This window comes from Indibacter alkaliphilus LW1 (genome assembly GCF_000295935.2).
GTDB classification, from domain to species: domain Bacteria; phylum Bacteroidota; class Bacteroidia; order Cytophagales; family Cyclobacteriaceae; genus Indibacter; species Indibacter alkaliphilus.
The window spans coordinates 57,672-102,609 of sequence record NZ_ALWO02000049.1; the positions used below are offsets into that span (position 1 = coordinate 57,672).

At 40.8% G+C, this 44,938-nt stretch carries 38 protein-coding genes and 1 riboswitch (1 of these 39 running past the window's edge); of the genes, 19 read left to right on the top strand and 19 right to left on the bottom strand.

Annotated features, from left to right (window positions below):
* Together A33Q_RS17865 and A33Q_RS17870 are read right to left on the bottom strand one after the other, a co-directional pair.
* Positions 1 to 352, bottom strand: partial view of a RagB/SusD family nutrient uptake outer membrane protein gene (locus tag A33Q_RS17865; RefSeq protein WP_009035062.1) — the start only. It extends 1,343 nt beyond the left edge of the window; only the first 352 of its 1,695 coding nucleotides appear in the window; the start codon lies at positions 350 to 352; the stop codon falls past the left edge of the window.
* An 11-nt stretch (positions 353 to 363) separates the two neighbouring features.
* Positions 364 to 3,459, bottom strand: a complete 3,096-nt coding sequence (locus A33Q_RS17870) for a SusC/RagA family TonB-linked outer membrane protein (RefSeq protein ID WP_009035063.1) — start codon at positions 3,457 to 3,459, stop codon at positions 364 to 366.
* 495 nt (positions 3,460 to 3,954) lie between these two features.
* Between A33Q_RS17870 and A33Q_RS17875 the strand changes: the two genes are divergently transcribed.
* Positions 3,955 to 4,983: a LacI family DNA-binding transcriptional regulator gene (locus A33Q_RS17875; RefSeq protein ID WP_009035064.1), complete on the top strand. Its 1,029-nt coding sequence runs from the start codon at positions 3,955 to 3,957 to the stop codon at positions 4,981 to 4,983.
* Between the two features lie 261 nt (positions 4,984 to 5,244).
* Here the strand turns inward: A33Q_RS17875 and A33Q_RS22235 are convergent, their stop codons facing one another.
* Complete coding sequence (locus A33Q_RS22235; protein WP_009035065.1) at positions 5,245 to 5,448, bottom strand: hypothetical protein; 204 nt, start codon at positions 5,446 to 5,448, stop codon at positions 5,245 to 5,247.
* A gap of 30 nt (positions 5,449 to 5,478) precedes the next feature.
* Here A33Q_RS22235 and A33Q_RS17885 point away from each other — a divergent pair, with 30 nt between their 5' ends.
* The gene (locus A33Q_RS17885) at positions 5,479 to 6,804 is read left to right on the top strand and encodes a DEAD/DEAH box helicase (protein ID WP_016255514.1); all 1,326 of its coding nucleotides are present in this window, start codon (positions 5,479 to 5,481) and stop codon (positions 6,802 to 6,804) included.
* Between the two features lie 13 nt (positions 6,805 to 6,817).
* Positions 6,818 to 6,943 carry a hypothetical protein gene (locus A33Q_RS22500; RefSeq protein WP_016255515.1) on the top strand — a complete coding sequence of 42 codons (126 nt, stop codon included), beginning with the start codon at positions 6,818 to 6,820 and terminating at the stop codon, positions 6,941 to 6,943.
* 39 nt (positions 6,944 to 6,982) lie between these two features.
* Here the strand turns inward: A33Q_RS22500 and A33Q_RS17890 are convergent, their stop codons facing one another.
* From A33Q_RS17890 to A33Q_RS17905, 4 genes are all read right to left on the bottom strand, one after another.
* Complete coding sequence (locus A33Q_RS17890) at positions 6,983 to 8,680, bottom strand: M56 family metallopeptidase (RefSeq protein WP_009035067.1); 1,698 nt, start codon at positions 8,678 to 8,680, stop codon at positions 6,983 to 6,985.
* Positions 8,677 to 9,048, bottom strand: a complete 372-nt coding sequence (locus tag A33Q_RS17895) for a BlaI/MecI/CopY family transcriptional regulator (RefSeq protein ID WP_009035068.1) — start codon at positions 9,046 to 9,048, stop codon at positions 8,677 to 8,679. Before A33Q_RS17895 ends, A33Q_RS17890 begins: the two co-directional genes overlap by 4 nt.
* Positions 9,049 to 9,350: 302 nt before the next feature.
* A complete protein-coding gene (locus A33Q_RS17900) occupies positions 9,351 to 9,929 on the bottom strand; it encodes an ABC transporter permease (protein WP_009035069.1) in 579 nt (192 codons plus the stop codon).
* A 168-nt stretch (positions 9,930 to 10,097) separates the two neighbouring features.
* A complete protein-coding gene (locus tag A33Q_RS17905; protein WP_040490660.1) occupies positions 10,098 to 10,451 on the bottom strand; it encodes an SH3 domain-containing protein in 354 nt (117 codons plus the stop codon).
* 300 nt (positions 10,452 to 10,751) lie between these two features.
* Here A33Q_RS17905 and A33Q_RS17910 point away from each other — a divergent pair, with 300 nt between their 5' ends.
* Positions 10,752 to 14,078, top strand: a complete 3,327-nt coding sequence (locus A33Q_RS17910; RefSeq protein WP_009035071.1) for a sensor histidine kinase — start codon at positions 10,752 to 10,754, stop codon at positions 14,076 to 14,078.
* Here A33Q_RS17910 and A33Q_RS17915 read toward each other — a convergent pair.
* From A33Q_RS17915 to A33Q_RS17925, 3 genes are all read right to left on the bottom strand, one after another.
* Positions 14,075 to 14,704, bottom strand: a complete 630-nt coding sequence (locus tag A33Q_RS17915) for a response regulator (RefSeq protein WP_009035072.1) — start codon at positions 14,702 to 14,704, stop codon at positions 14,075 to 14,077. The two genes, A33Q_RS17910 and A33Q_RS17915, sit on opposite strands and share 4 nt — an antisense overlap.
* Before the next feature lie 144 nt (positions 14,705 to 14,848).
* Entirely contained in the window at positions 14,849 to 16,300 is a 1,452-nt protein-coding gene (locus tag A33Q_RS17920; protein ID WP_009035073.1) for a RagB/SusD family nutrient uptake outer membrane protein, read from the bottom strand.
* A 12-nt stretch (positions 16,301 to 16,312) separates the two neighbouring features.
* The gene (locus A33Q_RS17925; RefSeq protein WP_009035074.1) at positions 16,313 to 19,477 is read right to left on the bottom strand and encodes a SusC/RagA family TonB-linked outer membrane protein; all 3,165 of its coding nucleotides are present in this window, start codon (positions 19,475 to 19,477) and stop codon (positions 16,313 to 16,315) included.
* A gap of 26 nt (positions 19,478 to 19,503) precedes the next feature.
* Here A33Q_RS17925 and A33Q_RS17930 point away from each other — a divergent pair, with 26 nt between their 5' ends.
* The 5 genes from A33Q_RS17930 (at position 19,504) to A33Q_RS17950 (ending at position 27,145) form a co-directional block, all read left to right on the top strand.
* Positions 19,504 to 19,752: a hypothetical protein gene (locus A33Q_RS17930; protein WP_009035075.1), complete on the top strand. Its 249-nt coding sequence runs from the start codon at positions 19,504 to 19,506 to the stop codon at positions 19,750 to 19,752.
* Positions 19,753 to 19,930: 178 nt separating this feature from the next.
* Positions 19,931 to 22,345, top strand: a complete 2,415-nt coding sequence (locus A33Q_RS17935; RefSeq protein WP_009035076.1) for an ABC transporter permease — start codon at positions 19,931 to 19,933, stop codon at positions 22,343 to 22,345.
* A 260-nt stretch (positions 22,346 to 22,605) separates the two neighbouring features.
* Entirely contained in the window at positions 22,606 to 23,652 is a 1,047-nt protein-coding gene (locus tag A33Q_RS17940) for a Kelch repeat-containing protein (protein ID WP_009035077.1), read from the top strand.
* A 229-nt stretch (positions 23,653 to 23,881) separates the two neighbouring features.
* Entirely contained in the window at positions 23,882 to 26,233 is a 2,352-nt protein-coding gene (locus tag A33Q_RS17945) for a TonB-dependent receptor (RefSeq protein ID WP_040490663.1), read from the top strand.
* A 6-nt stretch (positions 26,234 to 26,239) separates the two neighbouring features.
* On the top strand, positions 26,240 to 27,145 hold the full coding sequence (locus tag A33Q_RS17950; RefSeq protein WP_009035079.1) for a DUF4249 family protein: 906 nt from the start codon (positions 26,240 to 26,242) through the stop codon (positions 27,143 to 27,145).
* 13 nt (positions 27,146 to 27,158) lie between these two features.
* Here the strand turns inward: A33Q_RS17950 and A33Q_RS17955 are convergent, their stop codons facing one another.
* The 3 genes from A33Q_RS17955 to A33Q_RS17965 form a co-directional block, all read right to left on the bottom strand.
* Positions 27,159 to 28,604 (bottom strand): M48 family metalloprotease, encoded by a 1,446-nt coding sequence (locus tag A33Q_RS17955; protein WP_009035080.1) that lies wholly within the window; start codon positions 28,602 to 28,604, stop codon positions 27,159 to 27,161.
* Positions 28,605 to 28,699: 95 nt separating this feature from the next.
* Positions 28,700 to 29,326: a YdeI/OmpD-associated family protein gene (locus A33Q_RS17960; protein WP_009035081.1), complete on the bottom strand. Its 627-nt coding sequence runs from the start codon at positions 29,324 to 29,326 to the stop codon at positions 28,700 to 28,702.
* 35 nt (positions 29,327 to 29,361) lie between these two features.
* Positions 29,362 to 30,696 carry a hypothetical protein gene (locus A33Q_RS17965; protein WP_009035082.1) on the bottom strand — a complete coding sequence of 445 codons (1,335 nt, stop codon included), beginning with the start codon at positions 30,694 to 30,696 and terminating at the stop codon, positions 29,362 to 29,364.
* 301 nt (positions 30,697 to 30,997) lie between these two features.
* On the opposite strand from A33Q_RS17965, the gene A33Q_RS17975 reads away from it, so the two are divergent.
* The 9 genes from A33Q_RS17975 to A33Q_RS18015 all read left to right on the top strand — a co-directional run bounded on the left by A33Q_RS17975 (position 30,998) and on the right by A33Q_RS18015 (position 40,424).
* Positions 30,998 to 31,174, top strand: a complete 177-nt coding sequence (locus tag A33Q_RS17975; protein ID WP_009035084.1) for a histone H1 — start codon at positions 30,998 to 31,000, stop codon at positions 31,172 to 31,174.
* Between the two features lie 363 nt (positions 31,175 to 31,537).
* On the top strand, positions 31,538 to 33,382 hold the full coding sequence (locus tag A33Q_RS17980; RefSeq protein WP_009035085.1) for an alpha/beta hydrolase-fold protein: 1,845 nt from the start codon (positions 31,538 to 31,540) through the stop codon (positions 33,380 to 33,382).
* A gap of 15 nt (positions 33,383 to 33,397) precedes the next feature.
* Positions 33,398 to 33,490: riboswitch (TPP riboswitch) on the top strand.
* 85 nt (positions 33,491 to 33,575) lie between these two features.
* The gene (thiS, locus tag A33Q_RS17985; protein WP_009035086.1) at positions 33,576 to 33,779 is read left to right on the top strand and encodes a sulfur carrier protein ThiS; all 204 of its coding nucleotides are present in this window, start codon (positions 33,576 to 33,578) and stop codon (positions 33,777 to 33,779) included.
* Between the two features lie 12 nt (positions 33,780 to 33,791).
* Positions 33,792 to 35,672, top strand: a complete 1,881-nt coding sequence (gene thiC / locus A33Q_RS17990; protein ID WP_016255520.1) for a phosphomethylpyrimidine synthase ThiC — start codon at positions 33,792 to 33,794, stop codon at positions 35,670 to 35,672.
* On the top strand, positions 35,656 to 36,897 hold the full coding sequence (locus tag A33Q_RS21890) for a thiamine phosphate synthase (protein WP_009035088.1): 1,242 nt from the start codon (positions 35,656 to 35,658) through the stop codon (positions 36,895 to 36,897). The genes thiC and A33Q_RS21890 overlap by 17 nt, the downstream gene beginning before the upstream one ends.
* 11 nt (positions 36,898 to 36,908) lie before the next feature.
* Positions 36,909 to 37,694: a thiazole synthase gene (locus tag A33Q_RS18000; RefSeq protein WP_009035089.1), complete on the top strand. Its 786-nt coding sequence runs from the start codon at positions 36,909 to 36,911 to the stop codon at positions 37,692 to 37,694.
* Entirely contained in the window at positions 37,687 to 38,799 is a 1,113-nt protein-coding gene (thiH, locus tag A33Q_RS18005) for a 2-iminoacetate synthase ThiH (protein WP_009035090.1), read from the top strand. Before A33Q_RS18000 ends, thiH begins: the two co-directional genes overlap by 8 nt.
* 13 nt (positions 38,800 to 38,812) lie before the next feature.
* Entirely contained in the window at positions 38,813 to 39,880 is a 1,068-nt protein-coding gene (gene moeB, locus A33Q_RS18010; protein WP_009035091.1) for a HesA/MoeB/ThiF family protein, read from the top strand.
* A gap of 115 nt (positions 39,881 to 39,995) precedes the next feature.
* Positions 39,996 to 40,424, top strand: coding sequence for a hypothetical protein (locus A33Q_RS18015; protein ID WP_009035092.1), 429 nt, complete (start codon positions 39,996 to 39,998; stop codon positions 40,422 to 40,424).
* Positions 40,425 to 40,884: 460 nt separating this feature from the next.
* Here A33Q_RS18015 and A33Q_RS18020 read toward each other — a convergent pair whose 3' ends face one another.
* The 5 genes from A33Q_RS18020 to A33Q_RS18035 all read right to left on the bottom strand — a co-directional run bounded on the left by A33Q_RS18020 (position 40,885) and on the right by A33Q_RS18035 (position 44,479).
* Entirely contained in the window at positions 40,885 to 41,088 is a 204-nt protein-coding gene (locus A33Q_RS18020; protein ID WP_009035093.1) for a Txe/YoeB family addiction module toxin, read from the bottom strand.
* Positions 41,085 to 41,318, bottom strand: coding sequence for a DUF2683 family protein (locus tag A33Q_RS22240; protein ID WP_051394889.1), 234 nt, complete (start codon positions 41,316 to 41,318; stop codon positions 41,085 to 41,087). Before A33Q_RS22240 ends, A33Q_RS18020 begins: the two co-directional genes overlap by 4 nt.
* A 260-nt stretch (positions 41,319 to 41,578) precedes the next feature.
* Complete coding sequence (locus tag A33Q_RS18025) at positions 41,579 to 42,535, bottom strand: alpha/beta fold hydrolase (RefSeq protein WP_084328507.1); 957 nt, start codon at positions 42,533 to 42,535, stop codon at positions 41,579 to 41,581.
* Positions 42,536 to 42,598: 63 nt separating this feature from the next.
* The gene (locus A33Q_RS18030) at positions 42,599 to 43,177 is read right to left on the bottom strand and encodes a Crp/Fnr family transcriptional regulator (protein WP_009035095.1); all 579 of its coding nucleotides are present in this window, start codon (positions 43,175 to 43,177) and stop codon (positions 42,599 to 42,601) included.
* Between the two features lie 51 nt (positions 43,178 to 43,228).
* A complete protein-coding gene (locus A33Q_RS18035; protein ID WP_009035096.1) occupies positions 43,229 to 44,479 on the bottom strand; it encodes a hypothetical protein in 1,251 nt (416 codons plus the stop codon).
* A gap of 57 nt (positions 44,480 to 44,536) precedes the next feature.
* Here A33Q_RS18035 and A33Q_RS22505 point away from each other — a divergent pair, with 57 nt between their 5' ends.
* Positions 44,537 to 44,668, top strand: coding sequence for a hypothetical protein (locus tag A33Q_RS22505; protein WP_262489365.1), 132 nt, complete (start codon positions 44,537 to 44,539; stop codon positions 44,666 to 44,668).
* A 71-nt stretch (positions 44,669 to 44,739) separates the two neighbouring features.
* Here A33Q_RS22505 and A33Q_RS22245 read toward each other — a convergent pair.
* On the bottom strand, positions 44,740 to 44,938 hold a 199-nt coding region (locus A33Q_RS22245; protein WP_040490665.1), incomplete at its 5' end, for a hypothetical protein.

Genomic DNA, 44,938 nt, shown 5'->3' on the forward strand with positions numbered 1-44,938 from the left:
TCCTTCGGAGGTATTGGAAAGCAGTGTTCCAATAATATAAGCCCCCGCCACCAGTCCAATGATCGTTGGCAACAGCACCTACATTGTCAGGTCTAAGCTGCCCAGTAGGAATGATTCCGATATCCCAGTTGATGGCGCAAAATGCCTCATCGGTGGCTTTGGAAAGCATGTGAATATTGAATCCGTGGAGTATGCTATTGTATAGGGCAGTGTGATAGGCATTGATCAGGTTTGGATCATTCCAAACAGCCTCTTCCGATACCCTGTCTTGTGGCAGGACATCAAGTATATCATCATTACATGCTGAAAATAAAAACAATGTAATGAAAAGGTATATAAGTTGTTTTTTCATTTCAGTAAGGGTTAAAATTTAACATTGACGCCTAGATTCATCAATCTCAGCTGTGGATAAAATAGAAATCCTCCACTTGCTTCAGGGTCGGCCCATTTGATCTCTCTGGACCATGTAAGTAGGTTAAAGCCACTGGCAAATACCCGGGCGTCAGTCAATCCGATTCTGGAAATCAAACCTTTTGGAAGTGAATAGCCTAGCTCGACATTTTTGAGCCTTACAAAAGTGGCATCAAATAGCCACATGGTATTGGCTCCTGGTTCTAAAGCATCTGCTCTTGGCATGCTTCCACCCGGATTGTCTACCGTCCATCTATCAGTTGCCCTAGCTACTGTAGAGTTGTCAAATGCGGCATTTCCCAGTACAGCAAACCTGTCGTCATAATTGATCACATTGGTCTGTCCTTGGAAGAAGACTGTCAGGTCAAAATTCCTGTATTGAAGATCAAAGTTAAGTCCGAAAACATACTCTGGAATATTGGTGAAATGATGTCTGAACCTGTCATTTCCGTCGATCACCCCATCTCCATTCAGGTCTACAAACCTCAAATCTCCTACCTGTGCATTGGGTAAGTGTGGATAGCTTTCCAACTCTTCCTGGCTACTGAAAATCCCATCGGCTTGATAAAATAGCCCAGCACCTACAGGTCTACCTGTCTGGTTCATTCTTTCCTCCTGATTGGGAACTTCATCCATAAAGATTACCTCGCTTCTGGCAAAGGCAACATTCCCGCGTACTACAGCACTCAGCTCGCCGAAATTTTTCTGGCTGGTCAAAGTCAGCTCATAACCGCGGTTGTTGATTTCCCCGATGTTTTCGTCAGGAAGACCTGGAAATCCGAAGACATTGCTGACGGATACATTTCTGGTGGCAAGGATATTGGATCTTCTCTCCTGAAACACAGTGAATTCAACACCCAATGCTCCTCTCCAAAGTATGGATTCCAATCCAAAATCTACTTTTTCACTTACCTCCCAAGTAATAAAGGGATTAGGAAGCACTCCGGGGTTAACTCCGGGATTTACATTGCCTCCAAAAGGGAAGTTTCCACCAAAAGTAAATGCCTGAAGATGTTGAAAAGGTGCCACCAAGTCATTTCCAATCTGTCCATAAGAACCTCTAATTTTCAGTTGATTCACAAAGTCAACATTGTCCATAAAAGACTCTTCCGAAATCCTCCATCCTGCAGATACTCCAGGGAAGAAACCATATCTGCTGCCTTCTGGAAAACGTTGTGAACCATCATACCTGAAAAGGAACTCCAAAAGGTACTTGCCATCATAGTCATAGTTGAATCTACCAAAGTAATTATTGTAGCCACCAAGAATAGTAGATCCACCTGTGTTCATGTCATCAGTGTCACTGCTTCCGGCATTGATCTGATCAATGGCAGAACTCACAAAATTTCTTCTGAAGGCATAAACCCAATTGTGAAAATCTTGCTGTTGCTCCGTTCCCAGCAAAACTCCCAAGTAATGCTTGTCAATGACTTTGCTGTAGTTTAGCCTGAAATTATAAAGTTGGGTGGTGAGTTTTCGGTTTGTCTGACCCAGTTCAGGTGCCGAAACTCCCGTTCCCATGATTTCATCATATTCACCGGTTTGGGTATTGAATTCATGGAATGAATAAGGAGTTCTCCACCTTCTTTCGATTTGGTGGTTCACATCATAGTTATAGCTTGCTTCTAGCTTAAGCCCATCGATAAATGGCACATCGTAAGTGGCTGTAAATGTGGAGAAAATTGGTGAATCATCTCTATTGAGATACCCTCTTTGGTTCATAAGTAGTGGGTTTTCACCCAATCTTCCCGGAGCAATCAATCCATTGGGATACACCGCCGGCAAAGTCGGATTGGCCTGAAAGATATTGTGGAAGTTTACCCAAACCTCATCATTGGTGGCTACTGAACCAAAAGTCCTGTTGTTGAGCAATGCAGATACATTGGCCCCAACTTTCAGATTTTCCGTCAACTTCACATTGACGTTAACCCGCATGTTGTGTTGTTGAAATTCTGTGGGGTCATTTACAAGGCTTCCATCTTGGTAAACCGTTCCATAAGAAAGGAAGTAGTCGATATTTTCTGTGCCACCTCTCGCGGAAAGGTTCACCCTTCTTTGTATAGAATAGGGTTTGATGGCTTCTTGTGCCCAATTGGTATTCGGATAACTTACCGGATCAGAGCCATCTCTGAATCTATCGATGGCAGATTGTGAAAATGGAGCTGACCAAGTGTCCAGATCAGGGCGTCCGGCCCTGTACCAGGCACCTTCATTGTACACTTCTGCAAATGTAGGTGCATCCAGCATTTCGGGTACCATGGTAGGTTGCTGAAAGGCGTGGTTATAAGAGAGATTAAATTCTGGTTTTCCTTTTGCACCTGTTTTGGTAGTGATCAGAATGACTCCATTTGCTGCCCTGGCTCCATAAATTGCAGCTGAGGCGTCTTTAAGTACGGAAACACTCTCTATATCTTCGGGGTTTAACCGGGCCATTTCTGCCCTAGGTACGCCATCGATGATAATAAGGGGGGCATTGTTGCCAAAGGTGGCCACGCCTCGTATCAGAAGATTGGGATCATCCCTTCCAGGCTCCCCTGTTCTTTGGTTTACGGTCAAGCCGGGAAGTCGTCCTGCAAGGTTAGCAGAGACATTGGCAGATGGGCTCCGCCTGATTTCGTCACCCTGGATGGCCACCACAGATCCTGTCATGGTTTCCTTACGCTGCTCACCATATCCCACTACGACTACTTCACTGAGCTGGGCCAAGTCAGATTCCAGCTCTATATCTATGACAGAATTGTTGTTGACTTGAGATTCAATGGTCCTGAATCCAATAAAACTAAATTGTAAAATGGCATCTGAGCCTACGGAGATGGTGTACTTGCCATCAATGTCTGTTACAGTACCGTTGGTGGTGCCTTTTTCGATGACATTGACTCCTGGAATTGGGTCACCTTCACTATCGGTGACCAAGCCTGAAACATTCTGTTGCGCCATTGCCTGTTGGAAGCTGCAAAAAACAAATACCCACAGGTACATCTGTTTTTTGGCAACAACTTTCCACAACTGCAAAATGCAACATTTTGCATGAGATAAAGATGTTTTCATTGGTTGATTATTTTGGGTTTGAGGCTGATAATTTTACCCTTTTGGGTTCTGATTTTCAGACATTTTTGTATTGACAGCAATCAACACATTAGGAGGGTTATATATAGTTATCGGTATATAATTTCCTAATTGATATGCTGTCAATAGATAATTGCAATAAGTTATCTTGTACCGGTATGATATTTTGAATTTTATAATTTAGAAAATGGCTTGCAAACGATTGAAAAAGTTTATTTACACAAACCTTTGCGCAAAGGTTTGTGTAAATCCCATTTTATATTTAAAAATATAGTTTTATTCATAATTACCGGATCGCTCATTTACTTAAAATTTTTCATTGGGAAAAAATTGGTTCAGTTTATATGCTTTTTGATTCCGTAAATACCCATCTGGAGTGTATTGATATAATAAGTCGGAAGGCTGCTGGATTTTTTTCTTAACTTCAATTTTATAAAAACTCAATCACCTACATGTTCAACCTCAATCATTCAAATTATGGGAAGAAAAAGAGTTTCTCTTAAGGATATTGCGAATGAGTTGGGGGTTTCTATTTCCACGGTTTCTAGAGGACTCAAGGATCACTATGATATAAGCCCTGAGCTCAAGAAGAAAATCAAAGACCTGGCTGAGAAATGGAATTATACTCCAAACCCATTGGCAATGGGCTTATTAAAGCAGAAAACCAACACCATTGGCGTCATTGTTCCGGATATTGTAACTTACTTTTATGCCTCTATTATTAGTGGCATTGAAAGTTTGGCTACTGAGCATGGGTATTATATTGTGATTGCATCTTCTCAGGAATCATTCAAAAAAGAAAAGGAAAACCTGAGGAATCTGCTCGACCTAAGGGTGGATGGGCTTATTGTTTGTCTGTCGCAGGATACAGATACATTTGAGCATTTTGACGAAATAATTGAAGAAGAAATTCCATTGGTTTTTTTTGACAGGATCTGTAGGCAGCAGGAGGTTTCATCAGTGATCATTGACAATGTTTCGGCGGCAAAAGAATTGACCATACATCTTATCCAAAACGGCTGTAAAAATATTGCCCATATTGCAGGACCCGAACATTTGAATATTTCCAAAGAAAGGATTGAAGGCTATAAAATGGGCCTTGATGAATGTAGCCTACCATATAGACCTGAATTGATGGTGCATTGCAACCTGAGTATAGCCGATGCTGCAAAAGTGACCAATGAACTTTTGGACAGGAATCCTGTACCCGACGCTATATTTGGTGTAAATGATACGGTTATTTTTTCCGCGATGAAAGAAATCAAAAAAAGAAAGCTAAGGGTGCCTGAGGATGTAGCCTTAGTGGGTTTTACGGATGAATTTCATGCTACCGTTGTAGAGCCGAACCTTACAGCTGTGACTCACCCTACCTTCGAAATGGGGAGAGAGGCTTTTTCTCTGTTATTGGAAGATATGGATGAGAAAAAGGAAAATTCAGTCCGTCAGACAGTTTTGCAGGCTAAATTGATACCCAGAGAATCTTCGGTCAAAAAAATCTTTGGCTAAATAGCAAAGTTTATTCAGATAGCCTGTATCCAAAGCAGAAAGTTGAAAATCAAGCCTATGATAATCAGAAATCTGTATCTGTATTTTTGATTTTTCATATTATTCCCTGCTGCTTAGGACAAGAATAGGGGTGACTTAATCCTCTCGCAAAAAAATGTGTCCAAACCCGTAGATTTTGGGACGAAACCAGTTTTTGTGTGGGTATCAAAGATAAAAAGACAAAAATACAGGACCTGAGCCCCAATTTTTCAATTGATATTTTTAATCCGCTTTGATGGCTTTGATAGGATTGGAGACCGCTGCTTTGAAAGATTGAAAACTGATGGTAAACCAGGCAATCAACATGACCAATATTCCTGCCCAAAGAAAGCTGAAAATCTTTACTCCTACCCTGAATGCAAAGTTTAGCAACCACCACTTTTCCACTAAAACAAACTGTTTGGTAAATTCCGTTTGCCCACCCACTTATCTTTTAAATTCAACTATCTTCGTAGCATGGAAAAGGGTACAAAAGATTTAGAAAAACAGTTTTTGAGCAATTTGGAAATTGAGGGATTCAATGAGATGCAGCTGGCATTTATTGAAGCAGTGGAAAAGCATCCCAATGTCATGCTCCTTGCTCCTACGGGTTCCGGTAAAACATTGGCTTTTTTGTTTCCCCTATTCAAATTGCTTGATCCTACTTCCAGAAGTACTCAGGCACTTGTCATAGTTCCTTCCAGAGAATTGGCAATTCAGATCGAGCAGGTTTTTAAATCTCTGAAAACCGGATTCAGGGTAAGTACTTGTTATGGAGGGCATTCCATGAAGCTGGAGAAAAACAGTTTGGGAGAGTTTCCTGATGTGGTCATAGGGACTCCGGGCCGCCTTTCAGACCATGTCAATCAAGGTTCATTGGAAACTGCGACTATCCAATTGGTAGTTTTGGATGAGTTTGACAAGTCATTGCAACTGGGCTTTCATGATCAGCTCAGGGATATTTTCAGAAAATTGACAGGAGGGCAAAAGCATTTTCTGACTTCTGCCACCCAAATGGGGAGATTACCTGAATTTATTCCTTTTGACAATCCACCTGTTGTAGACTTTCTTTTTCAGAACAATGAGTCCAGACTGGAACTCAAGTTAGTTTCTACATCAAGTAAAGAAAAGGTACAGGGATTGATGAGATTGATTTCACAATTTCAGGGTGAAGCAGGCATTGTATTTTGTAACCACCGGGAAGCCGTGGAAAGAATCAGCTTGCTTTTGAATGATCATGGATACAATCATGCCGTCTTACATGGAGGGATGGAGCAATTGGATAGAGAGAAGAATCTGATCAAATTCAGAAGCGGAGTGGTACACTTGTTGATCGCAACGGACTTGGCCTCAAGAGGCCTGGATATTCCAGAGATCAAACACATCATACATTACCAGCTCCCACCAAAGCAAGATGCATTTACCCATAGAAATGGGAGAACAGCTAGGATGCATGCTTCCGGGCAGGGTTATTTGGTTTTGGCAAATGATGAGGTTTTTCCGGATTATTTGGATGAGAGGGATTTTGAAGAGGCCGAAGTTGGAAGTATTGTGCCTTCTGAACCTTCAGAATTTGCCTTACTCTACCTGAGTGCCGGAAAGAAAGACAAAATCAGTAAAGGAGATATTGCCGGATTTCTTATCAAAGTAGGGGGACTCCAAGCTGCAGCAATTGGATTGATTACCTTAATGGATTTTGCTAGCTATGTGGCAGTTGAATGCAATGATGTTACGGCATTGATCAAAAGATTGAACGGAGAAAAATTGAAAAAAAACAAAGTAAAAGTAGCTGAAGCTAATTAAACCTGAAAAAGCCATGCGAACAATCACAGGAATGGGCACAGGCTTTTCCTTACTTTTTGAAACTGCAGGTGGAACACAGAAAATGGAAGCCAGAGATAGCTCCAAGCTTGAAGGTGGGCATGAAAGTCAGGGATTGTAACTAATAATCAACTGGGAAGCACAATTGAATTGCCCAGCATCAAATGCTGGGCAATTTCATTACAGTAATATAACTCTTATCCGCAGCCACAATTGAAATAGAAATGCTTTTATTCGATTCATAATTCATTGAGATGTGTTTGTTAATGTCTAGCGTAGCCGGATTCAATGTTTTAAGATGATGAAGAATAGAGGCTTCATAGTTTCTAGGATAAACTTTTGTAATTTTTCCTTCTCTCAAAAAAGTATGTTTCATCGAATAAAATACTTTTACTATATCACCATTAGGGTGTTGAGACTCTATCAAATGGATTTTTTTTCGTGATTCATGATATTTTCCGTGATAGTATTCATTGGTCATTAAAATAACATCAAAAGCATCCTTTCTTAAAAATCCGTCTTCTTCTGTTTCTCGGACTATAAACATGGCAAAGTTATCTGCATTGTAATCGTTTAAAGCTTCAATTGCTTTTTGCTCCTCATTTATAATCAAAGTGATGTTTGCAGTATTTTTCCATTCCTCATAAATTTCGGGCTTGATAACTTTTTTCTCAGCGGGGTTTTCGTAAGATATCTTTGTTTTAATCTCTGGATGGGCTTTTTGCAGTTCTACCAATTTTTCAAAAGTCTTCTCATCAAAGAACGGAAACTCAGTGACCTTGTATTTTTCCTTTTCATCCAAGGCCATATAGGCTTTTCTGAGTGATGGCAGGTCCAATTTTTCCAGTTCCAAATGATAAGGATTATCCTCTCGGAAGCCTTGGGAAAGCAAGTCTTCGTAATCCTTTATTGAACTAATTTTCATTACACCTAAGGGCTTGCTTGAGGATAAAGAAATCATCAAAAATCCCACGAGTACAATACTGAAAGATTGAAGTGCTTTAATCTTCAATGCTGAACTCGATTTCCCCATCATCACTAATCTACTTTTTGTAGATGAGAAGTTAAATGGACTGCTTATGGAGAGAGGAGATTCTTGTCCGGCCACTTTGTGGAATAGTAGCCACTGATAGGCAGTCTTGTTTTGGAACTTGGAATTTACAGCTTGATCAGCGAGGAATTCATGGTTGAGCTGTATGGCATTTTTGTAAATGAAAAACAATGGGTTAAACCAAAAGACTATTTTCATCAACTCGACCAACAATATATCCCATGTGTGTTTTTGCCTGATGTGAACCAACTCATGATAGATGATTTCATCCTCAATCATTTTGTTTTGATAGGCCTCTTTATTGAGAAAAAGAAAGTTCAAAAAGGTAAAGGGTAGGGTTTTTTGCTCCAGCAAAACATAGATGCATTCTGTTTTCTTGATATTTGGATTTTTTCCAACCAAACTGATCAGCTGTTTTAATTGAAATATAAACCTGAGCAAAAAGCAGGAAAAACCAAATAGGTAAATGCCTACGAAAAAATTGGTCCAGTTAAATTGTTTTTCAGTCTGCAAGTTAGCTTGTTCAGCTATATCTTGGGCTTTTACCAATAAAGTCTGGGATGGAACTGGCTCAGCGTTGTTTTCCAAATATTGTTCAGAGGCCAACAGGGGTTTTTCAGGGAAGAAATTATCCTTGATGGAGATATCAAATGGTGTTGGAAGAAATGGGACAATCAGGGAAAAGCAGATGGCAAAAATCAGGTAAAACCTGTTGAAGGTATACATGCTTTCTTTGACCAGCAGAAGGCGGTAAAAAGCATAGCAAATGGCCAATGAAATCGTGGCCTTTAAGATAAATATGATCATGGCTTTTGTGATTTGAGTTGTTCTTCTATGATGTTTTTTAAGGCTTCCAGTTCATGAGTGTTCAATGCAGTTTCTTTTGCAAAAAAGGAGGCAAACTGAGCCGGTGAATCATTGAAAAAATCCTTGATCATGACATTCACTTTTTTGGAGAAGTAGTCACTCTTTTCCACCAAAGGGAAGTACTCCCTGGAGTTTCCATAGAGTTCAAAACCAATTGCCCCTTTTTCCTGCAGCCTTTTGAGTAGGGTAGCCACTGTTGTATTTGCAGGCTTAGGTTCTGGATAGGATTCCAAAATATCCTTCATAAAGGCTTTTCCTTTTTCCCAAATCAGATTCATAAGTTGCTCTTCAGCATTTGAAAGATTCATATTCTAGAATTATAGACACTGTTCTACAAACATAGAATAAAAATTAAATTTAAAAAATAGTTTTGATGAAAAAGTCAGTTTTTTACTCAGGTTTCATAAATTAATTGGATAATCATTTTTATATAGATTGACCGTGAATTCCAGTATTATTAAAAATAAAAAGACAGAAGGAAGTTCCCTCTGTCTTTTTTTATCAACTAAACTAAATACCTCTTGAAAAGAACTTTTCGGAAAAGAGAGGCTTGACTTTTCCTATTGCTAATGTAGGCTTCACTTGCTGCCCATAAATCCCCTATATCGCGTTAAATATTCTGGTTTCTCCTCACCAGTTTTTCAAATGTTTGTGGGTTGGTAATTACATCATATTTTAAGCCTTTTTCAGGGTTTTTAAATATTCCTTTGATAACCACATAATGACTGTTTTCAAGTAAGAGGATTTTGTTAAATGGGTCTTCATTGCCAAATAAAGATTCAGAAAACTCTTTTGATATCAGGATATTGAATTCACCTTGAAAGCTTTCCTGATAAAACCCTTGAACTAGTTTTAAATTAGACCCCTTAAACTTTTCCTTATCCATCGCCAAGATGTTTCCCGAAAGTTGTCTTGCTGAGGGGTCTGATTCCTTGGCAGAGGTGAAAACCAGAATATCGAATTTCAAGCTTTCAGTTTCATGTATTGCCGATGTTGAAGTACTCTCATTCAATCGTTCTGCAGGCTTGAATTCCCTTTGAATATGGCTTTTTTTCCGATCAATAAACATATCGAATCCGGGATCAAATTCTTCATACTCGATTAAAAAAGCCATATTTTGAGAATTCACGGCTTTCAAACTGAGCATTGTCACCATGAGCGTAATGATGTAGAAAAAAGACTTCTTCATAATTGGGTATATAATAGTTGGTGGTATTCATTAACCACCAACTATGCCAATTAAAAGAGGGGTTGTCAACAGCCTTATGGGGGTATTCTTCATTTTGTTTGTCCGATATTGTACAAAAGAAATCCGATTCTGAACAATATTCTAGATGGATGCATTTGTATTTATCGTTCAATCAAGATTTTTCAGGTTCGCTACCACCTCTGACTTTAATTTTGATTTTTTAACCTTACCCGAAAATTGAGGTTGGACTTCATTGTACAGCTCATTGGTAAGCACATAGCCGGGCCTTCCTGCGAGATTGACGATAGACCAATGTCCACCATTGGCAATAGACTTTCTGTGGAAATCTACCGGTTCATCTTTTTCTAAACTCATGATTAAAGGACTTGAAGTACTTGGCTGAGCATATACTTTTACATCAGAAAACTTTGATTTGGTGATGCTCAGTGGCTTTTCCTTCTGTGCATGACTGCTAAATACAATTGTCAGTAAAAGCAGGAAGTTTAACATTGTGGTTTTCATGGCTTTTTAGATTTTGGTTTTGGTTTATGTTTTCAATATTAAAATTAGAACCTTTCAACCTGCTTTAAAAAACCTCTATTAAGGTAAAAAACAATGGCTTTTATGACCCAATTTAGGTGAGTGAATGTGTTGAATCAGACGCTGTAAGAAGCAGGAGGTTATTTTTGAAAATGGCTTGGGCATAGGACGTCAACAAAAGGGTGCAGGTAATGGCATAGTTTTTTGAAACAAATCTGATATTAAGTCCAAATCCCCCATTATGGGTGAATTGTCCACCAATTGATTTGATTTAATTTGTCTATGTTGCGGATGCTGTCAGAAGGAGTAAAAGGGCTCATTGGCCTCATATGGTTTTGCTTTGAGGTGAATGCCTTTGTATTGGGACAAGAGCAGCAGGGCTCCTATACATTTCCCTTGATCAAAGTCGGAACCGAAGAAGAGCTTTATTCAAAATATATTCATTCAATAGCCGAAGCCAAAAATAATGACATCATTTTGGGAGCCTTTGGGCCTCAGCTAATAGTTTATAATGGTATTGATATTGAAACCATGGACCTGGGCTCTGAGGTGCAACAGTCTTTTAATCTGGGCGCTTGCGGAGAAAGAGTTCTTGTGAGCTCAGCTAATAAGTTGTTTTTGAAGGCTGTTCATTCGGGAAAATCCGAACTTATTTTTGAAGGACAATCAAACATCGAATTGCACGTAACAGACGTCTCTAATCCGCTTTTTAGCGATGCAGATAAGCTTTACAGGGTTGATGAAATTGGGGGGATTGAACTTTTGAAGGCATTTCCAAAGGCCAATATCAGGCAGGTTTTGTACTTGGAGAATAATAAATACCTTGTTGTAACAGATGATGAGAACCTTTATATACTAGATGGGGAATCTGAAGAAGTTTTAAAAATAGGAGCCGGAGTAAGGGCAATTTTAAATTCCAGCCATGAAATATTTTTGGTTTACCGGGACAGGGTTCAGCTTTTCGACAGGGCTTCCGGAGGTATAGGTTTCAAAGTGTCTGAACGAGGATTTTCAGAAATCCAAGCTTGGGCATCTGGCTCAGAAGCTGCTTGGATAATAGCCAATAACAACTTGTATCAACTAAATAAAAACGGTATTGCGAAATTGACTTTAAAGGCTGAAGAACCGATTTTGAATTTAGCGGCAATTTGGGAATCAAGGGACGGAACACTTTGGATTGGTACTTATGGCCAAGGGCTATACAAACTCTATGATCTTCATATCAGGGAACTGTATTTCCAAGGCCAAAGCATGGGTAACGTCAATTCCCTATTTCAGCTTCCGGAGTCCACTTCTTTTGTATTTGCCTCAGCCAAAGGACTATTTATCAATGATTCAGGAAGGATTAAAAAAATCAAAATACCGGAAATGCAATATTTCAGTGTTGCACCATTTTCATCCCATGAGCTCATTTTGGCAGGTCAGGAATACCTGGTATTGAAAAATTTAAAAACTGATGAAATTACACTTTTTACTAATCCATTATTGGAGGAAAGCGAAGTCAATATACTGCAAAAATCGGAGATGGGGCTTTTTGTAGGGACACAAAGAGGACTTTTCCTTTTTGACCTGAATCTGAGAAAGTCAAATGAAATCAGGAGCAGCCAAGGCCATAGGCTTAGTCAAGTCAGTCAGATTGAAATATTGGATTCAGGGGAAATTGTAATTCTGGAATCTGGGGAGCTCTTTGAAATCAGAGGAGAGTCGGCATTTAAAATATCTATTGATACAGAAGATTTAAATTTTTTGGTGTTGAAAAATGCAGGAAATCATCTGCTCTGGGCCGCAGGAAGTCAAGGTAAAGCATTGCTGATTGATGTGAAGGAGCAGAGTGTGAATAGGGTATTGAATTCCAAAAGAGCTAAAAATATCTTTTCTCTAGCCATAAACAGTCAAGATGAATTGATTTTAGGCACAGAGCGAGGGGTTGAATTGCATTCAAACAGTGGGATATTGTATTATGATGATAGGATCAGTTTTCTGGAGTCCAACCTCAATGCAATGTTGATAAATGATGATGGGAACTTGCTCTTCGGCACTGTAAACGGGTTGATGGAATTGGGAAAGGATTATCAATTAAAAAAAAGAGCGGGGCCAAGGCTTAGCAATCTTCAGATTAACGGAGAGGAAGTGTATCCTAGTCTCCAATTTCTCAACCTGGCCTATGGTCAGCAGTCCCTTTATTTCAAAGCCATTATGAATGACTATATCAGAGGAAGGGATTGTCTGATGGAATACCGTCTGGATTATTTTGATCAGGAGTGGGTAAAAGCAGAAAGGGGAACCGGAGTTCAGTTTACCAACCTTCCATCAGGTAAGTATCAAATTGAAGTCAAGGCCAGCCATTTTCAGGGAGATGTTTCCTATTATAAATTCCCGCTTGTCATAGTTGTTGCCAAGCCTTTTTGGAAAGAGTGGTGGTTTTTGATCATGGTCGTGTTGGCAGGGGGTCTTCTGATTATTTTGGGTTATTTTTGGTTTCAGCGTAAAACCATTCGCAAAAACCTTAAACTTAGCAGGCTAGTTGCTGAACGTACAAGGGAAATAGAGGAAATCAATAAGGGGCTTGAAAATACCATCAAAGCCAGAACATCCGAATTGAATCATAAAAACAGAGCTCTTGAAACAGCGATAGGAAAACAAGAAAGGATAATGGCATTTGTTGGTTTAATTTCAAGCAACAGCCAGGACATTGTATGTCTATTGGATAGAAGTAGGAAAATAGTTTTGATCTCTGAAAGTGTGAAAACCATACTTGGGCATGCATCAAGAGACCTTCGCGGCATGGATATTAATGAGGTATTTCCCGGGTTGCTTCAAGTTGAGGAATGGAATTCTGAGCTGTTTTCTCAGCAGGTTCCAATGACATTCCGGACATTCTCCCCAAAGGGGGAGTTGCTTGTCTTGGAGACTATTGGCAAAAAAATCCTGAACCATGAAGCAGGCTTTGATCAAGGCTATGTCCTAAATGTTAGAAATGTGACTGAACGAGAGGTCTTAAAATCCGAAATTCAGAGTATATATCGAAATATCCATAGAGATTTCCATGACGAGGTAGGCAATAAGCTGGCAAGAATTATAGCCTTGGTCAGTGTACTGAAGCTCCAGGTCCAGGCAGGGGAATGCCCAGGTATCACTATGGATAGAATAGAGAGTGCTGCCAAAAGTCTTTATGGAGACACCAAGGATTTCATTTGGTCTTTGGATACAAGTAACAACACTTTAGAATCCCTGGGACTACAACTCAGAGACTTCGGGGTACACCTTTTTGAGGGATCAGGTATAGATTTTCACTTCAAAATAAATCTGGAAAAAGACATGCCTTTGGCACCTAACTTGGTAAGAGATCTGATGTTGTTGGTCAAAGAACTACTGACCAATGTTCTCAAGCATTCCCATGGAAGGTTCTGCCAGCTGATGGTTCTTCAAAAAGAGAAGCACTTGCTTTTCTTGGTCAAGGATGACGGAATTGGACTGAGTCCTGCTGACAGGAAAGGTAATGGATTGAAAAACCTGCATTTCAGATCAGGACGGTGTAAAGGTGAGCTTCTCATCAAATCCCGAAATGGAACTTTGATGGGCATCAGAGTGAAAGCCTCATCGCATTAAATATACTTTTTAGATTTGGCCATTTCAATTGCTTCAGACTTGGAGTTGACCTCTAATTTGGAATAAATGTTTTTGATATGTGTTTTGGAGGTTTCCTTAGAAATAAAAAGCTGGTCCGCAATTTGGGTGTATGATTTCCCTTCAGAAATCAATTTCAGTACATCTTTTTCCCTTTCTGACAAAGGCGAGTTGGGGTTGCTGTGAAAATTGCTGATCACTAACCTGGCAATTTTTGAACTCATGGGTGCACCTCCTTTTACCAATTCATCCAAAGATTGGATAAGTTCAAGGTAGTTTGAGCTTTTTGTAATATAACCTGAGGCTCCGGCTCTCAAAGCTTCAAATACCATTTCAGCATCGTCATGAACTGAGATCATGACCACCTCAATATGAGGGTACTTTGATTTGATATATTTGACACCTTCAATTCCTGAAATGCCGCTAAAAAGATTGATGTCCATCAGTATGATATCCGGTTTGTCTTTGTGAAGATGAGGAAAGGCCTCCTCACAGTTTTCATAAGCATTTACAAAATGATACCTATCTACAGAACCGATGATAAGCCTGTAACAGCCTCTTAACTCCGCATCATCTTCTATGATGACAATTCTTTTATGAAAATTCATAGATCTGGGCTTTGGTGATTATAGCATACCCTTTATACCCCTACAAGTTACTAAAAGTTATCCCCCATATTGGGGGAAATTTTGATAAAAATAAAAGAGGCCGCCAATGGCGACCCCCTTTTATCTTCTTTAAATCAAATAATATCAATTGTTTGGAGTCATCAAGCTATTGGTCAAAAGCTCCACACCGGAAATAGGCCAAATGTAATTCGGAGAACTTGGGGGAATCGCCTGTACATTTTCTTTACCAGGGATTGTACTTAAAGTTCTCATCAAATCAAAAGACCGAAGCCCTTCCCCAATAAACTCCAGCCTTCTTTCCAGTAAAAGGGCTTCCATAAATGCCTCTGTTGATGCAAAACCTGAATAGGCTCCCTCGGGGTTGGATCTTGTTCTGACTGCATTTAACAATTCAAGTGCTCTGGATTGGTCTCCTCCAGATTGTACCAAAGCTTCAGAAAGGTTTAGCAATACTTCAGCATAGCGGATAATCGGTGCATAATCCAAGTGCTGGGGGCCTCTCGGAAATTTATTGAGATAGCTAAGACCATTGCTCTGATTTTCAAACATCCATTCAGAGCGGGCATCATTTTCTTTTTCAAATACCTCCAGCGTGAAAATGCCATTGTCCATATTCAGTGAATAATCTCCATTTCCTCTAGGTCCCGGGTTGTAGTAACTTCCCAAGCCATTCTGGGTACCTGGAAGGGCCATTTCAGTAAAAGGTGCTGAGAATATACTTTCGGGACCTGTGTATGGAGGGGCAAACACATCTGCTATATCTTCCTGAAGGGAATGATTGACCCCTGAATCAGCAATGAATGGAGCTGTTTGGCTTACAATTTTATTGGCTTCCGAAATCACATTTCCATATTGCCTCATGGCCAAATAAACCCTGGTCTTTAATGCAATTGCAGTGTTTCTATGCGCCATGGTGGTGTTTTTTAAAGCTGATCCATTTTCTGCGTTCAGGTTTTGTTCAGCAAAATTCAAATCCTCAAGGATTTGTGCATAGACTTCAGCGACCGTACTCCTTGCTAAGGCATTGTTGGCATTATCCAATTCGGGTTGTACCCGTAATGGAAGGCCAGGATGGCTACCATTGTTGTCCGCGTATGGCCTCGCATAGAGTTGGAGAAGGGAGAAATAAGCCAGTCCCCTTAGGAACCTGGCCTGCGCCTGATATTGGATTACTTTTTCCTGACCACCGACCTTATCAGCATTTTCAGCTACTCCCTGCATAAATATATTGGCCCTGTTGATGAGCAGGTAGGCTACAGACCAAAGATTCTGTACCTCATTGGTGGTGGAAACAAGGGTGTGCTGCCATGTAGCCAGGCCTGTAACACCATTTGTGGTGCGGTTAATGAAATCCTCAGCCCTGATGTCATTGTAAATGATGTACCGGCTTCCGTAAAACTGTCCTGCTATTAAAGTAGCATAAAGTCCGTTGAGTAATTGATCAGCTTTTTCGGGACTGTCAAATACCACTGCTTCTGAGAATGTAGTTCTTGGAATCGGGTTTAAGAGATCTTCATTGCAGGCTGAGAACAAAAGAATTATTGCTATCAAACTGCTGCTTATTGATTTTTTCATAATGCTTTTCAATTAAATACCTATGTTGATGCCTAAAGTGAAGGTTCTTGCCTGACCTATGGAGTTTCGGTCTACTCCTGCAGCGGTGGGGTTATTCCCGTTTGTGGAGATTTCAGGATCTGAGCCTGAGTATCGGGTAAAGAGGAATGAGTTCTGGACCTGTCCGTAAAGTCGGGCATTGGAGATCTTTAGTCTTTGGGTAAGGTTTGATGGAAGCGTATAGCCCAACATCAGGTTTCTTACCCGGATAAAATCTCCCTTTTCCACATTTTCAGAAATAGGGAAGGCGCTTCCGTTGGAAATATTATCTGTGTAGACTACTCTTGGAATGCTTCCATTAGGGTTTTCAGGAGTCCATCTGTCCAATACATCTTTGTGATTGTTCCAGAATCTCATGTCTCTAAGGCCAGCCTTTGTACCGTTATAGATATAATTACCCCCTGAAAACTGAACAAAAACCCCTAAATCGAAATTACCATATCTAAATGTATTGTCTATTCCCCCAAACCAGGTAGGAAGTACTGGCCCCATGATTATTCCATCTGCATTTTGGGTAGGTTGGCTGGTAGGCTGACCATCTAAAGTGGTCCAACCCGTTCCCAGGTGATCATATTGTACAAGAGTCTCTTCTCCGTTTGCTCCTCTCTTGACAAAAATCCTTCTTCCATTTTCAGGGTTTACCCCTCTGGTTTCTACTACATACAAACTGCCTACAGAGTGTCCTACTTTGGTGATATTCACTGTCTCCAGTGATGTTGCAGTCAAAATCTGAGAATCTTCAGTAGCCAGAGCAGTTACTTCGTTTTTCAGCGTTGAAAAGTTCAAATTGATGTCCCATGAAAAGTTTCTGGATTGAATGGCTTTGTATGTCACTGCCATTTCTATACCTCTGTTCATCATGGAACCTATATTCGTGTCAATGGAACCACTTCCGGTCATGTTTCCGGGAGAGCCCGGGACCCCTTTAGAAGGTGCTTGGGGTACAGGAAGAATGAGGCCGTCCACCAGGTTATTGTACCAGGTGACTTCACCTTCTATCCTGTTGTCCAACATGGAAAAATTGATCCCGAAATCTGTTTTTTTGCTTGTTTCCCAAGTAAGGTTTGGGTTACTTGGCTGGGTGTAAATGATGGTTGGATCAGGACCATAAAGTCCGGTTCCGTATAAGCCTAATGAAGCAAAGTTGTTTACCCCATTATTGCCAACAAGGCCATAACTGGCTCTGAGTCTGAAATAATCCAAGGTAGAGGAGAGGGCTGAGTTTTTCCAAAATGACTCTTCAGAAAGAATGTATCCTGCAGATGCGCCCCAGAAATTACCGAATTTATTTCCTGCTGCAAAAGCAGAAAAACCATCTCTTCTGGCATTCATACTTAAAAGGTATTTACCTGCCATGTTGAAATTGGCACGGGCAAAGAATGAGGCTAGGTAATTTTCAGTCTGTATATTTCCCAAAGGAATGATAGTTGTGAAATTGCCCTGGTAGGAATCGAAAAAATCATCTGCAATTACGGTTCTTCTGGCACCCCACCTCTCATCTTGGGTGTATTGTTGCTCATTACCTACTAAGAAATTAATGTCCAGGAGTTCACCCAAGCCTGTATTGTAATTAAGTGTGTTTTGCAGGTTCCATCTGTTTAGGGATCTGAACAGATTGTCAGCCTGGCCACCGTTGCTGAATCCATCACCATGTATCTTGGAGTAAAAAGTCTGGTCCTCAATGCTCAGCCTGTCAATTCCGTAAGTGGTTCTGAAATTGAGCCCTTCGATAAGTTTGACATCACCATATACAGAACCCATCAGGTGGTTGTTGACAGAACTCATCCTATTCAGGTCCAAGATTGGAGCAGCATTGGTGAAACCTGATTGAACGGTATTGTTTGCAGGGCCAAGCTGGTTGTTTGGTGTGATGTTGTAGCTTCCATCATTCAGGAATACCGGTACATTGGGTGCGCTGACCAAAGGCAATCTTCCCAACCCTGAGGTGTTGAAGGTTTGCCCAGGAAGAGAACCGGTGTTGGGAGCCCTGTTGATAGCGTTTGTATAGTTCATCGTAGCCCCTACAGTGAACCTTTCGAAGACCTTATGGTCAATATTGAGTCTTCCGTTTATACGCTCAAAATCATTTCTTTGGATAATTCCCTCCTGTCTGGTGTAGCCTGTTGAGAAGTAGTAATTGGTTTTGGTGTTTCCACCCGAAATTCCGAGGTTTTGGTTATGGGCAATCCCGTTTCTCAGGACTACGTCATACCAATTGGTGTCAACAGGTCTGTTGTTATTGTCCAAATATGGGAAAAAGGCCTTTTCCTGTCCGGCATTTTCACGGGCCTCGTTTTTGATCATCATGTATTCTTCCGCATTGAGCAAATCGAATAACCTGACTGGTTCAGTTCTTCCTACCCACGAATCAAAGGTCACTTTGGAGCTTCCCTGCTCTCCTCTTTTGGTAGTAATCAAAATCACCCCGTTTGAAGCTCTGGATCCGTAAATTGCAGCAGCAGCAGCGTCTTTTAGCACTTCCACAGAAAGGATGTCGGCTGGATTGATATTTCCCAGAGGATTGTTGGCAGCAGAGTTAAAAGAGAGCCCTCCTCCTGTGCCATCACTGTCGGAAAAAGTAGGAACTCCATCTATCACGATCAATGGGTAAGAACTAAGGCTAAGTGAGTTTACACCCCTTACACGGATCACGGGTGGGTTGTTCAAGACGCCGTTTGGTGTAAGGATATTGACGCCGGCTACTCTACCTTGTAATGCCTGGTCAAAGCTTTGTACTGGGGCATTAACGATCTTTTCGCCGGAAACTGAGCTGATAGCTCCGGTCACAGACCTTTTGGACTGAGCCCCGTACCCGACCACAATGACTTCTCCGAGAGTTTCAGTATCCGGATCCATGGTTAATTCCACAAAATCACTTGCAGTCAATTTTACCGTTTTGGTAACAAACCCAATAAAACTAAAGCTTAGCTCATTTTGCCCTGAGGGCACACTGATACCAAACTTTCCATCAATATCCGTCACAGTACCTATAGTGGTGCCTTTGACGAATACGTTTACTCCGGGTAGGCCTTCTCCATCTTCGGATGAAAAGACCTGCCCTTGTACAGATCTGTTTTGGGCATGCAGTCCTACTTGGACTGAAAGAGCCATCAAAAACAGCAGTAAAGTTTTCTTCATAATCTCTAATTTATTTTTAATTGCCAATGACCTTCATTGGCAGGGCTAAAAGTAGTCTGAGCACCAGACCTGAAAAACCCCCGGATTGGGGGATAAAACATATTTTAAATGTCACCAAAAAGGGGTTTAAACAGACAGGATTCCTTGTTTTCAGATGTCTTGCAGAAGTTGTAAAATCAGGAGATCAAGAATTTGGCTTAGGTTATGCTGCTTTGGTAACTTCCAAGAGCCTAAAAAAACAATCCGGAAAGGCTACCCCTTGGGAAAGATTTTGAAGTTTCCGGTCTGGAACTTGGCCTTTTGTTATTTTTCTCAATCTTGCCCGTATGCGAACAAAAATGTTCGGATTTATGGCCGCTCAATATGAATAAAGGCAATATTCAATGGTACAGACAATTTAAAAATGGCATAATGATGGAAATAGGCATTCAACTCACCTAAGCAATTTCAACTATGCTCAAGAGCACGCTCAAATCAACAATCAGGAGCTTTGTCAAAAACAAAACAGTATCTTTGATCAACATCCTTGGTCTGGGTGTAGGACTCGCTACCTGTATTTTCCTGTTACTTTTCATTTGGGATGAAAGTAGTTATGACAAACATCACGAGCATTTAGGCCAGATTTATAGGGTAGGGGTTGACTTTGGAGAAGGAAGATCAGCATCTTCCCCAGCTCCTATGGCGGAAGGATTCAAATCCAATTTTCCAGATGTTGTACAGTCCACACGGTTATTCAAATATCCCATGTTGGAATCTATGCTGCTTACCAGTGAAAAGGGAGAGGAGACAAAAATTTTTGAGGAGCAAAATGGCTATTATGTAGATTCAACATTTTTTGATGTGTTCACATACAACTTGGTAGCTGGAAACCCCAGTTCGCTGTTGGAAAGTCCCAACACTATGGTGCTTTCCAAAACGCTTTCAGAAAAAATTTATGGAATGGAAGATCCCATTGGGGAGGTTTTGAAAATAGGTTTACCTGAAGGTGATTTTGAGTATAGGGTTGCAGGCGTGTTTGAGGACAAGTTCCTGAAGTCCCATATCAATGCCAATTTCTTTTTGTCCATAATGAATTCGGATATTGGTACCTATGTAGCTCAAGAAAATTCCTGGAAGAACAACAATATGTTTCATACCTATATCAGGGTTCAGTCCGGTACAGAATCACAGGGACTTGAGGCAAAATTGAATGAATTTTATCAACAAAAACAGGGAGATGATATCCATGCGGTTGGAATTTCAAGTAGTTTGTTTCTTCAGGACTTAAAAAATATTTACCTCAACTCCAATCTTAATTATGAAGTTGGTGCCACCGGAAATATGACTATTCTTTATATTTTCGGATCAATAGGAGTCCTCATACTTTTAATTGCCTGTATCAACTTTATGAACCTTTCTACAGCCAAGTCAGAAAAAAGAGCCAAAGAAGTTGGGGTAAGAAAGGTTATTGGAGCAGATAAGCAACAACTGGTGTATCAATTTCTTGGGGAGTCATTGATAATGAGTTTTATCTCATTGACCCTTGCGGTTTTATTGATCATATTGTTATTACCGATTTTTAATAATATCACGGACAAGTCACTTTCCATCTTCGAATATCAAGAGGTACTTTTAATAATTTTGGGCTTGACGGTTTTCACGGGATTGATATCAGGTCTTTACCCCGCATTTTACCTTTCGGGTTTCAAGCCTATATCAATTTTGAAAGGAACAAAAACAAAAGGGTATTCAGCAATCGCTATCCGAAAGGGGCTGGTTGTTTTTCAATTTGTGGTTTCAGTAGCTTTGATTGCGATGGTTTTGGTTGTTCAAAAACAGATGTGGTTCATGCAGGATACCTCACTTGGTTTTGATAAAGAACAACAGCTGGTCCTTTCTCTCCAAAGTCAGGAAGCAAGAGGTAACTATGAAGCATTAAAAAACAGCTTAGTCAGTCATCAGGGGATAATCGCAGTCAGTGGAGGCTCAACTTATCCTGGAATAGAGGTGATCCAAGATTGGCTTTTGTATGAAGAGGGGAAGACTGTGGATGATGTAGTGGATGTGATTATTGGCCGTGCAGCAGATGATTATATAGAAACCCTTGGTATGGAGCTAATCTATGGAAGGTCTTTTAATGCAGATTTTCCCGAATCCAACAGACATTTGATCGTGAATCAAGCAACCTTAAAAGCCTACGGAATAGCTGAAGAGGAGGCCGTAGGGAAAAAACTGGTTATGGAATGGCAGGGTGAAAAATTTGAGTACGAGGTTGTAGGCGTTATCAGGGATTTTCATTTTGAAAGCCTTCACAAAGTCATTAAGCCCTTTGCATTCGTACCTACTCAAAATCCTCCCTATCTGGTCGCCAAGATACAAGGCGGACAAATGACTGAGGTATTGTCATTTATTGAGAATGCCTGGAAGTCTACCAATCCTTCGACCCCATTTTCATATAGTTTCCTGGATCAGGATTTTCAGCGAAATTATGAAAAGGAAAAAAGGACCTCTACAATTATCCTTTATTTTACTATAGTCGCCATTTTGATTTCATGCATTGGACTATTTGGATTGGCTGCTTTTACAGCTGAGCAAAAAACCAAAGAAATAGGCATCAGGAAGGTTTTGGGTGCCAGTACTTTTGATATTACCACTTTGGTGTCCAGGGAATTTTTGTTCTTGGTGGGCATTGCTATTTTCATTGCCGCTCCAATGGGATATTATGCAGCAGCGGAATGGCTGGAAGGTTTTGCTTACAGGATAGAACTTTCTTGGAGTACATTTATCTTCTCGGGCTTTATCGCTATTTTGATTGCCTATGGGACAATCAGTTATCAGGCCATCAGAGCTGCTTTGATGAATCCGGTGAATTCCTTAAGGTCGCAGTAAACCATAAACTTTGATCTTGGGATTAGCCCTTTGCCATTTTTTCGGGCACTTAAAGTATTCATTAAAATAATTCCATCATGGAAAAGTAAAATTGTTCTTTTGTTCATTTCTTCAACTAGTGTTTTATCCCTCGAGGAAAACTATAAGGAGAATAAGGATTTCAGCCATTTATAAAGTAATAGGTGTTTAAAATAATTTTCTTCTGGCTAGAAAATTAATCAGTTTTTCTTGATACATTTTCGCTGTTTTTTAAGACATCTATGAAGAAAAGTTTATTGGCAATAATCGCAGGCTTTTTGCTTGTGTTTTGCACTGCTCCAGAGGAGCCGGCTTTACAGCCTCCTGTAAATGATCTGGACCCGCCTATAAATGAGAACCCTCCAAATCCCCCAACCATTACCAATTTTGTATTTACCAAAGCAAATGAATTTCCGGCTTCAGGAAGGAAAAATGCTTTTTCATTTGCCATAGGTGACAAGTTTTATGTTGGAACGGGAGAAGGTACTGATGAATCAGGATATACTCTTCTGGATGATTTTTGGGAATATGACACCAAATCCGACATTTGGACTGAAAAGGCAAAATTCCCTTTGGGAAAGTTCAGAAAGGGTGCAGCAATTGCATATAATGGAAAAGGATATGTGCTTTTTGGTGAAACTTTGAATTGTATCATGGACCAACCCTGTGATTTCATTTTTTATAGGAAAATACATGCATATGATCCCGAAAATGATTCTTGGGAAGAAGTTGCCGAATTGGAAGCAATACCAAGTACTTATGGGGGACACATTACTTTGGTAAACAATAAGGCCATGTTTGTAGACACTTTTCATGCCTATGAAATTTCCCTTGATAATTTTCTATATGAAAAGAAACCTGTTTCACCGATACCCATTGACCTAGCAGCTGCTTTTAAAATTGGAAACAGAATTTATTACTTTGGGGGCTTAGAGGGAGGAGTAGGTTCTGTAAAAACCATGAGTTATGACACCCAAAGCGGAGAATGGGCCCAACTCTCAGATTTCCCGGGAGTGAAAAGATATGGGGCTGTCTCATTTGCTAAGGATGGCTTTGGTTATGTTCTCGGAGGAAAAGAAAGTGATATTTGGGGGCAAAATCAGCAGTTCAAAGAAATTTGGCAATTTGACCCAAAAGACAGCAATTGGAAGAAGGTTTCAGACTATCCTGGTGAAGGTATTTCAGAAAAGATACTTCAAATGGTCAATGGACAAGTTTTTATAGGTTTTGGATCAAAAAGCAATGCCATCAGGTTTGAAAAGGATTTTTGGAAATTAGAGTTGAAATAGAATTTGCGGGTACTGTTTTAGAATGATTAAAAATTATTTTGAATCTCCTAAAACAGTTCCTCAAACTGGTTTCCAAAAATAACTTCCCAACCTCCCTTTTGAAAGGCAAGCTAATTCCTGATGGGATGGAATTCCAAATTATCGTTAAAATTTTCAGATTAATTTTATTGCTAAATTTTTTTTAGTTAAAATTGTAAAATATTCTTATTTCTGCTTTTTATTTTATTATATGAAGAAATTTTACTGTTTGTTGGGCTTTGTGTTTTTTACCATTACCCTTGCCAATGCTCAGAAAATCACCATCAGTGGAAACGTAAAGGATGCTGCTTCGGGAGAGGTTTTAATAGGCGCCAATATCTACGACAAGGTTTCCAAAAAAGGAGCGGTGGCCAACCAGTTTGGTTTTTATTCTTATACGACTACGGCTGACAGCGTAGACCTGTTCTTCAGTTTTGTAGGTTTTCAAACACAGAGAATTTACATGTCCGCCACCAAAGATACTGTCATCAATGTACAGTTGGGAGCAGATGGAGTTTTGGATGAATTTGTGGTCACCTCGGAAGCTGTGGAGCCCATTCAGGAAATCACCAGAATGGGAACGATCAATGTTCCCATCAAACAGATCAAAGAACTGCCCGCGCTCTTGGGAGAGGTGGATGTTTTTAAGGTGTTGCAATTGCTTCCCGGAGTGCAGTCAGGTACTGAGGGAGCGAGTGGGCTTTACGTGAGGGGAGGTGGGCCGGATCAGAACCTTATCCTTTTGGACGGAGTACCTGTGTACAATGCCTCGCATTTATTTGGTTTCTTTTCTGTCTTCAATGCGGATGCCATCAACAATGTGGAATTGATCAAAGGAGGCTTCCCTTCCAGGTATGGAGGCAGGCTTTCCTCAGTGATTGATGTGACCATGAAGGAAGGCAATATGCAGGAGTTCAAAGGAGAAGGCTCTATTGGGATTATAGCTTCTAAATTGACTCTGGAAGGTCCTATCAAAAAAGATAAAACCTCATTTATACTTTCAGCAAGAAGGACCTATTTGGATATTCTTGCAAGACCGATCATTCAGGCAGCTACCTCAGGAAATGAATCTGTGGGATATTATTTTTATGATCTCAATGGCAAGGTCAACCATATTGTCAATGATAAGAACAGACTTTATTTGAGCGTTTATTCAGGAGATGATAAAGCATACGCCCGAAGTAGAAACTTTTATGTGGACAATAATCAAAGGACAGATTACAGTGATGAGTTTGGTCTAAAATGGGGAAATTTCATTTCGGCTTTGCGTTGGAACAATATTATCAATAACAGGCTTTTTGCCAACTATACATTCACCTATAGTCGCTATAATTTTGATCTTTTTAGTGAATACGAACAAGAGATTTCCGGTGCAGGAACTTCAGAAAAGAGATTTTATGCGGAGAGGTATTTTTCCGGGATCCGCGATTTGGCAGCAAAAGCAGATTTTGAATATGTTCCAAACCCTGACCACTACATCAGATTCGGTGGGAATGCCATTTTGCATCGCTTTTCGCCTGGAGTCTATGCCAGCGAAAGCACGCAGAGAGATGAGGACATGGTCTTGGGGTCCGAAGAACTGAATTCAACAGAGTATGCCTTTTATGTAGAAGACGATATCAATATCACAAGCAGACTTAAGGCCAATGTAGGACTCCATTATTCAGGATTTTTGACCGATGGGGAGCATTACAGGTCTTTACAACCACGGTTGGCTGCCAGATACTTGCTTGATGAAAGTACCTCAATCAAAGCTTCTTTTGTGACCATGGCACAATTTATACACCTGCTGACCAATGCAGGTTTGGGCCTGCCAACAGATCTTTGGGTACCGGCTACTCCGCAGATAGGGCCTCAGCAGTCCATGCAGGTTGCTTTGGGGGCATTCAAGACCTTTAAAGGATTTGAGTTGAGTGCCGAAGCCTATTACAAGACCATGGATGGATTGATTGAATATAGAGATGGGGCGACCTACCTCAATATTGACCAGGATTGGCAGGAAAAAGTAGCTGTAGGCGAGGGGAGGAGTTATGGTATAGAATTGTTGGCCCAAAAGAAAGTGGGTAGGGTTTCAGGATGGGTAGGCTATACCTGGTCCAATACCGAAAGAAGGTTTGATGAGATAAATTTTGGAGAATGGTTCCCATTCAAATATGACAGGAGGCATGACATCAGCATAGCCCTTACCCATGATTGGAAGAAAAACAGAGATTTTTCTTTGGTATGGGTTTACGGAACCGGAAATGCTGTTTCTCTTCCAACACAGCGGTATGAGGGAGCAATTTCAAATCGCTGGGGTGATCCCATGAGAACCCAAATTCAGTATTATGAAAGCCGAAATAATTTTCGTTACAGGGCTTATCATAGACTTGATCTAAGTTTTAGCTGGTGGAAAGATACCAGTTGGGGGCAGAGAAAATGGACTTTGGGTATATACAATGCCTACAATAGGTTGAATCCTTTTTTTATGGATATTGGATTTGATAGGTCTGGCAACAGGAAAATTGTCCAATACAGTCTGTTTCCGATGATTCCTTCTTTTTCTTATTCATTTAAATTCTAAGCTGAAATGAAAAAATACTTATCTCTTCTTTTTATGATCTGGGCATTGACTGCCTGCGAGACAGTGGTGGATGTGGATATTCCTTTTGAAAAACCAAATGTCACCATAGTTTCTAATCTTAAAGCAGGAGAGAGTCCTGAGGTGAGATTGACTTTCAGTAGGCATATTTTGGATAATAATTTTAGGTTTAACAGTATTCCAAATGCAGAGGTGAATCTAATAACTCCTTCGTCTAGCTTCCCCTTATCATATAATGTGACCTCAGAAACTTATGGCAATGAGTCAGTTGTATTGGAGGAACTGATAAATTATACCATTACTGTAGATGTGCCTGGATATGAACTTATTGAAGTGAATGAAACTATTCCCCAGCTCGTGCCCATTAAGGAATTTATAGTTCGGAATTCTTCTTCAGAAGATGGAAATATGCGAGATGAAATCAGTATTATTTTCGATGATCCTGTAGGAGAAAATTTTTATGAAATTACAGCATACCAAAAAAGAGTATTTACTTATAATGATCAGTTTGGCAATGAACGTGTTGAAACTCAGATTTACCCGATAGGCCTGAGAGCAAAAGACCCTGTATACCAACAGGAGTATAGTTGGAGGACAATTTTATTTAATGATAGGCTATTCGAAGGGAGGACTTTTGATATGGAAGTTATCACCTCTGGAAGTTTTTTCTCCATAGAAGAAAGAGAGCTTCCGGAGGGGATCAGTGTGGAGATTTTTTATGTTCTTAAATCTGTTTCAGAAAGCTATTTTCTCTACGAAAGCACCTTTAGTCTTCAAAACTACACCGATGGTGACCCATTTGCGCAGCCTGTTCAGGTCTATACCAATATAAAAGGTGGATTGGGGATTTTAAAAAGTGAAGCTACCTTTGAATTGGAAGTATCATCTTGGTGATCCACTACAAAGTTCATTTCCCAACCACTTTGATCAGTTTTCCCTGCTCAAGTTGATCATCCAGGTCCATTCCATTTAAGATCGCAAGTTCTTCAAACCTGTTTTGTGGTATGGAAAAATGCTGCAAGGCTTCCTGAAGCGTCATATCTCTTGGCGTGGTTTTGATCCTGACAACTTCCGGTTTTCTGTTAAGTTTATCTGCATCTTTCAGTTCCCTGAAGTCTCTCATGCTGCGTTGGAACTCGGGGAGATAATTGGGGAACTTGGATATTTCTGCGATTCCCATGGTATTGTAAATATTCCCATCGAATTGGATCATGGTAGAAATGACGCGCACTGTACCCTGTTCCTGTTTTTGGTCCGCAACAGTAATCATTGCGGGTAAGCCGTTAATTCTTTCTTCTTTAGATTCAACCTTTTCAAGCTTGTATTGCTCCAGAATTTTGTTTGTTGCTTCCTGAAGAGAATTGCCTGATGCCAGAGAGAGCATCATCAAGGCATCACCGCTTTTGGGAGCCATTTGAACTTGTTGTGGTGTATTCTGGAAGCTCCAGTCTTTAGGAACCTGGAATGAAAATTTCAAAACAGGGTGATAAAAAACATCATTTTCCAAAAACCCTTGATTTGGATCTTCTCCTAGAACAATACCATCTATTTTTTGCAGATAGCTGTTTCGGCTTACTTCCGCATTGGTCATTTTTAATTTTTCCTGCCATTCACCCGCCATTCTGGCTACAGTTACATTTCTTTCTGAGGGAGAAGGGTGGGTAGAAAGAAAATCAGGAATATCTCCTCCTCCTGATTTGGCTTGTTGCCTTTCCAATGTCCGGAAAAAACCGGCCATTTCTGTTGCATCATAGCCTATTCTGGAAGAATATTCTACTCCGAGCTTGTCAGACTGCCTTTCAGCATCTCTTCCGAAGCTCAACAATGCCAATTGCATGCCCTGAGAAAGCGGCTCCACAAATTGCCCCAATTCCGGCACAAGGATAACCCCTGCGATCATTCCCAACTGTCCAAGTATTTGATTGCGCTGTTGGATTACAGAGTGTCTAGCAGTGATGTGACCGATTTCGTGACCCAATACTCCGGCAAATTCGGCCTCATTGTTGAAATGCGCCATAATACCTCTGGTGAAGTAAACATATCCTCCAGGAACTGCAAAGGCATTGATCACTGGGGAGTCGACAATCTTAAATTCATAGTCTAAGTGGGGCCTATGTGAAATGGCAGCCATTTCCAGGCCTTTTTCTGTGATGAACTTTTGGAGTTGAGGATCTTCATAAAGTCCGAAAAAAGCCACAATCTGTGGATCTGATTCCCTGCCCATGGCAATTTCCTGGGCCTCTGACATGAATACAAGTTGTCTTTTTCCAGTGACAGGGTTACGGGCGCAACCACTGAACAGCAAAGTACTTATTACAAAACCAGTAAGCAGGAACGTAAGGAGTTTTTTCATTAGCTTAAGTATTTATCAGAATTATTGGGTGATGCATTGGGTGTAACTGATTTCAGATTTTTGATAGCAATAATGTGTCCAAATATAATGCTTGTCTAATACCTGTCATGCAGTCCTATACCACCTTTGATCTTCTGTTTGTACTTTTCTATTCGTGAGATTCTTGTTTTTACCTGCTTAGCTTGTGTGAAATGGATGATATATCCTCTTTGCCTTCCCTGAGTTAAAGAGAAAAATGCTTTTTCAAAGGAAGGATCCTCTTTGAAAGCATTAAGCAATTCTTCAGGAAGGGGTTCCGGATTTTTGACAGTTTCTACTTTCTTACCGCTATTTTCTATAGCTATGGCTTCCAAAATATAAGCTTTCAAAATATCCTTTAAGTTTTCGATTTTAGTCTTGTCAGAAAACCTGATCAGCCTAGCTTCTTGAATATTCCCTTGTTGCTCTAATATTTGGTGATCGTCTTTGAGTAATGCTCCCTTAAAAAAACCTATGTTAGCGGAATCCTTCAAGGCATTCACAGTAACAATATTTTTACCGTTCATTGTGTAAACCGGAACACCCCATTTGATTTCTTCTGCAAGTCCTGTCTCCAAAACGATCTGTCTGAGCATTTCCAGTTCCTTGACCCAGGGGAGTACTTTGCACTGAGGGGTTCCTCCGTATTTGCAACGCATACAGCCATCAACAAGGTATTTGTCAACTTTAGGGTTCAATTTCATAAGTTTTTGATTTTGCGGGTTATGTAAGGGTTTTATCAATATGCTTTCAACTTGTTTTTGGAAAATCCGAAATTTACACCAGCTAGCGCAATGATGTTGTTGAAATCTGTAAAGTTTTTACCAAAAGTCGAAGTCAAAAAAAGGGAATCTGAAATCCTATAACTTCCGATCAAGGCCAGGCGGTTGTCAGCGTATAGGCTTTCTGTAAAATTCAATCGTTGGATGTATTCCAGGGAAATACAAAAATTTGATATGTCATAGTTTGCCCTTGCGCCTATATCGAAAAGATCAATGTTGTCATTATACTCCTGGAAACGCTCATTTTTGATGTAACGGGTCAAGACTGTCATGTAAAAATCATCCCCACCAGGCCTGTAATTGAATGACAGCCAAGCTGCCCTCCTGTTTATTCCCAAATCACTAAAGGAATTGGTAAGGGAGCTTGCACCCATGGCTGCAGCTAGTTCTATGGTGAAAATCGGGAGTTCTATGTCTTCATTGATTATACTTACATACAAGTCTCGCAATACTTTGATGGCTTCTAAATTATCCATTGGGTCGATAAGGAGAGTTTCCAATTCAAGCCTGACGGAGTCGAGTTTCTCCACCCTGTTTTTTGAGTGGATTTGAAGCAATCGGGTCCTCAGACCTCCTGCCAGAAAAGTAGTGACGTCCGTATTGATTGTAGCTACTGAAACTGAAAGATTGTAAAGGATTGGGAATCTATTGCGGTACATTTTTTCGGCAGTCAGCTTGGGATGACTGAGCAACCAAAATGGGGCAAACTCAATGGCTCCACCGGAACCTTGGAAGAAACCTGCTATGCTCAAGCCGAAACCTTGTGGAGTTGTTGGCTTTTCAATGGTAGCTGGTGTTTTGTCCAAGAGTATAAAACCAGGCGAAGTTGGCGTGGCCAGTTCATTGAATTCAATACTCTCTGAACTACTTTGGGCATTGCTTATGCTCAAGGGACTTAATATAATCAGGAGAGAAACCAGAAGGCCAAATGCATATTTCGCTTTGAAGATTGCAAGTCCACCTTCGGGGACTTCCCCTTTATCAATTTTTGAAAAAAGCACTTTGTGGTCTTGGTCAAAAAAGGTGGTAGTGAGGACACACATATTGGTGAAGGCGTTGACATCAAGAATATTGGTATGAACTTCTAAAACTTTGCCTTTCAATTTATCCAAACTAGCTACATAAGTGGATTCTGATAGATTTCCCTTGGCTAAAACCTCACTTTCTACAAGGACTTTATTGCTTCCAACCTGCCCATTACCAATTTCTATGGTAAGGTAAATCTCATCTTTTTCGCCATTACAAGTAATCTGTCTTGGAATTGGCTTCAATTCATGTTCTTCAATTTCCATGATTATTTTGTTTTGCGTCAAAGCATTTATAAATCATTCATTATTGAAAAGGGTCTAAGTAATTTAATTAGTGTTTTTGGTATAATTGATTATTATTTAGTGAATTGTAAAAAATATTCACAACTTTTTTCTGATTTCCTTTTTTTGATCTCATTAAAAGCTTTAATTAAGTCCCTGAAAACTTTTGGTTTTCTTTTTAAAATTGAAAAAAAAGGCTTTACGGTATATAGTTTGCTTAAATTCTATTAGTTGTATTGCCATTAATTATTAATTTTATCTTTTAACATAAAACACAACGTATATGAAAAGTCTAATTGAAAAAATCAATGCTGAGTTTGAATCATTCAAGTCTGATGCAGCATTACAGGCCGAAAAAGGAAACAAAGCTGCCGGAACTAGAGCGCGTAAAGCAACTTTAGAATTGACTAAGCTAATGAAGGAATTCAGAAAAGAGTCTTTGGAAGCTTCCAAAAAATAAGTGCCCTTTTTACAGCATAGAGCTCCCCATTTTTGGGGAGTTTTTTTTAATTCTTGACAATTTCAAAGAAATAAGCATTACCATCAAGAGGTCTACTGTCAATCACCAACTCATTGGTTGAAATATCAAACATTATAAAACATTGGAGATCAGTATGATAAATTTAAATGAGATTGAAGTAAAATTAATCTGAATACCTATTGATTTTATTAACGGTGATTTAAGGTACTTAGATATTTGATTTTTTAAAAATGTCTTTTGGGTTTAGTTTAATAATCGATTTTTTAGGAGTTTGTATTTCTGTTTCCTATTTTCACATATTGAGACAATATAATCTCTACACAAACCTAAGCGCTATAACCTATGAAAAAGTTTTTTTTATCAAGCCTATTGATTTGTCTGGCTTATTACTCCGTATTTGCCCAAAAAGGAACCAAAGAACGTATTCAAATCCACAGTACAGCACTTGAGGGGAATTTAATTGGAGACCCTGCCGAGCGTGATGTAACGGTATACTTACCACCTTCTTACAATTCCAATCCAGAAAGCCGGTATCCTGTCCTGTATATGCTTCACGGTTTTACAGACACCGACGCCCAATGGTTTGGATGGGAGGATCATTGGATCAACCTCCAAACTGTAATTGAGGAATCCCTAGCCGAGGGACTTTCCAAAGAAATGATTGTAGTGATGCCCAATGCATATAACCGGTTTAAGGGAAGTATGTATGCCAGTTCAGTGACCATAGGCGATTGGGAAACATTTGTCACCAAAGAATTGGTCAGTCACATAGATGACAATTATCGGACGATTGCCAAGAAAGAGAGTAGGGGACTTGCCGGACATTCCATGGGAGGATATGGTACTTTGCGACTGGGAATGAAATACCCTGATGTATTTTCCTCCATTTATGCCATGAGTCCTTGTTGTATGGATGGCGGAGCCAGCACTGAAGAAGCGCTTATGGCCAAGTTGGAAAACTTTACCGTTGAGGACCTGGATGGTGCCAATTTCTTTGAGATCGCTACTTTGGCCACTTCTGCGGCATTTGCACCCAATCCTCAAAACCCACCATTTTACCTGGATCTTCCTGCTAAAAATGGAGAAGCAAGACAGGAAGTGATCAACAAAATCATTGCTAACCGAACGCTTAATTTCGTTGACCAATATGTCTTTCATCTTAAAAGACTAAAAGCAATTGCGATTGATGCAGGTCTACAGGACAGAGGGATCAGTGAAGCTACAAAAACACTTCATGGCATTTTGGAGGCTTATGAAATTCCCCATGTATACGAAAGCTATGAAGGGGATCACCTCAACCGTATCGCAGAAAGAATTCAGACCAAGGCACTTCCTTTTTTTACCAAAAACCTGGTGTTCCAAAGTACACTTTCTGAAATCATAGAGGACGGTGGAACGGGTGACTTCACTGCTATCATGGTGACAGAAGCTTCATTGCCAACCCATACTGTTTTTAAGCCACAGGATATGGGTAAGTTTGGTCAAAAAAACAAGCTCCCTATCATTGCCTGGGGAAATGGTGCTTGTTTCGATTCGCCCTTCGAGCACGTCAACTTTCTCAATGAAGTGGCTTCTCATGGATTTTTGGTAGTGGCTATTGGGAATATGCCTAAGCAAACAGATGTTCGCTCTCAGTCACACAAGCTTTTGGATGCGATTGACTGGGCGATTGCTCAAAACAGTGACCCGAAAAGCCCTTATTATCAAAAGCTGGATACCGAAAAAATTGCAGTGAGCGGCATGTCCTGCGGAGGTCTCCAAACACTTGAAGTGGCAGACGATCCCAGAATTTCCACGGTAGGAGTGTTCAACAGTGGGGTATTGCCCAATCCAGGTGCAGGGATGCCAGGCATGCCACAAGTGAGCAAAGAGCAGCTTGGAAATATCAAAGTACCCACACTGTATCTTTTGGGTGGGGAATCAGATATTGCCTATCGAAATGGAATGGACGATTTTGATCGCATCAACCATGTCCCTGTTTTTGTCGGTAATCTGGACGTAGGCCATGGAGGTACTTATGCCCAGCCCCACGGAGGAGACTATGCCAGGGTGGCCACACATTGGTACAAGTGGCAGCTAAAAGGGGACGAGAAAGCAGGTAAGCTATTTACCGGGAAAACACCTGGACTTTCAAAATATGAAGGTTGGAAATGGGACAAAAAGAACATGGATTGCATTTCTAAATAGTTTTATATAGGTTTGGGGAAACTTTAGGGGTGTCCTTTTCGGACTGAGATCATACCCTACGAACCTGATGCAGTTAGTACTGCCGAAGGGAAAAGTGAAATAATGCATGCCTTTCCAAGGCTGTGTTTTCGTTTTTTGATCCGTTTCTGCGGGCCATTCCTGAAGTGATTTATTTACCAAAATTTACTCAAGGATGGATATTACCGTAAACAATGAACCTCTTCAGATTTCGGGCTCCTGCTCAATTTCCCAGTTATTTCAAAACCATATCCAGATCAATGCCGCCGGAATTGCCGTGGCAGTGAATCAAACTGTGGTTCCCAAGGAAAATTGGGACGAGACTTTCATCAGTTCCGGGGATCAAGTCATCCTGATCAAAGCAACTCAAGGAGGATAAAACCACAGCAGCATGAAAAAAGAAAAAACACCACAGAACCAAATCATCACCACCAGTCCATTTCCCGCTTCTCAAAAGGTCTACTTAGATGGAGAGATCCATGCCATCAAAGTCCCTATGCGTGAAATTGCTCTTCATGATACCAAAATCCATTACAAAGGCGCAGCTGTCAGTCAAAACCCAGCAGTGACGGTGTATGACACCAGTGGCCCATATACCGACCCTTCTTATCAGGTAGATCTTGAAAAAGGACTGCCAAGGAATTTCGAAAAATGGATCCTGGACCGGAAAGATGTGGCCTATCTCGATGAAATCAGCTCCGAATACGGTCAGCAAAGGAAGCAGGACAGTTCGCTCGATTCCATTCGCTTTCCAAACATCAATAAGCCATTACGTGCCTTGCCAGGCAAAAATGTCTCACAGATGCACTATGCCAAGCAGGGCATAATCACTCCAGAGATGGAGTTTGTCGCCATCAGAGAGAATCAGCGTATAGCTGAAATGGGCAAAAAGGATGCTGCCAATCAGGCTTTATTGCACCAACACAAAGGCCATAGCTTCGGAGCCAATACGCCAAAGGGCTTGATCACTCCGGAATTTGTCCGTCAGGAAGTTGCTATGGGAAGGGCAGTCATTCCCGCCAATATCAACCATCCCGAGGTGGAACCGATGATCATTGGGAGGAATTTTCTGGTAAAAATCAATGCTAACATAGGCAATTCGGCAGTCAGCTCTAATATTGAGGAAGAAGTAGAAAAGGCAGTATGGGCCTGTAGATGGGGAGCGGATACGATTATGGACCTTTCTACAGGGAAAAACATCCACGAAACCAGGGAGTGGGTGATTAGAAATTCCCCGGTTCCGATCGGTACTGTTCCGATCTATCAGGCATTGGAAAAGGTAAACGGAAAAGCCGAGGACCTGACTTGGGAGTTGTTCAGAGATACCTTGATTGAGCAAGCAGAGCAGGGGGTGGATTACTTCACCATACATGCGGGTGTTTTGCTCAGGTACATTCCCCTCACTGCCAAAAGGGTGACAGGAATAGTTTCCCGTGGGGGTTCTATCATGGCCAAGTGGTGCTTGGCACATCATAAAGAGAACTTCCTTTATACCCATTTTGAAGAGATTTGTGAGATCATGAAGGCTTATAATGTGACTTTTTCTCTGGGAGATGGATTGAGACCGGGAAGTATAGCAGATGCCAATGATGCCGCCCAGTTTGGAGAATTGGAGACCTTGGGAGAACTGACCAAAATCGCTTGGAAGCATGATGTTCAGACGATCATCGAAGGGCCAGGGCATGTGCCTATGCACCTGATCAAGGAAAATATGGACAAGCAGCTTGCAAATTGTGGGGAAGCACCTTTCTATACATTGGGCCCTTTGACTACAGATATCGCTCCAGGCTATGATCACATCACTTCTGCCATCGGCGCAGCGATGATCGGCTGGTATGGTACGGCGATGCTTTGCTATGTTACTCCCAAGGAACACCTGGGGCTACCCAACAAAAAAGATGTGAAAGATGGGGTCATTACCTACAAAATCGCAGCCCATGCCGCTGACTTGGCCAAAGGACATCCCGGAGCTCAATACAGAGACAATGCCTTGAGCAAGGCACGATTTGAGTTCAGGTGGGAAGACCAGTTCAATCTTTCCCTTGATCCCGATACCGCGAAGTCATTCCATGATGAAACTTTGCCAGCCGAAGGGGCCAAAATCGCTCACTTCTGCTCCATGTGCGGACCAAATTTCTGCTCTATGAAAATCACCCAGGACGTGAGGAAATACGCAGCTGAAAACGACCTGGAGGAAAAGGAAGCCCTCGATAAAGGCCTTGAGGAAAAGGCCAGGGAGTTTAAAGAGAAAGGCAGTGAAATCTACCTCTGATCTGGAGCTGATCGTCATTTCATCTCCTGCACCTGTCTCAAATGAAGCCGATGTCATCCAAAAGCTGTTTGAGGCAGGTATGGAGCTTTTCCATTTGAGAAAGCCTGACTTGGATCGAGTTGCTTTCCGCAAGTTGCTTGCTCAGATCGATAGCAAATATTGCAACAGGGTGTCCATCCATCAGCACCATGATCTGGCGGAAGATTTCGGGATCAAGAGGCTTCACTTTACCGAGTGGAAAAGGAAAAATACTGCAAAAGATGAACTCCTTGGATTGAAAGAAAAAGGGATGAAAATCAGCACTTCAATTCATGATTTAGGTTTGCTTTCCAGTCTGGCCCATTTCGATTATGTCTTTTTCAGCCCTGTGTTTGACAGCATTTCCAAGAAGGGATATAGCAGTAGTTTGGAAAAAGGTTTTAGGCATGTGAAGCCTGTTGGTTCTCCCAAGGTAATGGCTCTTGGAGGTGTGGAATTGAAAAATCTCTATCAGATCAAAGCCATGGGTTTTGACGGTGCAGCTGTTTTGGGGGCGATTTGGAATCAGACCGAAAAAGAAAGGCCAAAAATCCTTCAAGCGCTTATGAAAAAGGAAATAAACAAACTCCACTATATCTCTCAAGAGCCACCCTTCCATTCCCACCTAGAGTCCATCCTGCATGCGTTAGAGGCGGGTTGTAAATGGGTACAGCTGAGAGTGAAAAATCTGCAGGAGCAGGAGGTGTTGGACATTGCCAAGGTAGCAAGGCAACTGTGCGCTGAGCATCAGGCACAATTGATCATCAATGATTACGTAAATGTGGCCAAAGAAGTGAATGCAGATGGGGTGCATGTCGGATTGAATGACATGTCTGTGGCAGCAGCCAGGCAAATTCTGGGGCCTGATAAAATCATCGGAGCCACAGCCAATACCATAGATCAGGTGATCATGCATGCCAAAGCCAAGCCAGATTACATAGGAATTGGCCCTTTTAGGTTTACCCGTACCAAGGAAAAACTCAGTCCCATACTGGGTTTGGAAGGCTATGCCAGTATCCTGAATGCCATGAACAGCCTGGGAATTCATATTCCGGTAATCGCTGTTGGAGGTATCCTAAGTTCGGATGTGCCCGCCTTGCTGGACCTAGGTGTACATGGAGTGGCTATCTCAGGTGACATCAACCATGCCACTGATATGGAAAGCAAAGTAGAAGAGATCTATCAAATGCTACAGCTAGCAAAATAAATAGAACAAGTATGCAACAAGACATCAAGAAACTAAAAATAGGAGGGGTTGAATTCAGTTCAAGGCTCTTCACGGGTACAGGCAAATTCAGCTCCACAGAAATGATGGAACAATCTATTCTGGCATCAGGATCTGAGTTGGTGACGGTGGCATTAAAGCGTGTTGATGTGAGAAATCACGAGCAGGATGACCTGCTGGACAAGCTTCGGCATCCACACATCAAGCTGCTCCCCAACACCTCTGGAGTCAGAAATGCCAAGGAAGCCATATTTGCCGCACAATTGGCCCGGGAAGCTTTGGGTACCAACTTGATCAAATTGGAGATTCATCCAGACCCCAAGTACCTGATGCCGGATCCCATCGAGACGCTACAGGCTACAGAAGCTTTGGCAAAGCTGGGCTTCGTAGTGATGCCCTATATCCATGCCGATCCGGTCTTATGCAAAAGACTGGAAGATGCAGGCACTGCAGCTGTCATGCCTTTGGGCTCTCCAATAGGGAGCAACAAAGGCCTAAAAACCATGGATTTTCTGGAGATCATCATAGAGCAAAGCAATGTTCCTGTCATCGTAGATGCAGGAATCGGCGCACCTTCCGATGCTGCCAAGGCCATGGAAATGGGAGCCGATGCTGTTTTGGTCAATACAGCCATTGCTGTTTCTCCAGATCCGATTGCCATGGGAGAAGCTTTTAAATTGGCGGTAATTGCTGGTAGGATGGCCCATGAAGCCAAGTTAGCCCCCCAGTATTCTAGCGCACATGCCAGTAGTCCCCTAACCTCTTTTTTGTATGACTGAATTCAAAGCGCTATTTGATACTTACTCTTGGGAAGAGGTGAAGCAGAGCATATATGCCAAAACAGCTGCTGATGTGGAGCGGGCTTTGTCTGCGGGCAAGAGGAGCTTGGAGGATTTCAAGGCACTAATCTCTCCTGCGGCTGAACCCTATCTGGAGCGAATGGCACAGATGAGCCATGCGATCAGTCAAAAGCGATTTGGTAAAGTCATCCAACTGTATGTCCCCTTGTACTTGTCCAACGAGTGCAATAATATCTGTACTTACTGTGGATTTAGCTTTGACAACAAAGTCAGGAGAAAAACTTTGTCCGAAAAGGAAATCCTAAGGGAGGTGGCCGCGATCAAAGAGATGGGCTATGACCATGTGCTTTTGGTGACGGGGGAGGCCAACCATACCGTGCATGTGGATTACTTCAAAAAGGCTTTGGATTTGGTCATGCCGCATTTTTCCAATGTGTCCATGGAGGTGCAACCATTGGATCAGGATGAATATGAAGCTTTGATTCCCAGGGGGCTGCATGCTGTCTTGGTCTATCAGGAAACCTACCATCGGGAAGATTATAAAATTCATCATCCCAAGGGGAAAAAATCAAATTTTAACTACAGATTGGGCACACCGGATAGGTTGGGGAGAGCAGGGATCCATAAAATGGGTCTTGGGGTCTTGATTGGCTTGGAGGACTGGAGGACGGATTCTTTTTTCACCGCCTTGCATTTGTCTTATTTGGAAAAGCAATATTGGAAAAGCAAGTACAGCATTTCCTTTCCAAGGTTGAGGCCATTCTCCGGTGGATTGGAACCAAAAGTCAACATGAGTGACCGTGAATTGGTACAATTGATCTGCGCTTACCGGATTTTCAATGAAGAAGTGGAGCTTTCGCTCTCTACCAGGGAATCTGAGGTATTCAGGAACAATGTCCTCAAACTTGGGATCACTTCCATGAGCGCAGGCTCTAAGACCAACCCAGGTGGTTATGCTGTGGAACCTCAGGCTTTGGAGCAATTTGAAATTGATGATGAGCGCAGTCCGGCCCAAATTGCCCAAATGATCAAAGCCCAAGGCTATGAACCCGTATGGAAAGATTGGGATGTCGCCCTCAGTTAATAATTGAAAATCTATGGAAAATCAGGAAGAGAGCAAAAGATACATCCGCCAGACTATGCTGCCTGAATTTGGCCCCGCAGGTCAGAAGAAGCTGAATCAGGCCAAAGTCTTGGTCGTAGGAGCGGGAGGCTTGGGCTGTCCCATTTTACAATATTTGGCAGCTGCCGGGGTAGGGCATTTGGGAATTATCGACGATGATCAGGTATCCCTGAGCAATCTTCACAGGCAGATTCTTTACCATGCCGGAGATATCGGGAAAAATAAGGCCAGTACAGCTGCGGAAAGGATTGATGTCATCAATCCTTATGTGAAGACAGTTCCCCACTGTGTCAGGCTAGGGGAGTCGAATGCCAAAGCGCTGTTTGAAGGTTATGATCTGGTCATTGATGGTTCTGATAATTTCAGCACTAGGTACCTGGTCAATGATACCTGTGTGGCATTAGGAATTCCCTTGATTTTTGGATCTATTCTGAAGTTTGAGGGGCAGGTCTCCGTGTTCAATTATCAGGATGGCCCAGAATACAGGGATTTATTCCCCGAACCACCGCCAGCCGATGAAGTGCCCAACTGCTCCGAAATAGGGGTGATCGGAATCTTGCCGGGTCTGATTGGCATGTATATGGCCAATGAAGCCATCAAAGTAATTTGTGGCATAGGGCAGACCTTGTCCGGCAAGTTGCTGGTCTTGGATACTTTGAGCAATTCAAATTTGGTATTTGATATCCCGAAAAAGAAAAAGAAGGGGACTCCTATAATCCATCAAGCACCCTTGGAATATCAGGAAATCAACCACAGTACTTACCTGGCCATGCTAGAAGCAGATTCTGAGGGCATAGCAATAGTGGATGTCAGAGAGGAAGCAGAATTTCAGCGCTACAATATGGGAGGAATCAATATTCCACTCCAAGAATTGGCGGATAGATTGGACGAGATACCTAAAGACAAGCCTTTGCTCGTATGTTGCCAAAGTGGTATCAGAAGTCAATCAGCGGCAAGCTTCCTGAGCAGACATTTTTTACAAGACGTGTATAGCCTGATTGGCGGACTGAGTCAGGTACCGGAGGAGTTTTTGGAGGGTTGAAGTATTCATCGTTTATGATGCGCAAGCAAATTTCTTAGGGTGATTTAGGATTGTAATTTTTATTTTCTTAGTTTCAGTAGTCGTTTTTGCAAACAATATCATCAAAAACTTAGAAATGAATATTTTATTAAATTCTATACTATTTTTCACTTTATTAATAAATCCAATCCTGGAGGGAAGGTGGATTATTGAAAGGTTTATAACCTTTGAAATTGTCATCAATTCAAAAAACTTTCAAAGTTTAGACGCTGAACAACAAATAAGGGGTTTAGAAATGTACAACTTATATTTGGAGGGAGTTGATTTAAATTTCACAGCTGATACTGTATATTTTAAAGACTTGAAAAACGAAAAAATTATCGACAAAATAGGTCTCTGGTATATTGATAAGGATACTTTAAACATAAATGATTTGGAAGTTATGGCTACCTATAAATATTACATAGAAACTTTATCAGAATGTAACCTTCATCTTATTCCGGTTCTTCCCAGAGGTTTAGTAAGCAAAGGGGGAAGTACATTCATAAAGGACACTTGTTCTTAGTAGAGGAATTTGAGATTCGATAAGTAATTTGAGGTTTGTTAAATTTTTAAAATTTATTTGACCTATTCGGCTAATTTTTCAATTCCTGCACTTCTAGCTGATATTTGGCGTTAGCGCAAGACGAAGAATGCCCACCCTGCATTCAAGCTACTCGTTAATCCTGATAACTATCAAAATCACTGAGGCTAGGCCTTACGCTTGTCCCCATCTCATTATTTTTTGAACCTTTCCAGTAGTCGGGAGTGACTCCCCTTCATAATCAGATCAAATGCTAAAAGCCTCATAAAAGACAGTAAGGTTACCAACTGAGCACCACTAAAGACTTAACCCCTTTGGTCAGGATGAAAACTGGATTGAACTGTACAGCTAGGTATAACTCGGATTTCTAATAAATCCTTTATGAATAGTGGTCCTTAGCGTTAAGCACTACGACGGCAGATTCCAACACTTCGTAAACAAGTCAGTGTTCCTTGTTTATCCTACGTGACCAAAGACCTGATAGGCCATGCTTTAGCGGTTCCGGTTTTCCAGTACCTGAAAAAAGATGTTCGGTTAGTTCTTCTAGAAGTATCGCTAATTTGTTCAAAAGAGGTTTATTACCTGATTTTTTGTGAAAGGCAATATCTTCCAGTGCACGTTTGGTAAAATCTAAACGGTAAGTCATTCTAATTCCAAAAAGGTTTTTATATCCTTTTTCTCGATACTAATAAAGTCCCCTTTTTTGTGCTGTTCCTTACTTTCTTGAATTTTGGCTATGAACTCAGGATTATATGGGCTTTCTTTAGCAACCTCAAACTTGATTTTAAGGGCCTTAGCAAAAGCTTTCAAGGCATCTTCTTGTTCTCTTGTTTCGGTATGATGATAATGGTGTTGTTCATTTAGATAGTATTGAATTGTGCTAAAATAGGTAGTTGAAACTTTAAACTATTTAGGCTATAACCCTAAACATTTACCAAAACGCCGTATTTTACCTTAGTTTTTTTAGGAATTCGCCCATAGACAAATAAGCTTTTCAAATATAATAACCTTCTCTGAACTTAAAAAGTTGAGCCTTTTTGCATTGAGATATTCCCATCAAGGTGAAATTTAGCCTGTGGCTAGATACAGAATGCACGACTTTTTATACAGGCTACTCGCCAATTCCGGTAACCTCCTTAGAATCGATCAGGAGAATTTAAGACTTGGTTCTCATCTTTTAAAAAACGTTGAATTGCTTTCACCACCTTTTCAGGCTCTTCTTCCTGCGGGAAATGTCCTGAAGCCTCAAGCTGATATACATCTGCATCAGGAAAGCCTTCTTGGAATTTTTTAAGATTGGTAGGAGTGATTATGGGATCTGCCATGCCCCAAATGAACAGGACCGGTATGTCTTGCAGTTTTTCTTTTTGCTGCCACATGGATTCGAACCAGTCCTGATCATTTAATAATGACTTGGCAAAAGCTAAGGCCCCGTTTCTTTCAGATGCTTTGGAAAAGGATTTTCTGTAATGTTTCAGGATTTTTGATTCCGGCTTATTTTTCGGCCCAAATGATTTGGGCAGAATAAATCTTGGGGAAAAATTAAGTCTTCTGTACAGAAAAGGGAGTAGGGGACTTCTCAGAATTTTGGCAAATTTTTCGTATTCAGGTTCTCCCTTGGAGCTCCAAAGCCAAGAATTCATAATTATGAGACCCTTTACCCTTTCCGGATATTTTAATGCAAAGGCCATTCCTATTGGGCCACCAAAGTCATGCAGTACTAAGGTGATATTTTGTAAGTCTTTTTTGAGAATAAATTGCTCCAGCGTATGGGAATGATTTTGAGTGCTATAATCATAATCTTTTGGCTTGTCCGATAGCCCAAAACCAATATGGTCTATGGCCATACACCTGTTTTCCTGTTGCAGCCCTTTGATTACTTTTCTGAAATCAAAACTCCAAGAAGGGGTGCCATGAACGAAAAGAATGATCTCACCCGCTCCTTCATCGATGTAATTCATTTGATGTCCATTGACCTGGAATTGGCGGAGAGTAAATGGATATTCGGTTTTATCCAACCATGGATGTTGTGCTGTAGCCGTCATCATATTTATGCTTAGCGTGAGTAAAATGACCAATAGATTGATATGCATGATTTATGAATTGCATGCAATATCCTGTCAGATGGGGAAAAAAATCTTGGTCTAAACCAATTTCTAAATTTTAATGGAATTGATGAGTTTGCTGAAATTAGTGGGATCTATGCCCAAATAGGAAGCCAGGTATTTTTGAGGTGCCAGCTGCAAAAGATGCGGACTGCGGGCACAAAAAGATCGAAAACGCTCTTGCATATTCTCGGACTGCATCTCCAGTTGCCTGTCCAAAACGCCTGCTAAAATCAATTCTGTCATTTTTCTAAAAAGTGTTTCGATATCCCTATATTCCAAAAAAAGCCCTTGCAAGTCTTTATGGCTGAGTGCCAATACTTCACTATCACTCAGGCAAGTAAGGCTGTATTTTGATGGTTTCTGCAAAAGGAAAGAATCAGGAATGGCGCAAAAATCCGGTGGATAGGTGAAGGCCATGACATGCAACTTTTGGCTGTTTTCAAAAAATGCCATTTGTACCCCTTTTTGTATAAAGTATAACTCTTTCTGAATTTCTCCAGGAACAAGAAGGTTACTGCCTTTAGGAAAAGATTTGGGTTCAAAACAAGAGTTCAGCGCTTCAAAACTTCCTTTGGAAAGTTTTGATATGCTGTTCAGCTTTTCGAATAAAGGAGGGATATAACTCATTGATTTTCAAACCTTTTGTAATTTTCATGCCTAAATCAAATTTCTTAAATTTTATCTGTTGAAAGGCAATTCATTGACCCAATGGAAGCCTCTGTTCATCAATAAATAATCTTCTTTGAGTTTTCTTCTGGTCAAAAATGTAGCATATCTTTCGCCTAATTCAAATGCCATTGAATATGCACCGCTTTCGAGTTCATTTATTTTAAGGGTAAAAGGTTGTTCCTGATCATGCTGGGACAGAAAATTAAGCTCTCCCTCATTCCAAATATTATCAATGCTGTAAAATTCTCTATCTCTATTTGTGTTAACACAGATAATTGATTTTCCTTGTATAATGATTTTCTCCCATTTTGAAAATCTTCCACTCGCTTCATTTTCTGCAAGTTGGTATTCTGTTATTTCATAGACACCTTCCCACTCGTTAGGGTAGGTCCGGAACTCCTGACTTTGGATGTGTCCTATCAACATCCCTAACGGTACAATTCCAACAAAATATACTTTGGCACCCCAATAGGCGAATTTTCTCTTTTTATTATAAAGTGGATATTTAATTGTACTGACCATTGAAGCTTTGTGCAGAAGGAAAAAATCTATCAAAGCCCTGAGATAAGGTAGGGCTATCAAGATGGAAAAGAACAAAAGATGTCCCGAAAAAAGCTTGACAGGCACATCAAAGGATAAATTGACTATAAAAATATTTGTTGTAACAGCGATAGCTATCAAGGCTCCCAGCAATTGGGTTGTCCTAAAAAGCAACAATACACCGGCGAGAATTTCAGAAATACCCATAAATGCCTTGTAAAGGTCTGAATAACCGAAAAATCTCCAGGCCAGTCCCATTGGTGAAAAGTCTCCATAAGAACTTTCCAAGGCAAGGTAACTAGGGCCTGGAAACTGTCCTAGAAGGAATTTGATCACTCCGTAGGAAATCAGGGTCAAGCCTACAAAATATCTCATGTAAACAAGGATAAACTTGTAAAATAGGTTGAGTTTAAACCGGTTTCGAACAAGGATCAATATTGGAATCAATATCAAAATGGCCAGTAGGGCATAGCTCAGGATAGAAATATAATCCAAAGTCGTATCACCACTGCCATTCATTGGTACATATTCGAGATGCTCAAAACCTAGAATATACTTACCTACAAACAAATTTAGACTTCCTTTGACCTTATCTATAGGTTGGGTAATATACATACTTCCATAAGGAAAGTGGTGGAGAGGAAAAGGGAATATGTAAATCAGTACGTAAAGCCCAATGTATGTTTTAATGGCAGTAATCAAAAAGGAAAGCTTATTCATGTGCAAAATTATTTTTACCAGCGATGGAGAATCTTCTAATATAACTATATTTTTTATATGCATATTACTATACCAATGCTCCTGATATCAGGATTTTCAGCCATAATTATTGCTTTGGTAAGTGTTGGCTATCAAGCGACAAAAGCAGCTTTGATGAATCCGGTAAAAAGCCTGAGGAGCGGGGAATAAAAGACCATTTTCAATTATCCCTACTCCTGACTTTTTCTAAATATGCCACAACTTACTGATAGGTAGGGATTTTAAAACAAAAACCTCCAGGTTAAATGAATGGGTTTTACCATCTCTACATTTTCTGCCAAAAGGGGAGAATTGAATTGATAGGTAAATCCAAAAGTTGAGGCATTGAGGATTTCCAGTTTTTTGAAGTAATTCCCTTTAAATCCAAGCATCAGTTCTGCTTGTAGGTTAAATGGTCTGGCCACTTCTGATAAATTAATG

What these genes read in the sequence shown, in the direction of transcription:
- A33Q_RS18025 (WP_084328507.1), bottom strand. Translation starts at nt 42,535, where the DNA reads ATGCATATCAATCTATTGGTCATTTTACTCACGCTAAGCATAAATATG.
- A33Q_RS17905 (WP_040490660.1), bottom strand. Translation starts at nt 10,451, where the DNA reads ATGAAAACCACAATGTTAAACTTCCTGCTTTTACTGACAATTGTATTT.
- A33Q_RS17935 (WP_009035076.1), top strand. Translation starts at nt 19,931, where the DNA reads ATGCTCAAGAGCACGCTCAAATCAACAATCAGGAGCTTTGTCAAAAAC.
- A33Q_RS22505 (WP_262489365.1), top strand. Translation starts at nt 44,537, where the DNA reads ATGCATATTACTATACCAATGCTCCTGATATCAGGATTTTCAGCCATA.
- A33Q_RS17870 (WP_009035063.1), bottom strand. Translation starts at nt 3,459, where the DNA reads ATGAAAACATCTTTATCTCATGCAAAATGTTGCATTTTGCAGTTGTGG.
- A33Q_RS17975 (WP_009035084.1), top strand. Translation starts at nt 30,998, where the DNA reads ATGAAAAGTCTAATTGAAAAAATCAATGCTGAGTTTGAATCATTCAAG.
- moeB (WP_009035091.1), top strand. Translation starts at nt 38,813, where the DNA reads ATGGAAAATCAGGAAGAGAGCAAAAGATACATCCGCCAGACTATGCTG.
- A33Q_RS18000 (WP_009035089.1), top strand. Translation starts at nt 36,909, where the DNA reads ATGCAACAAGACATCAAGAAACTAAAAATAGGAGGGGTTGAATTCAGT.
- A33Q_RS17875 (WP_009035064.1), top strand. Translation starts at nt 3,955, where the DNA reads ATGGGAAGAAAAAGAGTTTCTCTTAAGGATATTGCGAATGAGTTGGGG.
- A33Q_RS17950 (WP_009035079.1), top strand. Translation starts at nt 26,240, where the DNA reads ATGAAAAAATACTTATCTCTTCTTTTTATGATCTGGGCATTGACTGCC.
- A33Q_RS18015 (WP_009035092.1), top strand. Translation starts at nt 39,996, where the DNA reads ATGAATATTTTATTAAATTCTATACTATTTTTCACTTTATTAATAAAT.
- thiS (WP_009035086.1), top strand. Translation starts at nt 33,576, where the DNA reads ATGGATATTACCGTAAACAATGAACCTCTTCAGATTTCGGGCTCCTGC.
- thiC (WP_016255520.1), top strand. Translation starts at nt 33,792, where the DNA reads ATGAAAAAAGAAAAAACACCACAGAACCAAATCATCACCACCAGTCCA.
- A33Q_RS17925 (WP_009035074.1), bottom strand. Translation starts at nt 19,477, where the DNA reads ATGAAGAAAACTTTACTGCTGTTTTTGATGGCTCTTTCAGTCCAAGTA.
- A33Q_RS17890 (WP_009035067.1), bottom strand. Translation starts at nt 8,680, where the DNA reads ATGATCATATTTATCTTAAAGGCCACGATTTCATTGGCCATTTGCTAT.
- thiH (WP_009035090.1), top strand. Translation starts at nt 37,687, where the DNA reads ATGACTGAATTCAAAGCGCTATTTGATACTTACTCTTGGGAAGAGGTG.
- A33Q_RS17940 (WP_009035077.1), top strand. Translation starts at nt 22,606, where the DNA reads ATGAAGAAAAGTTTATTGGCAATAATCGCAGGCTTTTTGCTTGTGTTT.
- A33Q_RS17980 (WP_009035085.1), top strand. Translation starts at nt 31,538, where the DNA reads ATGAAAAAGTTTTTTTTATCAAGCCTATTGATTTGTCTGGCTTATTAC.
- A33Q_RS17930 (WP_009035075.1), top strand. Translation starts at nt 19,504, where the DNA reads ATGACCTTCATTGGCAGGGCTAAAAGTAGTCTGAGCACCAGACCTGAA.
- A33Q_RS17945 (WP_040490663.1), top strand. Translation starts at nt 23,882, where the DNA reads ATGAAGAAATTTTACTGTTTGTTGGGCTTTGTGTTTTTTACCATTACC.
- A33Q_RS17960 (WP_009035081.1), bottom strand. Translation starts at nt 29,326, where the DNA reads ATGAAATTGAACCCTAAAGTTGACAAATACCTTGTTGATGGCTGTATG.
- A33Q_RS17955 (WP_009035080.1), bottom strand. Translation starts at nt 28,604, where the DNA reads ATGAAAAAACTCCTTACGTTCCTGCTTACTGGTTTTGTAATAAGTACT.
- A33Q_RS17920 (WP_009035073.1), bottom strand. Translation starts at nt 16,300, where the DNA reads ATGAAAAAATCAATAAGCAGCAGTTTGATAGCAATAATTCTTTTGTTC.
- A33Q_RS17900 (WP_009035069.1), bottom strand. Translation starts at nt 9,929, where the DNA reads ATGAAGAAGTCTTTTTTCTACATCATTACGCTCATGGTGACAATGCTC.
- A33Q_RS18030 (WP_009035095.1), bottom strand. Translation starts at nt 43,177, where the DNA reads ATGAGTTATATCCCTCCTTTATTCGAAAAGCTGAACAGCATATCAAAA.
- A33Q_RS17915 (WP_009035072.1), bottom strand. Translation starts at nt 14,704, where the DNA reads ATGAATTTTCATAAAAGAATTGTCATCATAGAAGATGATGCGGAGTTA.
- A33Q_RS17965 (WP_009035082.1), bottom strand. Translation starts at nt 30,696, where the DNA reads ATGGAAATTGAAGAACATGAATTGAAGCCAATTCCAAGACAGATTACT.
- A33Q_RS18035 (WP_009035096.1), bottom strand. Translation starts at nt 44,479, where the DNA reads ATGAATAAGCTTTCCTTTTTGATTACTGCCATTAAAACATACATTGGG.
- A33Q_RS22500 (WP_016255515.1), top strand. Translation starts at nt 6,818, where the DNA reads ATGCGAACAATCACAGGAATGGGCACAGGCTTTTCCTTACTTTTTGAA.
- A33Q_RS17910 (WP_009035071.1), top strand. Translation starts at nt 10,752, where the DNA reads ATGTTGCGGATGCTGTCAGAAGGAGTAAAAGGGCTCATTGGCCTCATA.
- A33Q_RS17895 (WP_009035068.1), bottom strand. Translation starts at nt 9,048, where the DNA reads ATGAATCTTTCAAATGCTGAAGAGCAACTTATGAATCTGATTTGGGAA.
- A33Q_RS18020 (WP_009035093.1), bottom strand. Translation starts at nt 41,088, where the DNA reads ATGACTTACCGTTTAGATTTTACCAAACGTGCACTGGAAGATATTGCC.
- A33Q_RS17885 (WP_016255514.1), top strand. Translation starts at nt 5,479, where the DNA reads ATGGAAAAGGGTACAAAAGATTTAGAAAAACAGTTTTTGAGCAATTTG.